53 protein-coding genes, 1 pseudogene and 1 riboswitch (1 of these 55 running past the window's edge) are annotated in these 57671 nt (G+C 42.6%); of the genes and pseudogenes, 28 read left to right on the top strand and 26 right to left on the bottom strand.

Annotation, left to right across the window (positions count from 1 at the left end; translation table 11 throughout):
• Nucleotides 1-185: 185 nt before the first annotated feature.
• The gene (gene motB / locus M1E09_RS17375) at nucleotides 186-944 is read right to left on the bottom strand and encodes a flagellar motor protein MotB (RefSeq protein WP_456272074.1); all 759 of its coding nucleotides are present in this window, start codon (nucleotides 942-944) and stop codon (nucleotides 186-188) included.
• Nucleotides 928-1728: a flagellar motor stator protein MotA gene (motA, locus tag M1E09_RS17380; protein ID WP_456272075.1), complete on the bottom strand. Its 801-nt coding sequence runs from the start codon at nucleotides 1726-1728 to the stop codon at nucleotides 928-930. The genes motB and motA overlap by 17 nt, the downstream gene beginning before the upstream one ends.
• 1104 nt (nucleotides 1729-2832) lie before the next feature.
• Here motA and M1E09_RS17385 point away from each other — a divergent pair.
• On the top strand, nucleotides 2833-3459 hold the full coding sequence (locus M1E09_RS17385) for a methyl-accepting chemotaxis protein (RefSeq protein WP_456275026.1): 627 nt from the start codon (nucleotides 2833-2835) through the stop codon (nucleotides 3457-3459).
• A 40-nt stretch (nucleotides 3460-3499) separates the two neighbouring features.
• Here M1E09_RS17385 and M1E09_RS17390 read toward each other — a convergent pair whose 3' ends face one another.
• Nucleotides 3500-3874, bottom strand: a complete 375-nt coding sequence (locus M1E09_RS17390) for a DnaJ family domain-containing protein (RefSeq protein ID WP_456272076.1) — start codon at nucleotides 3872-3874, stop codon at nucleotides 3500-3502.
• A 367-nt stretch (nucleotides 3875-4241) separates the two neighbouring features.
• Between M1E09_RS17390 and M1E09_RS17395 the strand changes: the two genes are divergently transcribed.
• Complete coding sequence (locus tag M1E09_RS17395; RefSeq protein WP_456272077.1) at nucleotides 4242-4397, top strand: hypothetical protein; 156 nt, start codon at nucleotides 4242-4244, stop codon at nucleotides 4395-4397.
• Nucleotides 4398-4454: 57 nt separating this feature from the next.
• Here M1E09_RS17395 and hmpA read toward each other — a convergent pair whose 3' ends face one another.
• Nucleotides 4455-5666 carry an NO-inducible flavohemoprotein gene (hmpA, locus tag M1E09_RS17400; RefSeq protein ID WP_456272078.1) on the bottom strand — a complete coding sequence of 404 codons (1212 nt, stop codon included), beginning with the start codon at nucleotides 5664-5666 and terminating at the stop codon, nucleotides 4455-4457.
• A 180-nt stretch (nucleotides 5667-5846) separates the two neighbouring features.
• Between hmpA and M1E09_RS17405 the strand changes: the two genes are divergently transcribed.
• Nucleotides 5847-6299, top strand: coding sequence for an RrF2 family transcriptional regulator (locus M1E09_RS17405; protein ID WP_456272079.1), 453 nt, complete (start codon nucleotides 5847-5849; stop codon nucleotides 6297-6299).
• Between the two features lie 137 nt (nucleotides 6300-6436).
• Entirely contained in the window at nucleotides 6437-9655 is a 3219-nt protein-coding gene (locus tag M1E09_RS17410) for a hypothetical protein (protein ID WP_456272080.1), read from the top strand.
• A 538-nt stretch (nucleotides 9656-10193) separates the two neighbouring features.
• Here the strand turns inward: M1E09_RS17410 and M1E09_RS17415 are convergent.
• Genes M1E09_RS17415 through M1E09_RS17425 form a run of 3 tightly spaced genes read right to left on the bottom strand, consistent with a single transcriptional unit; the run spans nucleotide 10194 to nucleotide 13470 of the window.
• Entirely contained in the window at nucleotides 10194-11603 is a 1410-nt protein-coding gene (locus M1E09_RS17415) for a glycosyltransferase family 2 protein (protein ID WP_456272081.1), read from the bottom strand.
• Nucleotides 11604-12641 (bottom strand): HEAT repeat domain-containing protein, encoded by a 1038-nt coding sequence (locus tag M1E09_RS17420; protein ID WP_456272082.1) that lies wholly within the window; start codon nucleotides 12639-12641, stop codon nucleotides 11604-11606. It lies immediately after the preceding gene.
• Nucleotides 12634-13470 carry a response regulator transcription factor gene (locus M1E09_RS17425; protein ID WP_456272083.1) on the bottom strand — a complete coding sequence of 279 codons (837 nt, stop codon included), beginning with the start codon at nucleotides 13468-13470 and terminating at the stop codon, nucleotides 12634-12636. The genes M1E09_RS17420 and M1E09_RS17425 overlap by 8 nt, the downstream gene beginning before the upstream one ends.
• 223 nt (nucleotides 13471-13693) lie before the next feature.
• Here M1E09_RS17425 and M1E09_RS17430 point away from each other — a divergent pair, with 223 nt between their 5' ends.
• The 10 genes from M1E09_RS17430 to M1E09_RS17475 all read left to right on the top strand — a co-directional run bounded on the left by M1E09_RS17430 (nucleotide 13694) and on the right by M1E09_RS17475 (nucleotide 25407).
• Nucleotides 13694-14926 (top strand): aminopeptidase, encoded by a 1233-nt coding sequence (locus M1E09_RS17430; protein ID WP_456272084.1) that lies wholly within the window; start codon nucleotides 13694-13696, stop codon nucleotides 14924-14926.
• Between the two features lie 164 nt (nucleotides 14927-15090).
• On the top strand, nucleotides 15091-16377 hold the full coding sequence (locus M1E09_RS17435; RefSeq protein ID WP_456272085.1) for an MDR family MFS transporter: 1287 nt from the start codon (nucleotides 15091-15093) through the stop codon (nucleotides 16375-16377).
• A gap of 161 nt (nucleotides 16378-16538) precedes the next feature.
• The gene (locus M1E09_RS17440) at nucleotides 16539-16667 is read left to right on the top strand and encodes a DUF2639 domain-containing protein (RefSeq protein ID WP_456272086.1); all 129 of its coding nucleotides are present in this window, start codon (nucleotides 16539-16541) and stop codon (nucleotides 16665-16667) included.
• A gap of 192 nt (nucleotides 16668-16859) precedes the next feature.
• The gene (locus M1E09_RS17445; RefSeq protein ID WP_456272087.1) at nucleotides 16860-17363 is read left to right on the top strand and encodes an acyl-CoA thioesterase; all 504 of its coding nucleotides are present in this window, start codon (nucleotides 16860-16862) and stop codon (nucleotides 17361-17363) included.
• Between the two features lie 205 nt (nucleotides 17364-17568).
• Nucleotides 17569-18219: a glycoside hydrolase domain-containing protein gene (locus M1E09_RS17450; protein WP_456272088.1), complete on the top strand. Its 651-nt coding sequence runs from the start codon at nucleotides 17569-17571 to the stop codon at nucleotides 18217-18219.
• 197 nt (nucleotides 18220-18416) lie between these two features.
• Nucleotides 18417-20513: a hypothetical protein gene (locus tag M1E09_RS17455; protein WP_456272089.1), complete on the top strand. Its 2097-nt coding sequence runs from the start codon at nucleotides 18417-18419 to the stop codon at nucleotides 20511-20513.
• Between the two features lie 150 nt (nucleotides 20514-20663).
• Entirely contained in the window at nucleotides 20664-21641 is a 978-nt protein-coding gene (locus M1E09_RS17460; RefSeq protein ID WP_456272090.1) for a BMP family ABC transporter substrate-binding protein, read from the top strand.
• 15 nt (nucleotides 21642-21656) lie between these two features.
• Nucleotides 21657-23315, top strand: a complete 1659-nt coding sequence (locus M1E09_RS17465) for a methyl-accepting chemotaxis protein (RefSeq protein ID WP_456272091.1) — start codon at nucleotides 21657-21659, stop codon at nucleotides 23313-23315.
• 593 nt (nucleotides 23316-23908) lie between these two features.
• A complete protein-coding gene (gene mreBH, locus M1E09_RS17470) occupies nucleotides 23909-24916 on the top strand; it encodes a rod-share determining protein MreBH (RefSeq protein WP_456272092.1) in 1008 nt (335 codons plus the stop codon).
• A 263-nt stretch (nucleotides 24917-25179) separates the two neighbouring features.
• Nucleotides 25180-25407, top strand: a complete 228-nt coding sequence (locus tag M1E09_RS17475; protein WP_456272093.1) for a hypothetical protein — start codon at nucleotides 25180-25182, stop codon at nucleotides 25405-25407.
• Here the strand turns inward: M1E09_RS17475 and M1E09_RS17480 are convergent.
• Nucleotides 25404-26483: a nitric oxide synthase oxygenase gene (locus M1E09_RS17480; RefSeq protein ID WP_456272094.1), complete on the bottom strand. Its 1080-nt coding sequence runs from the start codon at nucleotides 26481-26483 to the stop codon at nucleotides 25404-25406. The two genes, M1E09_RS17475 and M1E09_RS17480, sit on opposite strands and share 4 nt — an antisense overlap.
• A 980-nt stretch (nucleotides 26484-27463) precedes the next feature.
• Here M1E09_RS17480 and M1E09_RS17485 point away from each other — a divergent pair.
• The gene (locus tag M1E09_RS17485; protein WP_456272095.1) at nucleotides 27464-28621 is read left to right on the top strand and encodes an IS256 family transposase; all 1158 of its coding nucleotides are present in this window, start codon (nucleotides 27464-27466) and stop codon (nucleotides 28619-28621) included.
• Nucleotides 28622-29051: 430 nt separating this feature from the next.
• Here the strand turns inward: M1E09_RS17485 and M1E09_RS17490 are convergent, their stop codons facing one another.
• The 6 genes from M1E09_RS17490 to queF form a co-directional block, all read right to left on the bottom strand.
• The gene (locus tag M1E09_RS17490; protein ID WP_456272096.1) at nucleotides 29052-29252 is read right to left on the bottom strand and encodes a hypothetical protein; all 201 of its coding nucleotides are present in this window, start codon (nucleotides 29250-29252) and stop codon (nucleotides 29052-29054) included.
• A 77-nt stretch (nucleotides 29253-29329) separates the two neighbouring features.
• Entirely contained in the window at nucleotides 29330-31219 is a 1890-nt protein-coding gene (abc-f, locus tag M1E09_RS17495; protein ID WP_456272097.1) for a ribosomal protection-like ABC-F family protein, read from the bottom strand.
• A gap of 195 nt (nucleotides 31220-31414) precedes the next feature.
• On the bottom strand, nucleotides 31415-31534 hold the full coding sequence (locus M1E09_RS17500) for an RAxF-45 family protein (protein WP_456272098.1): 120 nt from the start codon (nucleotides 31532-31534) through the stop codon (nucleotides 31415-31417).
• 357 nt (nucleotides 31535-31891) lie between these two features.
• The gene (locus M1E09_RS17505) at nucleotides 31892-32740 is read right to left on the bottom strand and encodes a YitT family protein (RefSeq protein ID WP_456272099.1); all 849 of its coding nucleotides are present in this window, start codon (nucleotides 32738-32740) and stop codon (nucleotides 31892-31894) included.
• Nucleotides 32741-33132: 392 nt separating this feature from the next.
• Entirely contained in the window at nucleotides 33133-33762 is a 630-nt protein-coding gene (locus M1E09_RS17510; protein ID WP_456272100.1) for a queuosine precursor transporter, read from the bottom strand.
• Nucleotides 33763-33776: 14 nt separating this feature from the next.
• Entirely contained in the window at nucleotides 33777-34274 is a 498-nt protein-coding gene (gene queF / locus M1E09_RS17515) for a preQ(1) synthase (RefSeq protein WP_456272101.1), read from the bottom strand.
• Between the two features lie 111 nt (nucleotides 34275-34385).
• Nucleotides 34386-34432: riboswitch (PreQ1 riboswitch) on the bottom strand.
• Nucleotides 34433-34626: 194 nt separating this feature from the next.
• Between queF and M1E09_RS17520 the strand changes: the two genes are divergently transcribed.
• The 4 genes from M1E09_RS17520 (at nucleotide 34627) to M1E09_RS17535 (ending at nucleotide 36849) form a co-directional block, all read left to right on the top strand.
• Nucleotides 34627-35295: a cobalamin B12-binding domain-containing protein gene (locus M1E09_RS17520; RefSeq protein WP_456272102.1), complete on the top strand. Its 669-nt coding sequence runs from the start codon at nucleotides 34627-34629 to the stop codon at nucleotides 35293-35295.
• 2 nt (nucleotides 35296-35297) lie between these two features.
• The gene (locus tag M1E09_RS17525; protein ID WP_456272103.1) at nucleotides 35298-35867 is read left to right on the top strand and encodes a hypothetical protein; all 570 of its coding nucleotides are present in this window, start codon (nucleotides 35298-35300) and stop codon (nucleotides 35865-35867) included.
• A 28-nt stretch (nucleotides 35868-35895) separates the two neighbouring features.
• Nucleotides 35896-36468 (top strand): beta-class carbonic anhydrase, encoded by a 573-nt coding sequence (locus M1E09_RS17530; protein ID WP_456272104.1) that lies wholly within the window; start codon nucleotides 35896-35898, stop codon nucleotides 36466-36468.
• Nucleotides 36469-36642: 174 nt separating this feature from the next.
• A complete protein-coding gene (locus M1E09_RS17535) occupies nucleotides 36643-36849 on the top strand; it encodes a cation transporter (protein WP_456272105.1) in 207 nt (68 codons plus the stop codon).
• 34 nt (nucleotides 36850-36883) lie between these two features.
• Here the strand turns inward: M1E09_RS17535 and M1E09_RS17540 are convergent, their stop codons facing one another.
• On the bottom strand, nucleotides 36884-37345 hold the full coding sequence (locus M1E09_RS17540; protein ID WP_456272106.1) for a GyrI-like domain-containing protein: 462 nt from the start codon (nucleotides 37343-37345) through the stop codon (nucleotides 36884-36886).
• A 183-nt stretch (nucleotides 37346-37528) separates the two neighbouring features.
• On the opposite strand from M1E09_RS17540, the gene M1E09_RS17545 reads away from it, so the two are divergent.
• Nucleotides 37529-37816 carry a hypothetical protein gene (locus M1E09_RS17545; RefSeq protein WP_456272107.1) on the top strand — a complete coding sequence of 96 codons (288 nt, stop codon included), beginning with the start codon at nucleotides 37529-37531 and terminating at the stop codon, nucleotides 37814-37816.
• 35 nt (nucleotides 37817-37851) lie between these two features.
• Here the strand turns inward: M1E09_RS17545 and M1E09_RS17550 are convergent, their stop codons facing one another.
• Nucleotides 37852-38391 carry a flavin reductase family protein gene (locus M1E09_RS17550; protein ID WP_456272108.1) on the bottom strand — a complete coding sequence of 180 codons (540 nt, stop codon included), beginning with the start codon at nucleotides 38389-38391 and terminating at the stop codon, nucleotides 37852-37854.
• Nucleotides 38392-39332: 941 nt separating this feature from the next.
• Between M1E09_RS17550 and M1E09_RS17555 the strand changes: the two genes are divergently transcribed.
• Nucleotides 39333-40709, top strand: coding sequence for an amino acid permease (locus M1E09_RS17555; RefSeq protein ID WP_456272109.1), 1377 nt, complete (start codon nucleotides 39333-39335; stop codon nucleotides 40707-40709).
• Between the two features lie 74 nt (nucleotides 40710-40783).
• Here the strand turns inward: M1E09_RS17555 and M1E09_RS17560 are convergent, their stop codons facing one another.
• The 5 genes from M1E09_RS17560 to M1E09_RS17580 all read right to left on the bottom strand — a co-directional run bounded on the left by M1E09_RS17560 (nucleotide 40784) and on the right by M1E09_RS17580 (nucleotide 44917).
• Nucleotides 40784-41416 (bottom strand): response regulator, encoded by a 633-nt coding sequence (locus tag M1E09_RS17560; protein WP_456272110.1) that lies wholly within the window; start codon nucleotides 41414-41416, stop codon nucleotides 40784-40786.
• Nucleotides 41413-42459, bottom strand: coding sequence for a sensor histidine kinase (locus M1E09_RS17565; RefSeq protein ID WP_456272111.1), 1047 nt, complete (start codon nucleotides 42457-42459; stop codon nucleotides 41413-41415). Before M1E09_RS17565 ends, M1E09_RS17560 begins: the two co-directional genes overlap by 4 nt.
• Nucleotides 42456-43187, bottom strand: coding sequence for a cell wall-active antibiotics response protein LiaF (liaF, locus tag M1E09_RS17570; protein WP_456272112.1), 732 nt, complete (start codon nucleotides 43185-43187; stop codon nucleotides 42456-42458). Before liaF ends, M1E09_RS17565 begins: the two co-directional genes overlap by 4 nt.
• A gap of 429 nt (nucleotides 43188-43616) precedes the next feature.
• Entirely contained in the window at nucleotides 43617-44267 is a 651-nt protein-coding gene (locus M1E09_RS17575; protein ID WP_456272113.1) for a PspA/IM30 family protein, read from the bottom strand.
• A 305-nt stretch (nucleotides 44268-44572) separates the two neighbouring features.
• Nucleotides 44573-44917 (bottom strand): lmo0954 family membrane protein, encoded by a 345-nt coding sequence (locus tag M1E09_RS17580; RefSeq protein WP_456272114.1) that lies wholly within the window; start codon nucleotides 44915-44917, stop codon nucleotides 44573-44575.
• 313 nt (nucleotides 44918-45230) lie between these two features.
• Between M1E09_RS17580 and M1E09_RS17585 the strand changes: the two are divergent.
• Both M1E09_RS17585 and M1E09_RS17590 read left to right on the top strand, forming a co-directional pair.
• Nucleotides 45231-45752, top strand: a pseudogene (locus M1E09_RS17585) (peptidoglycan recognition protein family protein); the annotation flags it as partial.
• 126 nt (nucleotides 45753-45878) lie between these two features.
• The gene (locus tag M1E09_RS17590) at nucleotides 45879-46274 is read left to right on the top strand and encodes a peptidoglycan-binding domain-containing protein (RefSeq protein ID WP_456275027.1); all 396 of its coding nucleotides are present in this window, start codon (nucleotides 45879-45881) and stop codon (nucleotides 46272-46274) included.
• A 147-nt stretch (nucleotides 46275-46421) separates the two neighbouring features.
• On the opposite strand, the gene M1E09_RS17595 is transcribed toward M1E09_RS17590, so the two are convergent.
• Nucleotides 46422-48194, bottom strand: a complete 1773-nt coding sequence (locus M1E09_RS17595) for a M3 family oligoendopeptidase (protein WP_456272115.1) — start codon at nucleotides 48192-48194, stop codon at nucleotides 46422-46424.
• 226 nt (nucleotides 48195-48420) lie between these two features.
• Between M1E09_RS17595 and M1E09_RS17600 the strand changes: the two genes are divergently transcribed.
• Both M1E09_RS17600 and M1E09_RS17605 read left to right on the top strand, forming a co-directional pair.
• The gene (locus M1E09_RS17600) at nucleotides 48421-49143 is read left to right on the top strand and encodes a TspO/MBR family protein (protein WP_456272116.1); all 723 of its coding nucleotides are present in this window, start codon (nucleotides 48421-48423) and stop codon (nucleotides 49141-49143) included.
• A 48-nt stretch (nucleotides 49144-49191) separates the two neighbouring features.
• Nucleotides 49192-49320, top strand: coding sequence for a hypothetical protein (locus M1E09_RS17605; RefSeq protein ID WP_456272117.1), 129 nt, complete (start codon nucleotides 49192-49194; stop codon nucleotides 49318-49320).
• 54 nt (nucleotides 49321-49374) lie between these two features.
• Here M1E09_RS17605 and M1E09_RS17610 read toward each other — a convergent pair whose 3' ends face one another.
• From M1E09_RS17610 to M1E09_RS17620, 3 genes are all read right to left on the bottom strand, one after another.
• A complete protein-coding gene (locus M1E09_RS17610) occupies nucleotides 49375-51240 on the bottom strand; it encodes a cation:proton antiporter (protein ID WP_456272118.1) in 1866 nt (621 codons plus the stop codon).
• 113 nt (nucleotides 51241-51353) lie between these two features.
• Nucleotides 51354-52676 carry an oligosaccharide flippase family protein gene (locus tag M1E09_RS17615; RefSeq protein WP_456272119.1) on the bottom strand — a complete coding sequence of 441 codons (1323 nt, stop codon included), beginning with the start codon at nucleotides 52674-52676 and terminating at the stop codon, nucleotides 51354-51356.
• A 411-nt stretch (nucleotides 52677-53087) separates the two neighbouring features.
• Nucleotides 53088-53525, bottom strand: coding sequence for a DUF1284 domain-containing protein (locus M1E09_RS17620; RefSeq protein ID WP_456272120.1), 438 nt, complete (start codon nucleotides 53523-53525; stop codon nucleotides 53088-53090).
• A 394-nt stretch (nucleotides 53526-53919) separates the two neighbouring features.
• On the opposite strand from M1E09_RS17620, the gene M1E09_RS17625 reads away from it, so the two are divergent.
• Nucleotides 53920-54879: a nuclease-related domain-containing protein gene (locus M1E09_RS17625; protein WP_456272121.1), complete on the top strand. Its 960-nt coding sequence runs from the start codon at nucleotides 53920-53922 to the stop codon at nucleotides 54877-54879.
• A gap of 75 nt (nucleotides 54880-54954) precedes the next feature.
• On the opposite strand, the gene M1E09_RS17630 is transcribed toward M1E09_RS17625, so the two are convergent.
• Nucleotides 54955-56133, bottom strand: a complete 1179-nt coding sequence (locus M1E09_RS17630; RefSeq protein ID WP_456272122.1) for a D-alanyl-D-alanine carboxypeptidase family protein — start codon at nucleotides 56131-56133, stop codon at nucleotides 54955-54957.
• Nucleotides 56134-56278: 145 nt separating this feature from the next.
• Here M1E09_RS17630 and kynU point away from each other — a divergent pair, with 145 nt between their 5' ends.
• Complete coding sequence (gene kynU / locus M1E09_RS17635; RefSeq protein WP_456272123.1) at nucleotides 56279-57556, top strand: kynureninase; 1278 nt, start codon at nucleotides 56279-56281, stop codon at nucleotides 57554-57556.
• 13 nt (nucleotides 57557-57569) lie between these two features.
• A protein-coding gene (gene kynB, locus M1E09_RS17640; protein ID WP_456272124.1) for an arylformamidase crosses the window boundary here: on the top strand, nucleotides 57570-57671 show its 5' portion. It continues 519 nt past the right edge of the window; only the first 102 of its 621 coding nucleotides appear in the window; its start codon is at nucleotides 57570-57572; the stop codon falls past the right edge of the window.

Consider the following 57671-nt stretch of genomic DNA (forward strand, 5'->3'; position numbering starts at 1 on the left):
AATCTTTATTTTAAGGTGCGATTTGTGTTGTTGTTTGGAAATGTTATACAGTTATTTTGTCAGGATAAGGTATTGTTTTGTTGGTTGAATAAGTTCTTAATAGTGATATCTCCTCCAATCGATAAACTATAGCAAAGACAAAAAGACGTGCCTGCTCTCACAGACACGTCTTTTTGGGTATTGTCTTATTGAATGACCCTTGGAAGGATAAGAACTTCGACTCTTCTGTTTTTTGCCCTTCCTTCATTGGTATCATTGCTTGCTAAAGGTTTGAATTCACCAAAGCCTTTGGCACTGAACCAGCGGGGGTCCAGGTTTTGGTTCTTTAAGATGATCTTCATGAAATTGACCGCTCTCATGACACTGAGTTCCCAGTTCGATTCATAGCTTGCATTGCTTATCGGAATATTATCGGTATGGCCGCTGATGATGACACTTCTTGGTGAATCCATTTCCAGCAATCCGGACAGTTCCTTGGCCACACCTTCATCTTTTGATCCGACGAGAGCAGACCCGGACTGGAAGAGGACATTGTCTCTGATGGTGAGCAGCAATCCTTCCGATGTCAACTCTGTGGCAAATTGCTTCTGGAGTTCATTTGCGGCTATATAGCCATTCACCTTTTTTTGCAGGTCTTCCAGTTCTTTTCGATCTTTCTTTTTCGCTGCCTCCACCTCGTCGACCGTCATAGGCTTTTCTTCTTCTTTCTTTTCAGGAAGAGCATTAGATGAATCTGGCGCAGGATACTCCATCACCGATGAGCCTCCAACGAAAATTTCATTGAATGTTTCGGACATCTCTTTGAATTTTGCAGCATCAATATTACTGGAGGCAAAAAGTACAATGAACAATGCTAATAATAACGTCAGGATGTCGGCATAAGGTATCAACCAGGATTCATCTACATGTTCCTCGTGATGTTGTTTTTTACGCCGCCGCTTCATCTTTAACCACTTCCTCGCCAGTGATATTCTTCCTCTCACTTGCCGGCAAATAGGATGCTAGCTTTTGCTCAATTACTCGCGGTGCTTCTCCTTCAATGATAGACAGTATTCCTTCGATCATCATCATTTTCTGTTTGACTTCCTGCTTCGATTTTCTTTTCAACTTATTCGCAAAGGGATGCCAGAGTACATAACCTGTAAATATTCCTAGTAGTGTAGCAACAAATGCGGCTTGAATCGCTGAGCCAAGATGAGCAATATCATCCATATACCCTAATGCCGCAATCAAACCAACTACCGCTCCCAAAACACCTAAGGTTGGTGCATAAGTACCTGCCTGTGTGAATATTAAAGCACCTCCCTGATGGCGTTCCTCCATGGCGTCAATTTCCTCATTAAGTACATCCCGGATGTAGTCAGCACCTTGCCCATCGACTGCAAGCGCCATTCCATTTTTCAAAAACGGATCTTCAATATCATTAGTCTTTGCTTCCAGTGCTAATAGCCCTTCTCTTCTAGCCAGCTCCGCCCATTCTGAAAACATTGCAATAATTTCTTTGGGCTCTTGTAATTTATTTTCCTTGAATATTATTCCGAACAACTTAGGGACCTTTTTAATTTCAGAGGTAGGAAAAGCAATTGTGACTGCTCCAATAGTCCCGAGAATTATTATTAAAATAGCCGGAATATTAAAAATCTTGTCTATTGGAACTCCTTTTAAAACCATCCCTACTCCGACAGCAAGAACTCCAACTATTACTCCAATAAGCGATGTTTTATCCATATTCATTCACCCTAAACTTTTTTTTCTTACTATTTATATCGGAAGGGATCTCAAATATTGAAGGACAAAATCTCTGTTATTTTTTCGTTTCAAATAATCAGGTCTGTAAAATTCCTTCATTTCTCTTGAACCTGTCCTTTTTTTTCACAATTTTCCAATTATAGTATTGAAAAATCAGGAAATTTGACGATAGAATAAGTATATAGCACTAATCATTCAATTACATATTGACAGGAGAGACATATCATGACGATTGAGCAATTGAAATTGCAAGATTTTAAAAAGAAGAATATTTTAATGCTGATATTATATTCAGCATCCTTGCTTGCTGCTATATCCTATACCCTTATCAACCAAAATCCCTTGATTGAAACCATTCTGTATTCAAGCCAGCTGGGTGCGATGGTTGTCTTTTTCGTTCTCTTTCAAGTCATTTTAAAAAAGATTCACTTATTCCCCTTCTTTACAATACCAGTCATTTATCTGATTATTGGTGTTGACATTTTCGTTAACGGCGGATCAGGAAACAATCTGATCATTTTGCTTTTCCTTGCCGTCATTTCTGCTCTGCACTTTAAACTTTCACTTTTTGCTGTAGGGTATGTTTCAGGACTGTTTCTGTTTATCTTTAATAAGATGCTTTTCCAAGGTCCCGGAGAGATTGACAGTATCTTCGTTCCCGGCCTTCTTGTCTATATCCTGCTTGGAGTACTGCTCACCATTGTCGTAAAACTCAACACAAATCAATCCTTACAGCTGCAGAAATTTGTTGCAGATGCGGAGGCAGAGTCAATCAAGAAGGAACAGCAAAAAATGGTGCTGGAAACTGAATTGGGAACAATTTTTGCAAGCATCAAAAAGGTAAACGACCAAATACAGCACCATTTAGTTTCACACAATGAAATGAAAACAGCGCTGCAGGAAATTTCCGCCGGCAGCCAGACTCAAAGCGATCAAATCAGCAGCATTGCCTCCATCTCGGAAACGACAATGCGGAAAATGGAAGGCATGGCTTCTATGGCAGAAGTACTGTTCCAGCATTCCGAAGAAGCAAATCTAACCGCCGAAAATGGAACTGAAAAGGCTGGTGAACTTCAAACGAACATGAATGAGCTCAACACCTTTATTGATGAACTGAGCCTCACTTTTAAAGAACTTACCAACAAAATAGAAGAAACCAACAGCTTTATTGGTACGATACAGGGAATTACCGAGCAGACTAACCTTTTGGCACTTAATGCTTCAATTGAGGCTGCGCGGGCAGGAGAAGCTGGAAGAGGATTTTCCATTGTAGCCGACGAGATCAGGAAGCTTGCTGAAATGACCAGCAATACGGCTACACGGATTAACGAAAACCTGGCTTCAGTCAACCATGCAAACTCCACTGCCCTCCAAAAAATGAACTTAAGCAGCAGCAAATTAACAGACAACGTCCAAGCCGTTGAAGACGTCAGCGGTTCTTTTAAAGAACTACAGTCAAAGCTGCAGATTCTGCAGACAGAATTCCAGACGCTGGCAGGCAATTCAAACTCTGTCAAAGAGCAAACGGTCCATGCAGAGCTGTCAACAAAAGAACTGGCAGCTGTGATTGAAGAGGCATCAGCCGGCCTTGAGGAAGTAAGTGCAACCATCGAAACCCTTAATGACGATACCAACACAATCGCAAGTTATGTAAATGAAACGGTAAAAAGTGCCGAAAAAATCCAGGAAAATATAGAAAATCAAAAATAATAGAAAAGAGTATCCCGACAGGCTGGGATACTCTTTTCTATTATAGAAGCTTTTTCTCTATCTTGCTTTCATAATTTTTAAAAATGGAGCTGTTCGTATTGATTCTCTTTTTAGACATCAATTCGTTTAACTTTAACATTTTTTCATTGAGGTCTTTTTTCAGACCTTCTTTTTCAAGCTGATCCTCACAATCCCGGATCAGATCTTCAACCCTCATCATTTCTTTTCTAAGTGAGTTTTCTTCTGTGGAGAAACCGGCATTTTTCATGATGCGGTGTGCCATGCGGAGCTCTTCCGGGATACTTGAATCATCTTCTAATACAAGAGGTTTTCCAAAACCAGGAAGACGGTCAAACTCTCCATCCTCATAGGCTTTTTTAATTTTCTGTTCAGAAAGTATTGTAAATAAGTCCAATATAATCCCCTCCTCCAGCTTCAATAGTCCTTTCTTCTATTATATCCATTTTCAATTTGCAGACGGACTTCTTAATAAGGCAATTTTTTGAAAATTATCTTCACTGATGATATTCCCAATACTTTTTCATAAAGGCTGTTTTCGCATAGATTGTTGCTTTCGGATATCCCCTGGATACAGAGGATTTTCTTTCTGAATCGGGAGAGCAGCACTTTTCTTCCATCCTTAAAGATATATTTCAGGACAATCATGGCGATATTTTTTGAAATTTATATTAAATAGCAACAAAGTTTACGAAAAGAGCCTTCATAAAAATGAGCACGCTGGAAAAACTAACAGAAGGTTACAGCGGAAAGGGGTGTTGAGTATGAGCAGAGGAAAATCTTTTCAGCATAAAAAGAAAGGCCATCCTGGCAACTATCCTTCAGATTCACTGACTGAAAAACATACTAAAGAAAAAATTGAGGATGAAGAATATATCGTGACACAAGAAGCATTTAAGAATCGTGTGGATGAAGAATAAGAATTCTTAGAAACCAAAAAAGAACGTCCAGAAGCAATTCTGGGCGTTCTTCTCTTTTTATGCTTCTTGCAACTCTAAATTCATTGCCGGGCCAAAGAATTCATATCTGATTTTGTCCGCAGGAATACCGATAGACATCAATGAACCGATGATTGCTTTCATGAATGGAGCCGGTCCGCATACATAACAGGTACTGTCCCGGTCAACGATTTCTTCAAGGATTTCAGTATTGATGCAGCCTTTGAAATCACATACTGTTTCAGGATCAATTGGGTTTTCATAGACAAAATATGACTTTCCATTTTCAAGTCCTTCAACAAGCTCGTTCACATCAGCTTTAAAAGCGTGAACTTCCTCATTTCGGCTGGCATGGACAAATCGGACCGGCCTTGAAGGGTTTGTTACGGCGATCGATTCCAGCATGCTGAACATTGGCGTGATCCCTACACCGCCGCTGATGAGTGTTACTGGCGAATGTTCGTTTGTTTCCATGTAGAAATCACCTGCTGGAGCACTTATCTCAACTGAAGCTCCTTCGCTTAATTCATCATGAAGGTAATTGGAAACTTTCCCTTCAGGAGAATGTTCAGCTTCACGCTTCACGGAAATTCTGAAAAGCTCTTCATTAGGAGCTGAAGACAAGCTGTACTGGCGGTTGAACAGGTTTTCTTCTCCAGGAATACTCAAGCGGATGGTGATATATTGCCCTGGTAAATAAGAAGGTACCTTTTGTCCATCCTTTGGCTTTAAGTAGAAGGATGTAATCAGAGAACTCTCTTCTACTTTTCTCACTACTGTAAAGTCTTTGAAGTCTCTCCAACCTGCCTCTTTCGCCTCGGCCTCCTGATACATTTCTTCTTCAACATCGATGAAGACTTGTGCTATTACACCATATGCTTCTCCCCAGGCTGTAAGGATTTCATCCGTTGCAGCATCTCCGAGAACTTCTTTGATTGCCATTAGTAAATGTTCGCCTACAATCGGATATTGTTCAGGTTTAATTCCAAGACTTCTATGTTTATGGGCAATCTGTTTCACTGCCGGGAGCAGGACCTCAAGGCGGTCAATGTTCTGTGCAGCTGCGTAAACAGTGTTCGCCAATGCTGTTTGCTGGCGGCCTTGTTTTTGATTGGCATGATTAAAAATATTTAACAGTTCCGGATGGTTCGAGAACATTTTTTTGTAAAAGACAGTAGTAATTTCAGTCCCCTTTACTTCCAGGACAGGTGCTGTAGATTTGATAATGTCGATTGTTTTTTGAGCTAACATTGTATCGCTCCTTAAAGATATATTTTGAATACATCTTTATGGTAACGCCCGCTGATACCTAAAGCAATATTCTAAATACATCTTTAATAAAATGGACACATTTAGACACCCTCTCCATCAACTTGTATAATGTAATTATCTATACAGCCTTATTTTGGCTATTAATTGAAGGTGAATACATTGAAATTGACTTTATATACCGATTACTCCCTCCGAGTACTGATATACCTTGCTTCCAGGCAGGATGGTAAACTCGCCAATATCAAAGAAATCGCCGAGTCTTATAAAATCTCGAAAAACCATCTAATGAAAGTTACCTACGAGCTTGGAAAAATGGGTGTAATCGAAACAATCCGTGGAAGAAATGGCGGAATAAAACTCGCCAAAACTCCTGGTGAAATCAACATAGGCGCACTTGTTAGGAAAACAGAGGAAGATTTCCAGCTGGTGGAATGTTTTTCGGAACATAACACTTGCATCATTACCCCTGTCTGCGGCCTTAAGCATGTTCTTGCGAAAGCATTGGCTGCCTATTTAAATGTCCTCGATCAATATACGCTGAAAGACCTTGTCCAAAGTCCTGAAGACTACCGCATGCTGTTCGCCCTCAACAATCCGGCAGACAACGAATAAGACCTTCCCGGCAACTACTCTATATTGCCGGGATTTTTTGCAAGCATACAGGGAAAAGTACTAACCTATCAATCTATTTACATTTAGATAGAATAAGCTACAATCAACACATATAAAAAAAATGACAAGGTGATTATATGAATAAAAAATATCTTTGGTTTCTATTTCTTCTCATTCCTGTCCTTCCCTATTTTTTATGGCTGCTGAAAGATGAAACGCCACTTAGTATCGTCATTCTTGATAAAACAGTGCCAGAGACCGATTACAGGGAACACAGCGGGCTGACCTGGCTTCTTAACCATCGGAAAATTGTTGAGCCAGACGATGGGACCTCCTATCAATTGACTGACTATGCAGGATGGCACCCGGAAAATGATAAAGACAGCAGAATACAAGAGCTGGATTTATCAAATCTGCAGCCGGACCTCCTGTATATCGCGGATACCTACGGCGTATATCCCGAGCAGGCAGATAACTCCGAGCGTGGAAATGACCCCCTATATGGCGGGCTTACACAGGATGAAGTCTATCAGATAGAACAGTCCCTAACAGAAAACAACTCTACTTTAGTCACTGAATTTAATACACTCGCCAGCCCGACTGAGGAAAAGGCCAAGAATGCAATGTACAGCCTCCTTGGCATTCAGTGGACCGGCTGGACCGGAAGACATTTTAACGAATTGGACCCTAATAAAAGCTCTGAAATTCCAAACTGGATCATTGATGCCTATCAATCTCAGTCAGGATCGTGGACCTACTCAGGATCAGGCTTTGTTTTCTCTCATGAAGACGGAACATTATTTATCCTGGAGGAGAAAGACCATTATAACGGAAAAGGATTGTGGATCAAGTTTAATGATAAAGGCACCGAATTCTTCGGCCTTAAACAGTCGCCCGCTTATGGATATTGGTTCGATATAATTGAGACAACTTCCGCCGAGGTGCTGGGAGATTATCAAATGGATCTCACTCAGGAAGGCAAGGCCCGATTACAGGAATATAATATTCCTCTGGCGTTTCCGGCTGTCACTTTATTCAATGAGGATAACTCTAAACGCTATTACTTTGCCGGCGATTTTGTCGATACAGGCACCACACCGGCCATTCATAAATATGCCGGACTTGATTCCATCCAGAAAATGTTTTCATTTGAAAAAGGCAACAGGCCACAAACCTTCTATTGGAAAGCTTATGTTCCCATGATGGAAGCAATCTTGAGTGAAATTCAAACCGGGAAAGGTGAAGATCAACAAACAGAGAAACCTCAACCTATGCCTTCTATGGTGAGAGACGGGCAGTACCAAATCCTGAAAAATGGCAAGTGGGAACCCTTTACCGTTAAAGGTGTTAACATGGGGATTGCAAAACCCGGCTACTTCCCGGGCGAAACCGCGATTACACGCGATGATTATTACCGCTGGTTTGAGATGATTCACGAGATGAATGCAAATGCCATCAGGGTCTACACACTTCACCCTCCTGGATTTTACCAGGCCTTGAAACAATTTAATGACGGCCATAAAGATGATCCGCTTTACTTGTTCCACGGTGTCTGGATAGATGAAGGACCATTAGAAGAGACGCTTGATGCATTCTCACCGGAAAATACAGAACCTTTTACAGAAGAAATGAAGCGGATTGTGGATGTCGTTCACGGCAATGCCAATGTTGTGGAAAAGCCAGGACATGCCAGCGGCTTATACACAGCTGATGTTTCCGACTATGTAATTGGCTGGATATTAGGGATTGAGTGGTATCCTTATACAGTTGAAAACACGAATAAAGTCCACGCTTCGAAAGGCGAATATGACGGTAAGTTCACTTATACAAAGGGGGCTGCTCCTTTTGAACACTGGCTTGCGAACATGATGGATACCATCTTGGCCTATGATGAAGAAACCTATGGGACGATGCGCCCTGTCTCATTCACAAACTGGGTGACGACCGATTTGCTTGAACATCCTGCTGAACCTTCTGAACAGGAAGATCTCGTGAGCGTCGATCCCAACGTCATCTATTTGAAAGACAGTGTAAAAACAGGCCAGTTTGCTTCTTATCACGTTTATCCGTATTATCCGGACTTCTTGAACTATGAAGAAAAGTATCTCAACTATACGGATCATCGTGGAAATAAAAACAATTATGCCGGCTACTTGAATGAATTGCATGAGGCACATAGGCTTCCGATTTTGATAGCAGAGTTCGGAGTCCCGGCTTCAAGGGGATTGACCCATGAAAATCCATTCGGCTGGAATCAGGGGTTTCACAGTGAAGAAGAACAGGGGCTGACAGATGCCTCGCTTTATGAGGATATAATCAGCGAGGGATTACTCGGCGGCCTCGTCTTTACATGGCAGGATGAATGGTTTAAGCGAACCTGGAATACCATGGAACTTGACGACAGTGACAGAAGGCCATACTGGTCGAATGCACAGACAAACGAGCAGCAATTCGGATTATTAAGCTTTGACAGGCACAAAATCAAGATTGATGGAGATGCCGCTGATTGGGAAGATTCAACGATCATTTATGAAGGATCTGCCGGAAAGCAGTCTGAACTCCACAGTTTAAAAATGGATCAGGATGAACGATATTTGTACATGAATTTACAGATGACAGATTCTGCTGTAAAAGACTGGGACAAAAAAGATATCCTCTTCTTGTTTGATAGCGGCATGGAGGGCGGCAATACTGTTTCTGCGGCGAATTCAACATTCGAAGGCATCGATTTCGCGCTTCATCTGAACGGAAAACAGGATTCACGCCTTCTGGTCGACAGTTACTATGATCCATTTTATTACCAATACAGTGAACAATTGGAACTACTTCCAAAGCAGCCGCATCACAGGGCAGAAAATTCAGGAGTCTTCCATCCAATCAGGCTTGCTCTGAATAAGCCTCTTTCTATTCCGAGCACAGGAGAAAGCATTCCGTTTCAAGCTTACGAAACAGGCAAATTACGATACGGGATTGGAAATCCTGAACATACTGATTATAATTCCCTTTCTGACTTCTATGTAAATGAAAAAGACGGCATGATTGAAATTCGCATTCCCTGGCTGATGTTGAATTACAGGGATCCGAGCCAGCAGGAAATCATCGGTGATCTTTGGCATGGCGGCATGAAGGCTTCGACCGAGACAGCAGGAATCGAAGTAGCAGTTCTGTCCGGAAGCGGCCTGGACAGCAATCCTGATATGATGGAGCTCAAAACTTTTGAAGCTTCAGATATGCTCCCTGCAAATGGCAGTTCTGCAGTGAAGGAATACACCTGGCAGGAATGGGACTTGCCTCAGTCTGAGGAAAGACTGAAAGAATCCTATTATATTCTTCAGGAGCTTTATGAGAAATACTAATCAAAACCACCAGTGTGAACTGGTGGTTTGCTATGCGGCTGGAAGCCTTTCTTGCCGGGCTCGGCCTAAAAATTTTTTTGAGAAATAAGGGGAGAAATTCCGCTTATTTAAAGAAAAAGCACGAAAAACAGCTAAAATAAGCGGAGAAATTCCCCTTATTCTCTTGTAAAGATGCGAAAGTGGTTCATTTTGCTGTGCTTAAGGGGAAAAATTCCGCTTATATATCCTAAATCGAGTGCTAATCCACAGCTTAACGGGAAAATTTCCGCTTATTTTAAATAGGATTATTCATGTCCTTCACAGGGCATACCTACTGCTGCAATGAAATGAAGTGATAGGGAAACCTGCTTATCCTTTCATGTAGGGAGAATTTATACCCCGCAAAAAGCTCTCTCGCCCCCCTGCCCCGCGGAGTCGTGCGCCTGGAGCGGAAATCAACTATTCCTTTCCAAAAACGGAACATGGAGAAAACACTAATTGCTAGATTATTAAACAAAAAAGCACTTCCATTGTGGAAGTGCTTTTTTGTCAGACCGATTCAAGATGAAACCCCTTTCCTCTCCATATCGCCCCATTGATGTTTCTTGCTTCTTGATTGAAGCAGTCCCTGAACCCTGAAGAAGGTCGTCATTGGACGGTACCAAAACGTTTCAGACAAAGCGAGAAAGAAAAGCTTTACAACATCTTTCAAATTGGGATACTTCCTCAAGCTCCATTCCTCAAGCAAAACTCCGCACATTGACAGAAAGGAGCCATAAAGAAGGCTTAAGCAGAATAACAGGATCGCCATCTTCCATGAAATAAGAGAAAAAACAATTCCCATGATGATAATGGCATAACCTAGAAATTCCACCACTGCACCAAGCAGCTCAATAAAGAGGAAATAAGGCAGGGAAACCAGCCCGACACTTTTATATTTTGGATTGAACAGCATTCCTTTATGGATGGATAACGTTTCAAAAAGCCCTCTTTGCCAGCGGCTCCTTTGCCTCTGAAGCACCCTTATCGACTCCGGAGCTTCTGTCCAGCAGACCGGGTCGGGAATATACTGAATCCGATTCGCACTTTTTTCATCTTTCAGAAGCCTGTGGAGGCGTACGACCAATTCCATGTCTTCTCCGACTGTATGGGGGTTATAGCCTCCTGCTTTGAGCACCCAGTCTTTATGAAAGACACCGAATGCACCCGAGACGATTAACAGGATATTGAACTTGCTCAGACCGATTCTGCCCATCAAGAAGGCACGCAAGTACTCAATTACCTGCATAATGACGATCGGACGCCGGGAAAGGCCTACTTCTACGACTTCTCCCCTTTCAATCTTACAGCCGTTAGCGATACGGACCGACCCACCTACTGCAATGACCTCTCCGTTGGAATCAATGATAGGCTTCATCACTTGTAAAAACGCATCCCGTTCCAGAATCGAATCGCCATCAAGTGTACAAAAATAAGGGAACTTTGAAACATTAATGCCGGCATTAAGCGCATCGGCCTTTCCTCCGTTTTCCTTGTCGACAAGATATACATGCTTGTACACCTTTGACCGGTACACTGCTTTGATTTCCTTTGTGTCCAGCGATTTCCGGATGACGAGCGGAATCTTCTCCATAGAAAATTGCTCGATCATAACCTGAAGGGTTTTGTCCTTCGAACCGTCATTAATCACGACAATTTCGTATTCGGGATAGTTCATGCTGAGAAGGGACCTTACACTCTGGACGATCCCCATTTGTTCATTGTAAGCGGGGACGAGAATGGTCACGGGCTTAGTGTCGTATGAGTATAACAGTTCTTCATGCTGATCATCTTCAAGCCCCAATTTCTTTCTTAACTCAATGGCTGATACGAAAAAGATGAACAGGTAAAAGGAAAAGACAAATAGCATATAAAAAATCAAAAAAATTCCTGCAGTATAAAAAATATTGCTCATGATCGAGTGAAACATTTATACACTTCCTAACCATTGGGAGGCCATATCTCTGGCAAAGGCATCTTGATGATTCGCGGCCGACTCCTTTAATATACCTTTCCCGTCCTTATATTTTGACAATGCCTCTCCAGCATAATAACGAACCCACCAATTGGAAGATGCCAGCAATTCGATCAGCCTCTCTTTATAGATCGGATGCACCAGCTCACCCGCTGCCTGTGCAAAGCTCATTTGTTCCACCCAGCTTTCAGAAAAGGAAAATGCGTGGAGTGATTGCGGATTTGTGATAAATCCGATACTCCTTATTGCCTTAAGGGCATTTACACGGACTTCATGATCCTCAGACTCAAGGCAGTTCTCGACAAAACGCAATAATGGCAGCTCCCGCTTTTCCCCGATATAAGATAAGACCGCCACTCTGAAACCTGGAGGCAACCCCGTGAATCGGGAAATGATCGTATCGAGCATTTCAGGGGAAACCCTTCGGATAATCTGCTTATAAAAAAAAGTAGATTGATAGGGAGGAGAGGAGATAAGCACTTCCAACAGCCGGCTATCATCAGCCCCTGCAGCTGTTTGCAGTATCAGATTTTTCTCCTGGACAGAGGTTCGCTGCTTTTCATAGAGCGTCCACAACTGCGGGACAAAACTGTACATTTGAAAATCCTTAATTGCTGTCAAAGCATTGATCCTGTCACCCCATCGCGAGCTGGAAAGATCCTTTTCAATTGAGTCAGCCAGGTATTTTTCAGCAGTCTCCGCTATTGTTTTTTTATAAGAGGAAGAATCCAGATTGGAACTGAATTCTTTCAGATTATCTTCAACGGCTGAAACAAAAACAGCATCCTTTTTAAAACGGTCCGTGCCGGAATCATTACCCTTGATCATTTCTTCAATCAGCAAAGGCCTTAAAGATTCCTTCATTGAAGTGATGTTCCTGATCCTCTTTTGCTCCATTTTCTTTCTGATGAGCAAATACATCAACATGATCATAAGCACAGCCAGCATACCCATTATGGCCGCTGCAAGCTGAAAATATGATATATTAAGCATCAGCGTCTTCCATCCTCTTCGCAACCCTCTTGATTCTGGCAATCAATTCATTGATTTTAAAAGGCTTTGTAACATAATCAAATGCCCCTGCTTCAAAAGCGGAAACAATATCATTTTCCCTGTTTCTGCTTGTCAGCATTATGATGGAAACCTGATTCTCAGAATATTCCTTGCGAATCTCACTCAGTACTTCCATTCCATCCATGCGAGGCATGATCCCATCAAGTACAATGATATGCTTGCCGTGATCATTCAGCCTTCCGCTGTTAAAGAATGATTCCCCTTCCCTGTATACTTCGAGGTCCACTTCCCACTCTCCCCAGTCAACCGCATCGAGCTGGTCTCCAAGGAACATTCGGATCACTTCATCGTCATCCAATATGGAAAGTCTCAATATCTTCTTATCATTGCCACCCTCAGTCTGCTCGTCTTCAACTAAGAGTTCTGAATCATCAACGGGTGCAGTTTCGGCTGATTCATAGATGATGCCTTGCAGCTCAAGGCCCTCCGTGATATCGCTGTAAACTTTTCCTGCAATAGAGAGCGGTTTTTGAACTTCTTTCAACACCGAATCAATGCTTTCCTTGAAAAGTGTTTCCGCTTCCGAAGCCGATTCCGTCGGGTAAATGACAGCTGCACGCTGAATCCCGAGTTCAAGGAAGAATGAATTATAAGGCAGAGTGTCTTTCACTGCTTTCCAAGCAAGAACATTGTCCTCCCCGGACAGCTTATTGTGTATCGCATAATCAAGAATAAAAAAGTTGATATCGTTCTTTCTTAAGAAATCTGTATTTCTCTTCAGTGATAGCATTCCATTATTGCTTTCCACTTTAGTCGACCCCTTCCTTCTTAGAGTGCTAAGAGGCTGTTTATTTCTTTTTACCACAAAACAATGTTTATTAATATATTATAATTCACTTTCTTCTACATATAAATAATTCGTGTGCCGACTCAACATTTGAATTCAAGGAATACTAAGTTGAAAACATTTGCAAAACGTCGTGCGATTGTTAAAATGAGGTAGAAAGATTCTGAATTAAAGGAGAATACATATGGATAATTTCAAACAAAATCTTGAGAAATACGCAGACCTGGCTGTAAAGGTCGGTGTCAACATCCAAAAAGGGCAGACACTTGTTGTAAACGCTTCAATTGATGCGGCTGAATTCGTAAGACTTGTCGTAAAACAAGCATATGAGACCGGCGCAAAGCATGTGTATGTAAACTGGAACGATGACACAGTCAACCGTTACAAATACGACCTGGCTCCTGATGAAGCATTCACAGAATTCCCTGAGTGGAAAGCAAGAGAAATGGAAACATTGGCGGAAAACGGCGCAGCATTCATGTCCATCGTTTCTGCATCCCCAGATCTTTTAAAAGGTGTAGATCCTGAACGCATCTCCAACTTCCAGAAAGCTGCAGGCCAAGCAATGGACAAATACCGATCTTACATCCAATCGGATAAAGTAAGCTGGTCTGTCCTTGCAGCACCTTCTGAAAAATGGGCAGCAAAGGTATTCCCGGACGCACCAGCTGATGAGCAAGTCGACAAGCTTTGGGACGCTATCTTCAAGGCAGTGCGTGCAGACCAGGCAGACCCTGTTCAAGCTTGGAAAGACCATGACCAAAATCTGCATGAGAAAGTGGACTACTTAAACGGCAAAAACTATAAAAAGCTTCACTATACAGCTCCAGGAACTGACCTGACAATTGAATTCCCTGAAGGATATATGTGGGTTGGCGCTGGCAGCGTATCAGAGCAAGGCGTTAAATTCATGGCGAATATGCCGACTGAAGAAGTGTTCACGGTTCCTTTGAAAACAGGCGTGAACGGAACTGTTTCCAGTACAAAACCATTAAGCTACGGCGGTAACGTCATCGACAACTTCAAGTTGACATTCAAAGAAGGCCGTATCGTCGAAGTCCAAGCTGAAGAAGGCGAAGATATCCTGAAGCGCTTAGTGGAAACGGATGAAGGATCCCATTTCCTTGGAGAAGTTGCCCTTGTGCCTCACAAGTCACCAATTTCCCAATCGAATGTCCTTTTCTACAACACATTATTTGATGAGAATGCTTCCAACCACCTTGCAATCGGAAGCGCCTACGCTTTCTGTGTGGAAGGCGGCAAAAAGATGTCTAAAGACGAACTTGAAAAAGCCGGCTTGAACAACAGTATCACTCATGTTGACTTCATGATCGGTTCTTCAGAAATGAACATTGACGGAATCAAAGAAGACGGCACAACAGAAGCAGTCTTCCGCAACGGAGACTGGGCGTTTTAATTTAACGTAATATTAAAGAAGAGAAGTCATTTTGCTTTCGGGCGAATGGCTTCTTTTTTTTACCCGTACTCCTTCTTTTATATGGATATAAAATCTCCTTGTAATTTTCTGGTTATGAAAGTATGATATTAAAGGTTAATTTAGGGGAACGGGGAGATTTTTTTATGAGGATTAGGGATTGGGATCGAAATTTAAAGGTCAGGCTTTTTGGGGAAGCGATGATGAACATCACTTTCTGGATGTTTTTCCCGTTTCTGACGATTTATTTTACAGAAGCATTCGGAAAGCAGATGGCCGGCTTGCTGCTTATTGCCTCTCAGCTGTTTGCAGTTTTCGCCAACTTGATGGGCGGTTATTGTGCTGACCGGTTCGGAAGGAAAACCATGATGGTCCTTTCTTCCTTTGGGCAGGGTCTTGCCTTTCTGGTTTTCGCCTTTGCCAGCTCGCCGTGGCTGGAATCGGCAGCACTCGGATTTATCTGTTTTACGCTGGCCAGCGTCTTCGGGTCGTTTTATTGGCCTGCCAGCCAGGCAATGGTGGCCGATGTCGTGGATGAAAAAGACCGCAGCCACGTGTTCGCGATTTTTTATACGTCCATTAACATTGCCGTTGTCATCGGACCGATTTTAGGAAGTATTTTTTATGTACATTATCGTTTTGAACTGCTTCTTGTCTCAGCCATCATATGTATGATTCTGGGCTTGCTTCTTGCAAAAATGACTCGTGAGACTGCACCGGAAAACCAGGACAGGAAGCTTGTCACCAAGGGCGAGCCGAAAGCCTGGTACCATGCGTTAACGGATCAGTTTAAAGACTACAAAGTCATTATCAGGGACAGAACGTTTCTTTTGTTCATTTTGGCAGGTGTGCTGGTCGGGCAAACCTTCATGCAGCTTGATCTGCTTATACCGGTCTATATAAAAGACTCTCTGGAAAGCGCCAAAGTGCTCTCGTTCACATTGACAGGTGAACAAATCTTTGGAGTAATTCTTTCGGAGAACGGATTGCTTGTTGCGTTATTCACTGTCATCGTGACGAAATGGATGACCAAATACAAAGAAAAAAATGTATTTATGCTCTCGTCTCTCATTTATGCAGTGTCGATCTTTATTTTTGGCCAGACCGCTTCCATTTGGATGTTCATCGTATCAATGGCGATCTTCACCTTTGCCGAACTAATGACAGTCGGCATCCAGCAAAGCTTCATTTCCAAGCTTGCACCCGAGAATATGCGCGGGCAATACTTTGCGGCTGCGAGCATGAGATTTACGCTAGCCAGGACGATTGCACCATTATCCATCACTTTTTCCCTTTGGGCAGGCTATCAGGCAACCTTTGTAATTCTTGCACTGCTGGCTGGCCTGAGCGCTGTTTTATATTATGTGATGTTCTCGCAAATAGAAAAGCAAAACCTAATTAAACAACAGGTGACAGTCGAAACAGAAGTTTAATAGGCAGTCTGAAAAAAGAATTCAAAAAAATTTTGCATACCCCTTTCGCCATAGATTTATAGATGTTACAATGGGACCCGGTTGAAATAATAAGATTCATTTTCATCGGAAATAGCCGATTGACTCCATTCAACAAATCGCAAAGAAAGGGTGTATTTTCAATGCATACAGGAAGCAAAGGCTGGTACGTTCAACAACTGAAGGAGAAAGGTGTTCGCCGTTACGAGGAACGCAAAGTTGAATCCTACAAAAAGCACGTTTTAGCTACCTTACTTGAGAAATATCAATAACACTTACAGCCGGAGAGCACAGCTCTCCGGCTTTTTAATATTCTCTTTTTGATGTCGGGTTCGGCGGGATATCCCCCTCAACCTACACAGGGGAATTTTTCCGATTTTCTTTAATATATTTCACCTTGAGTGTTTGTTTTGAATATTTTAGTGGATTATATAAAACAAAGCCAAATTTGAAAGGTGATCAATATGAGCGAAACCAAACGAATGAAAGACACGAAGACGATAAAAACCAGTCATGTATTGCCGCCTGATACAAACCACCACGGTACATTATTCGGCGGCAAGCTTATGTCCTATATTGATGATGTCGCATCCATTTCCGCCTATAAACTGGCGAGGAACCCTGTGGTCACTGCTTCGACAGACTCGGTGGACTTTCTCAAGCCGATAAAAGTGGGAGATGCAGTAACACTTGAAGCGATGGTGACTTATACTGGGAGCAGTTCCATGGAAGTGTGTGTAAAGGTGACTTCTGAAAACCTTTTAACAGGAGAAACGGCGGTTGCCGCTATTTCCTTCCTTACCTTCGTGGCACTTGACCAAGGCGGAAAACCGGCTCCAGTCCCCAAAGTCATCCCCGAATCTGATGAAGAAAAATGGCTCAATGAAACGGCCGATAACCGCGCATCCCACAGGAAAGCCAGAAGAAAGCACAGCCAGGAGCTTGCCGAGTTTTTCGCCAAACACTAGTATGTCCTTTCAGCCGTTACCGGTAACTCCTATGGTGACGGCTTTTTTGATTTAGGTTCATCCTTACTTCCCTTTTTCAGTTATAAAGTATATCCACTTTCTATATAAGGAAAATTAGTACATACACTTCCGATACTAGATGGTCTAATTCCCTTTCCAAACAATATAAATAATATGAAATGGATCAGGGAAGGAGAATGGCCCGGTGGTTAAAACATATTGGGGTGTAGACTCATCCAAAACCGTAACCAGGGATTTATATAACAGTGTGCTGAAGAACTTTGGCAAGCCCTTATTTTGGGGAAGGTACTTGACGACTGTTGAAGATGCCTCTGAAGGGTTGACCAGAGAGGAGATAAAATTACTTCACAACAGCGCCACAAAGGTGTTGCCTATCTATAATAACTTTGCTTCTTCTGAAGGCTATCGGAGCGGCATGACATCTGCCGTCGATGCTGTTTCAAGTGCAAGGAGGTTAGGCATTCCAAAAGGTGTCCCTATCTTTGCAAAAGGAGAACAATCGTTAGAGTTCGATGCTGAATGGCTGCACGGCTGGTATGAAGGAGTTCAGTCAAGAGGATATTTGGCAGGTTACTTTAATGATCCTTCGGAAGGCAATTTCAACTCAGCCTATAGTAGAGCTGCACAAAACAGCGAACGAATTCCCATCGATACAATATTATGGAGTGCCGTTCCAGATAGAGGTCCATCAAAATCAGGAAATGCCCCCCGCTTCAATCCCAGGTCGCCATCATCCAAAGGAAATGTGTGGAGTTGGCAATATGGAAGAGATCCTAAAGCCTGCCCAATCAATACAAATCTGGCAACCCGGCAATTATTCGACATACTGTGGTAAACAATTAACGTGGTGTACTAAAAGAGAAAACAGCCGGCGGACTGTTTTCTCTTATTTTATTGCCTTTATTCGAAGGATGCACAAATCATTCCAAAATAAGTTGGAGCTTCATAAGATCAAAGCTCAACTCCTTCTGTTAACACCATATCCCCCTTCTGTGAATACGATGGTACGAATGAATAAATGGGGGCGATACATTGAACTCTATTAAACTTCCTACCATATTAAGCGGGCCGATCATACGCCGTGCAGATTCTAATCAGGTCTGTATCTGGATAGCATTGAGTGAGCCTCTTCAAGTCAAGGGCAGGATCTATACCGTTCATCAGCCGCCTGATGCGGAAGCCTGCGAGTACGAGACAATAGATTGTTCTTCAGAAACTGATTCAATTCACGCAGGAAAGCAATTATTTGTCCACCTGATTAAATTAACTCCGCATGCTGGGGCATTGCCTTTGGAAACTCTGATCGGTTACAACCTGATTTTTGAAAATGAGAATAGTAGTTTTGATTTAGCAGCATTCGACCTCCTTTCTCCTCATCATTCTTCTTCCATCGTCTACGGAAATCTGGAATATCCTACATTTTATCTCAGTGATCGCAGCAGCAGTTTCCTTTATGGCTCATGCCGAAAGCTCCATGGAGAAGGGGCCGACACTCTTGCAGAAGCGGACGAAGCTCTCTCTTCTTCTTTTGATACATCCGGGAGACCAGCAGCCTTATTCCTTATGGGTGATCAAATTTATGCGGATGATGTTGCAGACATGGTCTTCCCTCTCATTCTTAAGCTCAGCCGGCAGCTTATCGGCAAGGAAGAGACTTTGGGGGATATCGAACCAAACCTGAAAGAAAAAGATTTCCAAAAAAGAATTCAGCAAATTAATGGCAGACAATATATAACAGAGCAATTTTGCAGCTTCACTTCCAATAAAGCGGATAACCACCTGTTGTCAATCGGGGAATATGCAGCAATGTACTTACTTTCGTGGAGTCCTGAGCTGTGGAAGCTCGCCCAGGATGAGAACCTGCTCCCTTCTTTTGAAGAAGCTTTGGAAGATGACAAGATTCATTTTTCATTCAATCATCAGGAAATGCACAAGAAGGAATTTGAACTTGAACTTCGGTTGTTAAAAGAAAGATATAACAAGCAATCTACTGAATTATCCAGCTTCCAGGAGACCCTGTCAGCTGCCCGGCGGGTGTTGGCCAACACTCCGACTTATATGATCTTTGATGATCACGATATCACCGATGACTGGAATTTGACAAAGACTTGGAAATCACGTGTTCATGACTCTGCACTTGGGCGGCATGTCATCAGCAATGGCCTTGCCTCATACTGGTTATTCCAGGGGTGGGGAAATGCTCCGGCAACCTATGAATATTTTAAAAAGCCGATGCAGGAATATCTTGATGTATATAAACCTGCCTCCTCATCTCATTCGGACTGGATGGAATCCTTATGGGCATTTTCTTCCTGGCATTTCATTGCTCCAACTGCTCCTGCTGCACTCTTTCTAGACACAAGAACCCAGAGAGAGTATTTCGATACCCCTCAGCCGGTCAAGATTGGAAGAAAAATAGATGAAGAGAAAGTCAGCCCAAACCTCATTGGGGCAGAAACATGGGATACGCTCTACCAGGTTCTACTCACAACATCCTGGAAAGCCGGCGATCCATTAGTCATCATCTCTCCAACTCCTTTATATGGGATCGGATTGATTGAGAACTTTTTACAGAAATTCATTCTTCCCCTGCGATCACTGGGTGTACCTGTACAACAATCTTTTGATTTGGAAGCATGGAAATACAATGCAAAAGGGTTTAGTGAATTCCTCTGCCGGATTGCTGACTGGAGTCCCTCCGACTGCATCGTTTTATCAGGCGATGTGCACTCAGCATCAGCCGTAAAGTCGGCTGTGGGCCTGCCCGATGGAAGGAGCTTCACCATCCATCAATATACGAGCAGCCCGATCAAGAACATGAGTTACTCAAGCATTGCCGGAAACCTCATGAAACTGTTGATCATGTTAAACGCACGCCAGAGAACAAACCGGACTCTATATCGCTATTGCACAAAAGAGCATGATATGATTACCTCCCATGACGCAGGGGAAATACCTGGCGAATATGAGTGGAAAGAAACGATTGATTATTTGAAAGTTAAAGATTCCTCCATTTTTGAAACAAAAAATAATATCGGGCTTTTTACTTACACTTCTAAGCAGCTCGAAAATACACTTCTCATGCAATCTGGTACGCACAATTATACAACTGAAGAAGAATTGGATTAAAACGAGGCAGCCCCTATTGGCTGTCTTTCTTCCTGGTTCCAACTATTACATATTTAAAATCGATTATTTCTCTAATAAAACCTTAAAAACTGCCGATATAAGAGGTACGGACATCTTTGAGGTGCCGACAACATTCTAGGAGGAGCATCAGTGAAAAAGATATTATTTATACCTCTGTTGATCACCGTCTTGATGATGGCAGGATGTTCAGCAGCAAGCACTTCTGACAAAAAAACAACCGAATACAAAATTGGTATACTATTATCTGATACCGGCTTGGGAGATGAATCCTTTAATGATTCTGCCTTCAGGGGATTAGAAAAAGCAAGAGATGAATTAGGAATTCTATTTGATTACCGGGAAGCGCCGGATGGGGACTTCGAAACTCCTCTTGAAGAGTTATCACAACAAGGAAACGACCTTGTCATCGGCCTTGGATTCTCCGTTCAGGAAGCATTGGAGAACACAGCAAAAAAGTTCCCTGAGCAAAGTTTTCTGCTCATTGACGGGGTATCGGAACTTGAGAATGTAACTTCCATCACCTTTAAGGAACATGAAGGCAGCTTTCTGGTTGGAATGGTGGCAGCGATGACCAGCAAAAACCAGCATTTGGGTGTCATAGGCGGGGCAGATGTTCCCGTTATCCACCGATTTGAAAAAGGCTTTATACAAGGAGCTCAATATATAAATCCTAATATAAAAATCATCAGTGAATATGCCAATAATTTTGGTGATGCAGCACTGGGTGAGAAGATGGCATTGGAACAAATCAAAAAAGGGGCCGACTTCATTTATCCAGCAGCAGGATTCACAGGTGTAGGGGCCATCCAGGCGGCCCAGGATCATCATATTTTCACGGCAGGTGTCGACTCTGACCAATATTTCGTAGCAGAGAAAGCTGTCGTTACATCTATGATGAAGAATATCGATGTAGCAGTGTTTAACATCGCAGAAAGTCTGGTAGAACAAGGGGAAATCGGTCAGGATGTATACGAATTGGGCCTTGCAGAAGACGGAGTTGGACTGGCGCCGATTCGCAATATCACCCTCTCCTCCGAACAAAAGAAAGCAATTGAAGCAGCCAAGAAGGAAATGATTTCCGGCAGCATATCTATCAATTTAAACTGACAAGGAGCCAGATAAATGAAACTACGAAGCAGATTGATCATCATGGGCATACTTCCACTCGTATTCTCAATCAGCATCATTGCCTATATGATTTTCCAGATTGTTAATATCCAAAGTTCTGCTAAAGATGATGTGCAAGTATTAACATCCACGGAAGCTTTAAGTGGAGATCTGATTGTTACCAAACAGTCACTGTCCAACTATGCGTTTAATGCTTCTGATGCTAATAAAACAGAGGCTCTTTCATTGATACAAGGTACAGAACAGGAAATCGCCAATCTGAAAAAATTGTTAAAAACTGAAAAAGAAAAAGTGACACTTTCAAAGGTGGAAAACAAGTTCATTGACCTGAAAAAAGCAGCACAATCAGCATTGGAAAATGATAATAGCGCTGAAGTGAAAAGGCAGTCCATCCGGATTTCAGGCATTCTGAATGATATGCACTTATTGAATAAGCAGACGGATGAATGGTATGAAGGCATCCTGAAACAAACCGAGCAGAAAATTGCTTTCATCATCTTTTCTTCTATCGGAGCTTCCGCTTTATTGATTCTGATGTCTGTATGCCTATCCTGGTTCTTATCGAGCAGGATTGTGCATCCAATCAACAAAATCGTGACCAATGCGGCCAAGGTGGCTGAAGGCGATTTAACGATCGACACTCAATCCGGCCGTAAACCCGACAGTCATTATGAAATCGATAAACTCCAAAATTCATTTCTGGGAATGGTTGATAATTTAAGGCAAACGGTTCTCTCCATTGAATCAACAGGGAGCAGAGTCAAAACCTTTACCGACGAAGTGAGTGAACATATGCACAGCTTGACAGAAAGCAGTAACCAGGTGGCAGTTTCTACTGAAGAGCTGTCCCGCGGCAGTCAGTCCATTTCCGAAGATATCAGTTCAACGGCCGAACTGATGGGCACAATGGGTGAAGAATTCGGAAAAAACATGGCAGAAAGCAACCTTTCAGTTCAATCAAGCCAAGAAGCCCTTGGCCTTGTCCAGTCTGGAAAAATGTCCTTGGATAAACAAAAGGCTTTTACAGAACAGCAGTCACTCTCATCACAAGATATCATGCGTTCTGTTGAGCAATTTGCCAACTACACAGATGAAATTGAACAAGCTGCCACTTCAGTACAAAGTATCGCCGACCAGACGAACCTCCTTGCCTTGAACGCGGCAATCGAAGCGGCAAGAGCCGGAGAAGCAGGAAAAGGCTTTGCTGTTGTCGCTGAGGAAGTAAGGAAACTTGCAGAAGACTCTTCAAAGGCTACCGAGCTGATTGAAAAAATGGTTCATAGTATTAAAGAAGGCATTGGTTCGATCATCGAACTGACGAACAAAGGCAACCAGCTGTCAAAAGATCAGCTCCATTCAATGAATGAAACAGAAACTGCCTTTGAAAATATTTCAGATAAAATCTCCCTGGTTTTCAACCAGCTGACTTCATTAGTCAACGGCATGAATCAGTCTAATGAAATGACAAACCAGGTCATTTCAGCAGTTGAGAATATATCAGCCGTGACAGAGCAAACAGCTGCAGGAACGGAAGAAATATCTGCTTCCACGGAAGAACAAATGCATTTCTTCAATCAGATGAACGAGAAAATCCAGCAATTGCATCAATTAACAGAAGAACTTAATGGTGAAATGAAGAAGTTCCAAATTTAAAAATACAGCTGCCACCCTTAATAAACGGATGGCAGTTTTTTTATATTTTAAGCTTTGCCCGACTTTCAGGTCGGCAGTGAAATTTAATTGCGGATCATTGAGTTTGACTGCATCGGATTGATTTTTCGGTTCAACGCCTCCATAGACCCCTATTCAACAATACCCTCTAAGCCCCCATCTGGCTCCTACTACTCCTCGCTCTTACTTTTACTAAATTCCAAGATGCCGATACACTTTTCTATCCGCCTCGGTACTTTCCCCACTCATATTCACCTTTATTACAACACAAAATTCCAAAACCTTATCATTACAACTTTACAGAGAGTTTAAGTTTTGTTGACAGGGTAAAACATGTAAGAAGCCATTCTTGTATATATTTGTGAAGATAAGGCTGATAAGACAGTATTGTTCACATGCTTTTCAAGCTGATAACTTTGTAACAGGCTGTAACATTGGTTTTCTGGAATATTTATCCGCGACAAAAACCGTCAAAAATCTCCTATAATTTATGAAGTATATAAAGATAGATTGAAAAACAAATATTTTACTAACAATGAAAACTAGTTGAATTTCAAACAGTTGGAGGAATAAACATGCTATCAAATTCTGAAATCGGTATTGATTTAGGTACTGCGAATATCCTGGTATACAGCAAGAATAAAGGAATTATTTTTAACGAACCTTCCGTTGTTGCCATAGATACGGAAACGAAAAATGTGCTGGCTGTCGGAACGGAAGCTAAAAGCATGATCGGTAAGACGCCTGGAAAAATAGTTGCCGTAAGGCCTTTGAAGGACGGCGTGATTGCGGACTTCGATGTGACCACTGAAATGCTCAAGCAAATAATGAGAAAAGTGAACAAACAAATGGGCTTGTCCATTCGGAAGCCGAGCGTTGTCGTTTGTACGCCATCCGGTGCTACTTCTGTTGAAAAAAGAGCTATCCAAGACGCTGTAAAAGGCAGCGGCGCAAAATCAGTCACATTGATTGAAGAGCCGGTTGCAGCAGCAATCGGCGCAGACCTGCCTGTCGATGAGCCGGTTGCCAACGTAATTGTAGATATCGGCGGCGGGACGACTGAGGTTGGAATCATTTCGTACGGAGGTGTCGTTTCCTGCAATACGATTCGCATCGGCGGCGACCAGATGGATGACGATATTATTCAGCATGTACGCAAAAAATATAACCTGTTGATAGGTGAACGTACAGCAGAAAAAGTTAAAATGGAAATCGGCTATGCCCTGATCCCCCATGAAACTTTATCGATGGATATCCGGGGACGCGACCTTGTTACAGGGCTGCCAAAAACGATCACTCTCGATTCAAATGAAATTCAAAGTGCATTGAAGGAATCCCTTCTTCATATTTTGGAGACGATTCGCTCAACATTGGAAAACTGTCCTCCGGAACTAAGCGGAGACATCGTTGACCGTGGAGTGATCTTGACCGGGGGGGGAGCTCTTCTTGGCGGAATGCAGGAATGGCTTTCTGAGGAAATTGTCGTACCCGTCCACCTTGCTCCGAATCCGCTGGAATCGGTTGCAATCGGTACCGGCCGTTCTCTTTCTGTGATTCATAAGCTTCAAAAAGTTGCCAGATAACGAATGATGGTGTCTTGGTGCGGCGGTCTAATGCCCGCTGCTCAAGACACCTTTTTTCTACCCTTTTATCATAGCTCACAAATTAAGAAACCGGCTGCATAGCGGTCCACAGCCGGTCATGAAGATGAAAGGAGGTTCTTCATAGTACATAATATGAAAGCAGACAACGCGTGCTTGTACTTCTAACCATTTTTCTCAGAATAAAGAATCGGGCGCTGTTTCGGGGTCATACTAGTACTAGCAAGCAGAAAGGATGATCCCTGATGAATGAAAAGCAAGCAGAAGATTTATTTGACTTCTACGGTTACAATGATTTGTATAAAAGATTTCAGACACCGCTCTATGTCACCGGGCTCCTGGATGAAGCAAGCACTGAACAGCTGGAAGACTTCTTTGAGAACTTTTCATTCGAAGATCATCAGCCTCTTTTCGATGAGTTCAAATACTGGTTTCAGTACTTTCTTATCACCAGGAAAAGCTTCAATAGTTAAAAAGCTCTTTCCTGATAAAAATAATTGGGCGATTTCCACTCATTTTTATATCCCTTGTGGAAGATATGTGTAGTGGCAGGTGATACAGGTGGAATGAGCCATGTCCAGTCACCGGTCAACTTTCTTCCGGCCTGTCTTTCTTTGTTTTCAAATGTCTTGAATTGCTGGGCAGCCGTATGATGGTCGACAATGCTGACACCCGCTTCTTTAAACGAATGGAGAACAGCAATATTCAATTCAACCAGGGCTTTATCCTTCCATAGAGTTGACATTTTAGAAGTATCCAGGCCCATGCAACTGGCGACCTTAGGCAGCATATTATAGCGGCCTTCATCCGCCAGGTTCCTCGCTCCGATTTCCGTTTCCATATACCAGCCATTAAAAGGGGCTGCTTTATAGGAAATCCCTCCAATTTCAAGCCTCATATCCGATATGATCGGTACGCCATACCATTTTAAGTGAAGATCGGTAAACCAACTGTACTCAGGGTGTTTCAATCGGACTTCGATAATATCTTCTCTTGGTGCTTCTTTCCACACAGGCTTCCTGTCACCTATTTGAACAACCCATGGCAAAATGTCAAAATGGGTTCCTTTCCCCTTCCAGCCGATCTCTTCACACTTTTGGGTAAAATCCAGCGATGATGACTCACCAATGATCCCATGTTTATCTCTGTACCCTGCATATCGGAGCAATTGATGGTTCCAGATTCTGATATCCGGTTCATTTTGCATGGACGGCCGGAAAATCGTAATCGTCGGCCGGATTTTCCCTCCATTCGAGGCATATTTCAGATGCGCCTCCAGCTCAGAGAAAATTTCTCCTTCAGTAGAAGCAGACCGGGCATCCCTTACATGCATGCTGTCCCAAAACAGCCTGCCAATGCAGCGGTTGCTGTTTCTCCAGGCCATTTTGGCTCCGTGTTCGATTTCTTCAAATGTATGTTCATAAGTACCTGTTTTTTCAATTTCATTTTTAACCTGAAGGATTCGATCTTTAATCTCTTCTTCTTTCCTTCCAAGTTCTCTGTGGCAAAATTCTATAAAAGATATGGCTTCCTGCAATATTTGTGACAATATAAACTTCCTTTCAAAAGCTGACCTTTACAAAGAGTATATCATCTTAATGGTGTTTTCAATAAAGAGGTATGTGTTCATTTTATTACGATAATGAAGAAGTTGAAGTGCCAACGTTTAGCCCCGGTGGCAAATGTATCCCGGTGAATACTGGGGTTATTTTGAGTTTTATTGACTATCCTTCTTCTTAAACTCAAAATCAGATGGCATGCAAACGTTTTTTTGACCAGCTATCTCCTCTTACTCCGGTTCAGGTGGCACATAAACTCCTTTTATTAACCAGCTATCTCCCCTTACTCCTGATCAGATGGCACATAAACTCCTTTTATTGTCCAGCTATCTCCCCTTACTCCTGATCAGGTGGCACATAAACTCCTCTTATTGTCCAGCTATCTCCTCTTACTACAGATCAGATGGCACATAAACTCCTTTTATTATCCAGCTATACTCTCTTACTCCTGATCAGATGGCACATAAGCTCCTCTTATTGTCCAGCTATCTCCTCTTACTACAGATCAGATGGCACATAAACTCCTTTTATTATCCAGCTATCTCCTCTTACTACAGATCAGATGGCACATAAGCTCCTTTTATTGTCCAGCTATCTCCTCTTACTACAGATCAGATGGCACATAAACTCCTTTTATTGTCCAGCTATCTCCTCTTACTACAGATCAGATGGCACATAAGCTCCTCTTATTGTCCAGCTATCTCCTCTTACTACAGATCAGATGGCACATAAACTCCTTTTATTATCCAGCTACACTCTCTTACTCCTGATCAGGTGGCACATAAACTCCTTTTATTATCCAGCTATACTCTCTTACTCCTGATCAGGTGGCACATAAACTCCTTTTATTGTCCAGCTATACTCTCTTACTCGATTAAGTCCATATAATTGTGTAAAAAGAAAGAGTCATTTTTATCTTTCTTGTCAACAATGTTTTCAACCACGATAAACATTGAAAGAAGGAATAAAAATGACTCAAGTACAGTTTAGCCTAGATTTGGATATTTTAAAAGATTCTGTTATGAATTCTAACCTTGATACGATAGTAAAATCTTCAATTGTATTAGTGTTGAATGAATTCATGGAAAAAGAAAGAGATGAATACTTACAAGCCGCTGCTTATGAACGTTCTTCCGAACGAAGAGATTATCGAAATGGATACTATGAGCGAGAGCTCCTGATTGGTGTTGGAAAGATTAAATTGCGAGTCCCACGTACAAGAGAAGGTGATTTTTCTCCGTCTATATTTGAAAAATTCTCCCGCGTCGATCAAGCACTCACACTATCTATGCTTGAAATGGTTGTAAACGGTGTATCTACTCGCAAAGTCACGAACATAGTTGAACAGCTTTGCGGAGAAGGTGTTTCAAAGTCATTTGTTTCATCATTAACAGAGAAGCTAGATCCCATCGTAAATAAATGGGCAAGCCGTCCCCTCAATGTTCAGTATTTCCCTTATCTCTATGCGGATGCCATGTATATAAAGGTCAGGGAACATAATAAAGTAGTATCTAAAGCAGTCTATATCATGACTGCCATGAATGAGAAGAAGAATCGTGAAGTGATTGGGTTGAAAATAGACCATGTTGAAAGCTTTGAAGCTTGGCAGGGGTTTTTCCAAGAGTTAAAATCACGTGGGTTACAATCCCCAAAATTGGTTATCTCTGATGCTCATGCCGGGTTAAAGAAAGCAATTGAACGAGAGTTCATTGGAACCTCTTGGCAGCGATGCACTGTCCACTTTAAGCGGAATATAATAGATAAGCTGCCGAAAAAAGATATGAAACAAGTCATATCCGATCTGAGAAAAATTTATCAATCTGCTTCAAGTGCTGAAGCAAGAGCTACCAAAGAAGAGTTTATCAGTAAGTACGGAGATAATAAGAAGCTTGAAAAGGCATTAGACACCTTGGAAGAGGGCTTTGAAGATTCTATTCAGTACCTAAATGAAGAGGACAAGTATCAAATAAATATAAGTAGCACGAATTCCTTAGAGCGTTTAAACCAGGAGATCAGGAGGCGTGAAAGAGTCATCAGAATCTTTCCAAATACTCAATCAGCCTTTCGATTAATAGGTGCACTTCTCATGGAAAATGAGAACTTACAATTGAACAAAAGAAAAAGGTAATGACAGGTAAAGCGAAGCGCGAATTTTTTTGACAGGAAAGGGGGTACCCCCTTTCCTGTCAAAAAAATCAAAAACACTATATTAGGTTGAGACGTTGTATAAATTAATTTACACAATAATCAGGACTTGACTCTCTTACTCCTGATCAGATGGCACATAAGCTCCTCTTATTGTCCAGCTATCTCCTCTTACTACAGATCAGATGGCACATAAACTCCTTTTATTATCCAGCTACCTTCCTTCACTACAGAACAAATGGCACATAACCACATTGTAGGGGCCTAAGCTTCCCCCGCGGAGTCGCGTACCTGGAGAGGGAATCAGGCAACACTCCCTAAATAGATTTATTAGACAACATTTCCTCTTTAACAATGCCCAAAGCCTTCTATCAAAAAGACCTGCAGCAATAGATAGCTGCAGGTCTTCCAGGTTAATCGTGTCGTTTATGCTTATTGAGCAATTCCTTCAGCATATTGATGATCGTCGCTCTTTCTTCTTGATTGAATGTCGCTGTCCACTCGGTAATCAGCTTATCCTCATCGGGTTTCAATTCCCTTTGCAAACCGTCTGTGAGAATTTCGTGGATCTCCGTCAGTGTTTCTGCCCTGTTTCCTCCTCGGATTTCTTTCATGATGGAAAACCTCCAGTCTTTTTAATTGGTTATTCCCTCACGAGGAAAATCCGAAACTTATCAGAGCACATCGGTCATTATAGAAGCTGTTCAAGAGACGCATACTTGGTATCTCTTTCTTGTTCCTTCATTTCTTTTTCAGAATAAAGCTTTTGAAGAGCATCAAGATCGGTTTCCTGTAAAAGCTGATGCTCGATCGTGGATAACTCGGCTTCTATAACGAGAAGCTCCTCTTCCAATTTATCGATTGAAATGGCGGTTTTCTCCTCTTTAGCCTTCGCTTTCGTTTCCTGCTTTACTTTTGGCTTTGCCTCCATTATTTCGGGCTCTTCTCTTAAAGAAAATTCATTCAGCTTTTCTTTCGCCCACGTATAGCCGCCCGGGAAGAAATATAAGTTCTGCTTATGGATCCAATAGGTCTTATCAAAAAGCTTATTGAGGAAGTACCTGTCATGAGAGACAGCAAGGATTGTTCCGCTGAAACTCTCTAAAGCATCTTCAAGGACTTCTCGTGAATCGATGTCCAAATGATTTGTCGGTTCATCCAATACAAGGAAGTTAATATCCTGATGCATCAACTGAGCCAGGCGAAGACGCATTTTCTCTCCTCCGCTTAACTGTCCGACTTTCCGGAACACAGCTCCTCCATAAAATAAGAATCCGGCAAGAATATGCCTTGCCTCTCCTTCTGTTACCGCAACTTCCTCTCTGAAAGCGTCAATCAGCCTCATGTGCGGATCGGCAATGGTGAAATGCTGTGACAGGTAACCCGTCTTAACGTTGCTGCCTACTCTTACTTCTCCTTCATCCTGCTTCATATCGCCAAGGAGCAGCTTAATGATCGTCGATTTGCCCGTTCCATTTTTCCCGACAATAGCCGTCCGGTCTTTAAAATGGACATCGAGGGAGGCATTTTGAAAGAGTGTTTTGTCAGCGAAGGATTTCTGAACTTCTTTCATTGTAAAAACCACTTTGCCGCTGCGGTCTCCATTCTCAAACTCAAGTCCCATCTTCTTCCGTTCTAGAACAGGCCGCTTCAGTTTTTCCATCCTCTCCAAAGCCCTCTCCATATTTCTGGCCCTTTTATGAAGGGCAGCATTCGGCGGATTTGCCTGGTTTGCCCACTCGCGGAGCCTTTTGATTGCTTCTCTCATCTTCTTTATTTTTCTCTGCTGCTCTTGATAGTGCTGGAACTCGAGCAGCAGCTTTTCTTCTTTTTCCTTGATGAACTGCGAATAATTCGTATGATAGAGACAAACCTCTCCATCCTCCAGGTCAATCACTTTATTGATGGTTTCATCCAGGAAGTAACGGTCATGCGATATGACCATTACCGATCCGCTGTAATCCTTCAGAAAACTTTCAAGCCACTCAACCGCCCCGATATCAAGATGGTTGGTCGGTTCATCAAGCAGCAGAAGGTCAGGCTTCTTCAGGAGAATGAGCCCCAGGCAGATTTTGGTTTGTTCGCCTCCACTTAATGAGTTGAATCTCTTGTCCAGCAAGTCTGTGATTTCCAGCCCATTTGCGACTTTCGCCATTTCAGATTCTATTTCGTAGCCGCCGCCAAGAGTAAATTTATCTTGCAGGGGCCCATACTCTTCCAGCATGCGCTGAAGTTTATCAGCATCCTCTTCTGTTCCCATTTTTGCTTCGAGTTCCTTCAATCGTCTTTCCATATCGATCAGCTCTGAGAATGCAGATTTTAAGACATCCTCCCCGCTCATCGCGTCCTCATACTGGGGAATCTGTGATAAGTAGCCAATTTGGGCTCCCTTCTTAAAATGGATTTCCCCTGTGTCAGGCTGTTCAACACCTGCAATCAACTTGAATACTGTCGTCTTTCCACTCCCATTGCGGCCGACAAAACCGACTCTGTCTCCTTCATGCACTTCAAAAGATAAGTTTTCAAAAACCAGGTTTCCTCCGAACATTTTACTGATTTGCTGTACGCTGCATATTATCATTTATCTCTATCCTTTCTTGATCTCATTATTTTTTTATAATGAGTAAGAGGATCTCTGTATAGAAAAAAGCCATGTATAAGTAAGACTTATACCATGGCTTTTACAATAAAATCGGGTATATAAAAAGGAGAGCATGACGCGCTCTCCTCCCGTTTCTATAAAAGTGTGGGTATTGAGACCTCTTACTGTTCTGTTCTATATGGAATTGCTAAAAAAGGGCATACGTATCCCGTTGTAAGCAAAACCATGAAAAATTGCGCGGCAAATGTAGATATATTCTAAAAATTGACCGTGCAACCCGACAGAACTTTTCATCTCAATACACACCTCCTTAAAATTCAATAGTTACATAATTAGTATACAATTTTTCGAAAACTTAATTCAAGTGTTTTTTGAATTTGATTCAATTGCCTGGTTACTAAGCTGGTTTCCTTCAGTGCCACTTCTGTTTTAGAAAAAGAAGTTGTTCTTAAAATGTTTAAAACGCTATAGTTCTGTCCATCCTTTCTAACAGCTGGCTTCTTCCGTAATGCAGCTCTGATTTGGTTCTTGTATTGCACAATAATCAGATTAACCTGCGCAGGTACGAGAAAGAGGCTGGTTTTTTGTTGTATCTGGATTATGACCGCAAAATATTAAAGGGATTCGCTGCTGTTGAGCGAATCCCTTTTTTTAAACCAGGCGTTTGAAGTTTTGGCCTAGTATTTCATTCATGTTATGCACCGTGATAAATGCTGTCTGGTCGACTTCTGTTATGAAGCTCTTCAATTTTGAAAAGTCTTTTCTGCCTAGGATGGTTGTGATCACTTCTTTGCTGTCTGAAGTAAAGGCACCTTTAGCAGTATGGATCGTCGCGCCTTTGCCAAGCTCTTTGACAATATAGGTACGGATTTCATCACTTTCTTTGCTGATGATGACGACTTCTTTATTCGTATTAAACTGCTGCAACGTGTAATCAATAACCAATCCATTCAAAATTACTCCAAAGAACGCATACATTCCGACCTGAGTCCCGAACAAGAAAGTGGAAGACAAGGCAATCGCAAGGTCGGAAAACAGGACAGCCCGTCCAATTTCAATATTGAAGTATTTATTTAGAATCATGGCGATGATGTCCGTTCCGCCGGTAGATGCTTTTTGGTTAAAAACAAGCGCCATACCGGTTGCAGCAATGCATTGCCCGATGATCAGCTGGATGAGAATGTCATCGCTCAGCGGGGCTTCAATCGGTGCTGCTGCTTCAAGCAGCCATACATATCCAGATAAAGCGAAACTGGCATAAACTGTCTTTGTTCCGAAACTGAAACCCAGAAAGATGATCCCGATAATAAACAACACGATATTCACAAGGATCATGAACATCCCGATCGACATGCCCGGCATCACATAATTCAGCAGGATAGATAAACCGCTGACTCCCCCTGTCGCCAAATTATTAGGTGAAAGAAAGAAATGCACATTCACCGCAACAAAAAAAGCACCCAGGTTCATCAGAAAGAATGACATCAGCTTTTTTCGCATCACCGCAACCTCCTTTATATTAAAAAAAGCGCAAGCGCCTTGTTCAGCCTCAACAGGCATAAGACAAGCCGGCGAGAAGGTTGCTCTTTAACCTTCTTGACGGATTGGCTTATGACCCGAGGGGCTAGGCGCTGGAGCTGGATTCAGAACCGCTACTTTTTCTAAATCCAAATTTTTATGTTTCTTACCTTTGAAAAATAGAATAATTATTTTCGTAGACAACGGGATTATAAAGGTCATAGATACCTTTGTAAAGGGATATTCATAAGGTTTAATTATTTAAAAAATTGCAAAGGTTTTCACTGATGTTTAATGAAAAGTGGATTTTTTTCTATCCTCTAAAAGGGATAAAATGCGAAAAAAAAACCACCCAAAATGGATGGTTTTAAGGATTACCCCGCCAAGCTGACTCCGCTATCCTTTTCTTTACGGGCGAAGCGCACCAGCAGGTAAACAATCGGTGTATCGACAATGGCCACAACCAGCTTGAACAAATATTGAGTACCGATCAAAGCAAGCAATGCAGTCAGCGGCATAGTACCGAAGAATGCTATTGTGATAAAAATTGTCGTGTCTGCCAGCTGGCTCAACAATGTAGAAGAGTTATTGCGCAGCCACAATTTGTCATTGCCATGTTTGGCTTTTAACTTGTGGAACACAGAAACATCCAGGTTCTGGCTGATGAAGTATGAGATCAGGCTTGCTAACGTAATACGGAAGCTGCCGCTCAAGATAGATTCGAACTCTGTTTGCATTTCAAAGAATGGTGCAGACGGCAAGTTGATGGCAGCCGCAATAAAGATCAGAGCAAAGACTTGCGTAAGCAGTCCCGCTCTCACCGTTGCCCGTGCAGCGTCTTTCCCGTACACTTCCCCGATGACATCTGTAATTGGGTAGGTGAATACATAAACAATGACCGCAGCCGGAAGTACAGCCCATTCACCAAGGCTGAACAGTTTCACAGCTAATATATTCGAAAGAATCAATAAACCGACAAAGAGAGAGTTTAAATAAATCAGCATCCTGTCAAACCTCCTTAACGGTTATCGATAGTTTCCGGATAAAGGTCGTGGTTCATCATCCGGTAATCAGCCATTTTTTCAAATTTCGTGCCTGGTTTACCATAGTTGCAATAAGGATCGATGGAAATACCGCCTCGTGGCGTGAATTTGCCCCATACCTCGATGTATCTAGGGTCCATCAATTCGATCAGGTCGTTCATGATGATATTCATGCAGTCCTCATGGAAGTCCCCATGATTTCGGAAGCTGAATAGATAGAGCTTAAGTGACTTGCTCTCCACCATTTTGATATCAGGAATATAGCTGATATAAATGGTCGCAAAATCAGGCTGCCTTGTTTTCGGACAGAGGCTTGTGAATTCCGGACAATTGAATTTCACGAAATAATCTCTATTAGGATGCTGGTTTTCAAACGTTTCCAGCACTTGTGGTGCATATTCAAATAAGTAATCTGTCCCCTGATTTCCCAGTAATGTTACATCTTGCAGTTCTTCATCTTTTCTTCCAGACATAAAAAAATCCTCCTTATATTGGTACCTATTAGGAGAAATCACAGCCAGTCCAATGTGATGAGAAAAATAAAAAACCATATCCGGCATGGATATGGTCACGAAATGTAAGACTCATCCATAGTTTTTTATAGAGGGTTTGGGCTATGAACCTCTCCTTCGATAGGAAACTATTTAATTTATTACTATAATAGTATGGCAGCGTGAATGAATTGTCAACATGACGAAAAATTTGGAAACGGTTTGTCTGCAGGTTGCACTCCTGCTTTTCATTTACTGCTTAACGTACTAGAATAAGTATAATAATCAAAATCATGTTAAGATGATTACAAGTCATATTAATGGAGTGTCTCCTTTGCAAACACAAGTGAGAAAACTAACCGAATTGGCGATTGCCGGAGATCTTCCTGAGATTCATAAATGGTACCAGGAGAACCATGAACAATCACTTTCTACTATAGAATTTTATGAAAAACTTTTAAAGCCAGTCATGGAAAGGGTCGGTGAACTTTGGGAGAAGAATAAAATCACCGTTGCAGAAGAACACTTGGCAACAGCTAGCATCGATTACCTCATGACTCAGCTGCGCTACCAGCTTGTACACCCCGGCCTTTTGAAACAATCCCCTTCCATTCTGCTCTTCTGTATTGAAGGTGAACAGCATTCCCTCGGATTAAAGATGGTTTCAGATGTATTCAGGGAATCCAATTGGAACGTCAAATTTCTGGGTTCCAGTGTGCCCACTGAAGAAGTCACCAAGTTCATCCGCAAGTGGAAACCTGATGTCATCGGAATATCGATTTCACTTTCACCGCTTTTGCCCAAACTGAAAGATTGCTTAACTTTGATCGGACAGTTTGAGGAGGATGTTAAAATTCTCATCGGAGGAAGAGTCGTCTCACTGTATAATCTCGAAGAATTCGGAATCGGAAATGTCCATCTTTGTAACGATCTAAGAGATATTGAAACTTTCGCAAGGAACGGATTGAAGAAAAATGCACCAGTACTGCCTGAAGGAGAATGATAATGGAAGAAATCCACTATGTTCCTGTGCCGTTTTTCATCTTGGATGCCAAACTTTCGATCCTTGATGCATCCGAATCGGGATCAAAGATGATACAAGGTACCAGCTTTCTCGATATGATTGAAGAGGAAAGCAGCACGAAGTTTTCTAAATACTTTCATCGCCATATGTCGGGTACGTTAGAGATCAATATCAAATCAAGGGAAAATCCCCCTATGCCTGTTCTTTATGATGCCTATTTTCAGTTTGCCGAAATGAAGCAAAAGTATTATGTTGCCCTTATCAGTAAAGCGAAAAACTACTCAGATATCTCCAAAAAGCTGGACAGGATCCAAAAGCATCTCTGGAATCCCAATCAGGAGGACACAATCCAGAAGCAGCTTCACCCCAGTTCGTTCCACCTGGATACAGCCGCTGATAAAATCCGGCATCAGGAAAACAATATCGAGGAAGCTGTAAAACAGCTTAGACATCTGCAATCAGAATTGGGAGGCAGCCTGCCTGAATCCAAAAAGCATTTGCTAAGAAAATGTGCAATAATTGAAAAAACACTTAAAAATAATATAAAATGATACTTAACTTAAGATGGAGGTTATCCGTATGTCTCTTTTGAATGATATTTTATCCTTTAATGAAAAATTTGTTTCTGAAAAAATGTACGAGCCTTATGCCACGACGAAATTTCCTGACAAGCGACTTGTAATCCTGACTTGCATGGATACACGCCTTGTCGAACTTGTGACAAAATCCATCAACATGAAAAACGGTGATGTGAAAATTGTCCGCAATGCAGGTGCAGTTGTTTCACACCCATTTGGCAGTATCATGAGAAGCCTTCTTCTAGCTGTTTATGAACTTCAGGCAGATGAAGTCCTTGTCATCGGACATCATGATTGCGGCATGGGCGGCTTGAGTGCGGATAAAGTTAAGGCAAGCATGAAAGAAAGGGGCATCAGCGAAGATACATTCGATACCCTTGAGTATGCTGGGATCAACCTTGATGAATGGCTCAAAGGTTTCCAAAGTGTCGAAGATAGCGTTGCACACAGTGTGAAAATGATCCGCAACCACCCGCTGATGCATTCAGAGGTACCTATTCATGGACTGGTCATCGATCCCGCAACAGGTAAACTGGACCTTGTGGCTTCCGGGTATGAAGAGACTAAGCAATAGACTTTAAGTTTGAAGAACAGCTGCTAATGGCTGTTCTTTTTTATTTTTCCTATTGTCTATACAATACTCAGCCGGATAGGAGTTTTTTCAGTCTGCCCCATGGACACTCACATACATTCTGCAAAACTGGGTATATATACATTAGTACACTACAAGTCGAAAGGAGGATTCCAAATGGAAGAAATGACGCTATATGTTAAGGAAGCAACAAACAGGGCTTCGATCCAGACGCTCGAAACCGCTTTACTGGATCTAAACGGAATTGAAAGAGCGCTTGTTGACACGGCAGTTGGAGAAGTGAAGGTTACATATGACCAGGCAAAAATCACACCGCATGAGGTTGAACAAAAAATACAGCAGCTCGGCATGCATCTTAGATAAGCAGAAAAAATCCCGCGTGGGCGGGATTCTTTTTTTACACTTTTACCGGAATATATATCTTCAATTTCAAATCATCTTCAGCAGGATCATAATCAGATGGGTATTCTTCAAGATGTTCAAGAATCTGCTGGTCCAGGCTGTATTCACTTTCTTCAATCCAGCTGTAAAGAGCCTGGTAAGACTGCATAATTTCTGTTCCTTCATGTTCCATTGCTGCATACGTATAGGCAGGGACTTCAATGATATCCAAACCGTATTCTATGTCCTCAATCTCGCTTACTTCATAACATAGGTAAAATGTAAGTCCATTGCTAAGATTATGATAAGATAATCCTTTTACAATCCCCGGCTCCACCTTATTCTCAATACTTTCGGAAACGTCTCTCAGTTGGGCGAATAGCTTTTGGATGCCTCCTTGTGATGCTTCTTCAAACGTCCCCTGCCACTTGAATCCGAGTGCTTTAAATCCATCTCTTTTTATTATTTTTGGCTCCATCGATTTTCTCCTCTATTTAATTAGGTAATAGTAAGAAATTCCCGTTTCTCCTTTGAGTATCCTTCATTTTTATGGCTCTTTCATAAGAAAATTGTTGTTTGTTAATTTTGACCTCGTCATTCATTTTTTCCATACACCACTATTCATCTTTCATCATATTGTAATGAGAAGGAGGTGGGTGTTTTGCTTTCACGCATAAAATGGCTGTCTTTCTCTATTGAACTGTTCCTCGCTTTACCTGTATTCGGTACCATAGCTTCTGAACTGATGCCTTTTTACCTTTGTTTTATAGCTGTTTGGCATGGATGTGTCTTACTTATATCCAAGTCTGAGGACCAGCCTGTACTCGGCAGTGCTCTGGGTGTCATCGCTTCATTCACAAATTTCTTCCCTTATGTCCGGATGTTCACCCACGGTATCGCAGCAATCGTATTGATCCTCGAAATTAAAAAAGCTCCAGGAATGGAGTAATGAGGAGGCCGGATACTCAACTATCCGGCTTGTTTTCATTTCTTGTCCTTTACCTCATGGTCCTCTATTTTACTTGAGCTGTCCATGACCGCATAAAGCGATCTTCCAAGATACAGAGGAATGGATAACTTCTCAAAATCAGGCAGTCCCTTCTCATTGAAAAGATTGTCATCACGGTAAAAAGCTTTGATATCTGCTACGAACCAATCATGATCTCCATATGAATTGACATCCATCGTTTTACATTCATACGCTACATAAGCATCCTTAAGAATTGGAGCATTGGTATGTATTCCTCTGTCAAACTTCATTTGGCCCAGGGCTAATTTATTGGTATCACTCCCTGAGTATACTCCCGCCTCCTGGATGAACTTCGCATCCTCTGCCTTCAGAAAGTTGATGGCAAACGTTCCGGCATCTTTCACCAGCTGATGAGTATGCCTTTCACTACCTATTGCCACCCCATAGATTGGCGGCGAATAAGAAATGTAGGAATGCCAGCCTGCAGCCATGATATTATCTTCTCCATCATGTGACACTGTAACCAGTGCGACCATTCCCGGATAACTGTGCATTATTGTCTTCTCCTGTAACTTCCTCATCGGTTATCACCTCGCTTCCATTATCACATACTTCTGAAATGTCTGTCATTGTTTCACTCTCGGATGATCAAAGAGCTGGATGATATATAAATCGCTCTTTTTGGCCAGCTGGGGCGGCGTTCATACAGCTAGATGGTATTTAAAACGCTCTTATTTGCCTGCTGGGACGGCGTTCATTGAGCTGGGTGGTTTATAAAACGCTCCTATTTGCCAGCTGGGGCGGCGTTCATTGAGCTAGGTGGTTTACAAACCTCTCTTTTGTACCAGCTGGGGCGGCGTTCATTGAGCTAGATGGTTTATAAAACGCTCCTATTTGCCAGCTGGGGCGGCGTTCATACAGCTAGATGGTATATAAAACGCTCTTATTTGCCAGCTGCACCGACGTCCATTGAGCTAGATGGTTTATAAACCTCTCTTATGTACCAGCTGCACCGACATCCATTGAGCTAGATGGTATATAAAACGCTCTTATTTGCCTGCTGCACCGACGTCCATTGAGCTAGATGGTATATAAAACGCTCTTATTTGCCAGCTGCACCGACGTCCATTGAGCTAGATGGTTTACAAACCTCTCTTTTGTACCAGCTGCACCGACGTCCATACAGCTAGATGGTTTACAAACCTCTCTTTTGTACCAGCTGCACCGACGTCCATACAGCTAGATGGTTTACAAACCTCTCTTATGTACCGGCTGCACCGACGTCCATACAGCTAGATGGTTTACAAACCTCTCCTATTTGCCAGCTGCACCGACGTCCAAACAGCCAGGTGGCAATACAAACGCCCTTAAATTGCCATTTGAGCAGAGAAGCTCAGCACTACCACTTGCGCGGATGATTTTACCTTTAATATTCATTTAACCTAATGCACAATATAGAGTTGACTGATTGTCTGATTATTAGAGGAGGATTATTATGGGGAATACCTGCAGTCCCGGGAACGGGGCACAAAGCAAAAGTAGCGGTTCGGGCGGCGGAGATTTAAAATGGTGGCAGCTGTCACTCATGGGGGTTGGTTGTACGATTGGCACCGGTTACTTTCTTGGGTCGAGTATCGGAATTAAAAATACCGGGCCATCGATCGTTTTTGCATTTATTTTGGCTGCAATCGGAACTTATATCGTTTTTAATCTTCTTGCTAAAATGACAGCCGAAGATCCTCAAGAAGGTTCATTTTGTTACTACGCGGGGAAAGCATATGGAAAATGGGCAAGCTTCAGCTGCGGGTGGAATTATTGGTCATCTAATATATTGATCATGGGAAGCCAGCTCATGGCGCTTTCGCTATTGTCCCAATTTTGGTTTGAAAAGGTTCCGCTATGGGTCTTTGCAGCTGGATATGCCATACTCTCCATTTTCGTTGTTTTATTAGGAACAAAAGGCTTTGATAAGGTAGAAGATATTCTAGCCGTTATTAAAACTGCCGCAATCATCATGTTCATCATCCTGGCTGCGGCGGCTTATTTCGGCTGGATTAACGGCGGAGGGGACAAGCCTGACTTTCCTTCTTCCATGGGAAAGCTGTTTCCAGAAGGATATAAGGGTTTTTGGTCTTCCTTGATTTATGCATTCTATGCGTACGGAGGAATAGAAGTTATCGGGCTGATGGCGATGCAGTTGAAAAAAAAAGAGGACGCTCCGAAAGCAGGGAAAATCATGCTCATCCTGCTTTTGATCATCTATGTTCTCTCACTTGGGCTGGCAGTTCTGCTTGTTCCGTTTGAAAAATTCACTCCGGATGAAAGTCCGTTTGTGACAGCGTTGGGTGGCAGCAATCTGGCATTTTTCCCGCATGTATTCAACGGAGCCATTATTATTGCCGGGTTTTCGACGATGACAGCAGCCCTGTTTGGCGTCACGAATCTACTTGTCACAATGTCCAAAGAAGGAGATGCTCCAAAACTCTTTTCAAAGAAATTAAAAAAGTTCAAAAAACTACCCCTTCCTTCTTTAGGCTTGGCTGCAATTGGCCTTCTCCTATCTGTTATTACCGCCCTGCTCGTCCCTGGGAAAATTTATGAATATATTACAACAGCCGCAGGTATCCTCATACTATATAACTGGGCGTTCATCATCATTTCCGCCCTAAAAATACTTGAAAGTAAAATTTGGGCTAAAGTGCTTGCCATTGCTGGCATGATACTCATTTTGGCTGCAGTGAGCGGAACGATAATGGAAAAAGAAATAAGGCTTGGCTTCTTCATCAGCCTGATTCTGGTTGCTCTGATAGCGATCGCTGCCTTTATTATGAAAAAGAAAAAGTGGAATAAAGAGCAGGCATCCAGTGGATGAATATCCCTTATTATTTGCACATAAATTTCAACTTTAATAGAAAAAATCCTGCACAAGAAGTTGTACAGGATTTTTCATTCCACCAGCGCATGCTTGAACGCATAAATCACAGCCTGGGTCCGGTCTGCCACATTCAATTTTCCAAGAATATTGCTTACATGTGTCTTAACCGTTTTTAATGCGATGAATAACTCATCAGCAATTTCCTGATTCGTTTTCCCCTCTGCCATCAGCAGCAGGATTTCCATTTCGCGGTTTGTCAGCTCTTCGTGAGGCTGCGCCGTACTTCTGCCCCTCATCTTCAACATCATCTTGCCGGTCACTTCAGGTTCCAGTATGGTCTGCCCTTCGTAAGTGGCGCGGACTGCATCAGCAATTTCACTTGCTTTTGATGTCTTTAACATATAGCTTGTAGCGCCTGCTTCCAGAGCCGGATAAACTTTATCATCATCAAGAAAACTTGTCACGATGATGATCTTGGCTTCCGGCCACTTTTCGATGATTCGCCGGGTAGCCTCGATGCCATCCATTTCTTTCATGACCAGATCCATTAGAATTATGTCTGGTCTATGTTCGAGCGCAAGCTCTATTGCGGCACTTCCGTCATCCGCTTCCGCCACCACCTCAATATCAGGCTGTGCGGTTAGATACGAAGACACCCCGATTCTTACCATTTCATGATCATCTACAAACAATACTCTTATCATTCTTTATCACCCTCTGCTTCCACCATAGGAACTTTCACTTCAAGCCTTGTTCCTTTGTTTGGCACACTGACAATCTTGAATGAACCGCCAATTTCCAATGCGCGCTCCTGCATATTCTGCAAGCCGTATGAACCTGTTTTTTCTACTTCGCTGTCAAAGCCGATGCCATCATCCATGACTCTAAGAATGACGAGTGAATCCCGCTTGATTAATAGTACTTCCAGGGAAGAGGCCTTGGAATGTCTGAGTGTGTTGGATACTGATTCTTGAAGGATTCGGAAGAGATGGTCCTCGATTCCTTTATCAAGGCTGATTTCCTCTACTTTCCAGTCAACTTCCATTGGCACTTTATTAGATAATTCCACCAAAAGCTCCTTAATTCCTTCTTGCAGTGTCTTTCCTTTTAACGCAACCGGTCTTAAATGAAGAAGAAGCGCTCTCATTTCAAGCTGAGATTGATGGATCATTTCTTCAACCATTTTCAGTTGTTTAGCCTCTCTGGGATTCGATTCCCCGCTTTTCGTCTCCGTTATGGCAGACATCATCATGGAGGCGGCAAATAACTGCTGGCTGACAGAGTCGTGAAGTTCCCTTGCCAGACGGTTTCGTTCCTGTGATACGATTTCCTGAATCCGCTTTTCCTGCTCTTCAGCTTTTTCATTGACCAGCTTTTGAGACTGCTTCGTTCTCTTATTGATTTGTTCTTGAATTTTAACAAGCCCCTCCCAAACGGAAGCTAATTCTGCAACATTAAAGGACTGGTTTGGATCAAGGGAGCGTCCCTGTTCAATATCCATGACTCCCGACTTTATCTCATTGAGCTTTTTTCGGACAGGCAGGGCTGACCATATTCCGGCGGCGATCCCCAGTACGATTGTAATGACAGGGATATAAATGATCAAAGGAATATCCATGATTTCTTTTCTTATAAAAAAACGCCAATCGGGCAGTGGAAAAATGGATGTAAATAAAGCAGTGAACACAATCAGCAGAACGATAGACAATGCCAGGCTGCTGAATACCATGCGCTTTAGAAGGCTCATATCCTTTTCACCTCTAAATCCCCGACAGCCAAAGAGGTAATGATTTTCACCTTCTGAGCAGACCCGTCATAGTCACTTGTTTGATAGTAGATCGACTGGTTAAAAGATTTTGGCTCAACACTGTCAAAGATAGTGACAGCCCCGGCCAGGCCGTTATGATGAATACTGACTTCTATATCATATGGCACCATGACCACGATATTCCCGAGTATGTGGCGCACAGAAATGACAGATGTTCCTTTAGGCAGAACCGTATTGCCCAAATCAATGACAGTATCACCAATCCCGCCCTGAATATTGATATCATTCCATTCGTATACATGCTCAGGTGTTTGCTGGCGGCCAAACCAGACATTTTGCAAGTTTGCTCTTTTTATGAAGACAGGCTTTTCGCCATCATTCAATGTCTGCTCTATCTGCGGTTCTACTTTGGCAGGATTCTTTTTTGAATCAGCAAACCTGAGAATGATCATTACAAGCAAAGCGAGCAGAAAGAACCTGAACGCCATAGTATTCAATATGGTAAGGGAAAGGCTGATGACGCCAAACCAGAATAAGATTTTCCCCGACGTTCTCGGAAGTCTTTTTCTCCCTATATATATGCATCCAAAGGTGATGAATAGAAAGAATACAACTCCCCCATCATAAAAGGACATTTCAAACAACAGCAAGATCACACCGATTAATAAGATCCAACTGAATCTTTCGGTCCTGAATTTATTCAACATGGGGGAATCCTCCTCTCGGTTTTAATAAGTTGTTTGTGGAAGTATGCATTCCGAATACGTTTTTTCAACGCTCTTTTCGCAAAGATTGTGGCTGATTCAAAAGAATGGATTTCCACTCCGCCTACGTTCAGGAAGAACGGAAATCACTGAAACTAGTACAGGGATAAAAGAAAGGAAAATTTTTTTTGATAATAGCCTTTAGGAATCATCTGAAACTCTTCTTTAAAGGTCACAATATATGTTGCTGTTTCAATGTATTGTTGTTTCTCGCCGGAGGATGTAACTCTTCCCCGATCAATTCTTTGCAAGCAAGATATAAATATACTGAAATACAATCTCCTTTTGAAAAACAAACGCTTTTCTGATTGACATTGATAAACTTCTAAAAAGACGCAGAGTCCTGCGCCTTTTTAGAATACCATGTTTTTACTATGAAATAGAATGGGTTTCTTCTTTTTTCATCTCTTTTTCCAGTTGAGCAATGCGGCCGTCGATGCTGTTCCGGTAATATTCAGTGTTCACACCATGCTCCAGGCGCTCGAGGTATGCTTCCATTTCCTCGAATCTGGAGAATGATTTTTCAGAATATCCCTCAGTAGATTCCAGCACTTTGTTCATTCTGTGATTCGCTCTGGCGATATTTTCACGCCCCATCAATTCCATGCGCTTGATATACATATCTTTAAGCTTATGCTTCATTTCTTCATATTTTTTCTCAAGGTCTTCCAACCCGCTGCTTGCTTCGTTAAGAGAGCTCTCAATGCGTTCTGCTCTTTCTGCAAAATGCTCATGTTCACTGATTGCAAATTTATAAAGCTCCGTTTCACCTGCATTGGAGGCAACTTCAGCCTGGTATCTTCTCTTATCTGCAAGTTTTTGGGCCTCATCCAGTTTTTTCATGAACTCCTGCTTCAATAAGTACTGGCGTTCAACTAACTTTCTCACTTTTTCCACTTCCGCTTCACATTCACGCAGGTACTGGTTCAGCAATGCGATTGGATTCTTTTTCTCCTTTTCATCCAGCATTTCATGAAAATCAGAAGTAATTGAGTTTTTTAGTCTGTTAAATAATTTTGCCATTGTAAAATCTCTCCTTGTTATTAAGATATTGTGTTCAAACATTTGCGTTTTTGAAAATGGTTACTGATTTCCGCTCCAGGTGCGCGACTCCGCGGGGCGGGCGGTGAGCCTCCTCAGCTTCGCCTGCGGGGTCTCACCTGTCCCGCTAATCCCGCAGGAGATCGCACACCTTCCGCTCCAATCAGTCCTGTAAAACAAAACAGGCATCTAAAGTTAAGAGAATCAACTACCTTTCACTTTAAAAAGCAATCTCTGAATGGGATAGTGACATTCAAGATCACTAACTTCCTTTGAAAACCTTGAACTTAATTATTTTTCAAATTAGCCCATTCTTTTTCAAAGTTTGTGAATGGATCATCACTTTCCATGACTACAGGCTTCTCTTCATTCCACTTCTTGAAGACCACATACAGCAGGTAGATGGCAGCCAAGCCGATGATCGCCGGGAAATTGGATGCTGATGCACTAAGTGCCGCCAACCCGATGATTGCCCAGATGACTTTTGCAAAGGTCGAATCTGTTTTCACAAACTGCTTGAATGAGTAGTAAAGAATCAGCAGGCTGATCGCAAGGCCGATCATCGGCCCCATATTTGCCAGAAGCACAATCGCCCCGATTCCTCCCAAAATAACTAAACCAAACTTTTTCATAACTTCCTTCCTCCTTGCGGCTGGATATTCAGCCTGTTTTCGAAAGAATTTTTGTTCTTCCGTTTTCTTGTCTCTATCGTACCTTTCTCAGGGATTTTTCATAACGAGCCTGAGCTTTATTTTCGACTAAGACCTGAGGCTTAGATGGATTAAGTCTTGGCTTTTCTTTGGTGACAGGAAACCATGGGTGGACATGGTTTTTATCTTTTACCATATTCTTCATGTGCCAGGCATTCTGCTCTATGCATATACTATCTTGTTGATTTACTACTGCCGTCTTTCCAGTGTTTCATTATTAATTAGGAGGAACGATATGAAATACAACATCACACGTGATTACATTGATTTGGGGAATTCCCGTTCAGGAGAGGCTTTAGGGCATGTCCAGTTCATTGTGAGCCATGATACCGGAAATCCTGGTTCTACCGCTTATGCCAATCGAAATTACTTTGCTAATGTCGATCCGACAGCTTCCGCACATACGTTCATCGACGATAATTATATTTTGGAAATCATTCCGCTGAGCGAGAAAGCCTGGCATGTCCGCTATGATGTCAATACGGATAACCGGCTGTATGGGGCGGATGCTAACGACCATGCCATAGGGGTGGAACTTGCGTGGGGCGGAAATATCAATTTTGATCGGGCCTATGACAGGTATGTTTGGTACCATGCCTATCTAATTGATAAATATGGATTAAACCCCCGCGAGGATATCGTCGCCCACAGCACACTGGATCCCTCCAGAAGGACCGACCCTCAAAATGCACTTAATCGTTATGGCATCTCGTGGGAAGAATTTTTGCAGGATGTAGAAAGTGCTTATTCGACTTATTTTCAAAATGGAGATTCCTCAGGCTCTGCCGCCAGCGGGGGGGCCCTGAGCCTGCCTTTAGGAGAAGGAGATGAAGGGCCGCTGGTAAAAGAAGTACAAAACAAACTGCTTCGCGCCGGGATTCCGTTGCCTCGATTTGGGGCCGACGGAATATATGGCACTGAAACGGAAATGGCAGTCATGAGGTTTCAGCGGAAATACGGTCTCAGAGTGGATGGCCTTGCAGGCACGCAAACCCTCGGAAAATTAAATCAACTTTTAACAACCAGTAAGCCTGTAAATGATTTTCCTCTTCCAAGTGGAATTTTGCAGGAAGGGGATGAAGGGAATGGTGTCCGCCTAGTTCAGAGGGCACTCAAGCAAATAAACTTTGACCCCGGAACGATAGATGGGATCTATGGCCCGTTGACTGCGGATGCAATAAGAAGGTTTCAGGAGACATATGCCGAGCTGAAGAATGACGGTATTTACGGGCCGAATACACGAAAATATATCCAGATGGAGCTTGAAGAGCAGTCATAATAGGTATCCACACTCATTCCTTGATACAACTTAAAATCCGAACGAATTTGCATCAGCTAACATCTATTTTCAAAAATATATCAGCACCTCAAGTTTTTCGGCAGCAGCAAAAAACCCGGTCCACCAATCAGGACCGGGTTTACTATATTATTCAGTTAAGCTCAAAAATTCATCAACATCATTGATACAAAGTGCGATTCCTTTTTCCCAGAACGCTTCTTTCGTGATGTCTTCTCCAAGGTGTTTCATCGCCAGCTCTTCGACGCTCATGACAGCTGTATCGCGAAGCAGCGCCATGTACTTTTCTTCATAATTCTCGTCAGCTTCAAGCGCTTTTGCATAGATGCTGAGTGAGAACAGGTACCCGAATGTGTACGGGAAGTTATAGAACGGCACACCGGAAATATAGAAATGAAGCTTGGATGCCCAGAAATGAGGATGAGTTTCATCCAGTGCTCCTGCGAAGGCTTCCTGCTGTGCTTCTGTCATCAATTCATTCAGCCTGTCTGCTGAAACGAGACCACCTTTGCGTTCTTCATAGAAGCGTGTTTCAAACAGGAAGCGGGCGTGGATATTCATGAAGAAGGCAACGCTTCTTTGCAATTTATCTTCAACCAGTGCGATTTTCTCTTCTTTTGTTTGCGCTTCTTTCACAGCTGCATCTGCAACAATCATTTCTGCAAACGTGGAAGCCGTTTCCGCCACGTTCATTGCATAGTTTCGGTTCAATGTATGCATTGGCCTAAGAGCGTAAGAATGGAACGCGTGGCCCAGTTCATGGGCAAGTGTCGCAACATTGGACATGCTTCCTGAATATGTCATGAAAATACGTGACTGTTCACTCAGAGGAAATGATGTACAGAATCCGCCAGGTCTCTTCCCTGCACGATCTTCTGCTTCTATCCATCTGTCTTCAAATGCTTTTTGGGCAAACTGAGCCATTTCATCGCCGAAACGCGCAAAATGCTTTAAGATGAATTCTGCTCCCTCATTATAGGACATTGTGGAATTTGACTCTGCCACCGGTGCATCCATGTTGTACCAGTCCATTTTTTCTTTGCCGAGCATTTTGGCTTTGCGGTCCAAGTATTTTACAAAAGGTGCTTTATGCTTGGTGATGGCTCCCCACATTGCATCCAGAGTTTCTTTCTTCATGCGGTTATATTCAAGCGGCTCTTTCAATACTTCATCCCAGCCACGTTTTTTATAGACATTCAGTCGGAAACCGGCAAGATGGTTCAATGTCTTTGCGAATAGCTCTTCTTTGTCTGTCCAGGCTTTTTCAAGACTGTCGAATATTTCTTTTCTTACTTTCTCATCCTGGTGGGAACTCAGGTTATTGGCCTGCCCGATTGAAAGCATTTCTCCGTCATAAGGGATCTCCATGCTGCCGACAATCGTGTCATACATTTGTCCCCAGCCATGATAGCCATCGATGGATAGCGCCTGAATGAGGGCTTCCTCTTCGCTGGACAGCTTGTCTTTTGCTTTTTCACGCCATTCATTAAGAACAAATGTCAATTGGCCAAGGTCCTCTGTTTGCAAAAGTTCATTCCAAGTGTTTTCAGGTGCTTCCGATAATTTTTGCTGAAAGCTGTTAAACGAAACCTGGAACTCCGCACTTGCAGTTGTTAACTCGCCGCGCAAAGCATTGGCTTTCCGGTCCTTCATGTCCTGTGCTTCAAGACAGCCGATAAACGCTCCTGCTTGGCGAAGGTACAACATTACTTCCTTTGCTTCCTCAATCAAGTCAGCTACCTGCCCGCTGTCTTCTTTCGAACTTGGTGCTCGAAATCCTTTTTCTTTTTCTGCAAAGGCACTTCTTTTTTTATCCAGTGTTTCAAGGTGTTGCCTCAATTGAGGCGAGCTGCTTCCTCCCTCGAAAAATACATCTAAATCCCAAACATCAGAATACGTCATTTTATATATCTCCCCTTTTAAATATGTATTCTACATATGTATATTTACAGTTTATCATTTTCCGACTTTTCTTGCTTTTATTTTAATGAATGATTGATGTACCGAATATTGTATTCTGGATTTTTTAAAAAAATTGCGCCAAAAGCCTCAATACTCCCGTTTTTGTTTTCAAGGTTATAACGGTGGAATAGTATTAGTACTGACTATAATGAATGGAGGGTGTATTGTGGGCAAGCTTATTCTAAATATTGGATCATTTATTTTGGTCCTGGTCGTCAACACTTTATCAGTGACACTTCCACTGAATGGTCAAAGCACCGGAGAGATTTCAAACAGGCTTGATGTCTTCTTCACGCCTGCCGGATATGTGTTTTCCATATGGAGCCTGATTTATTTGCTCCTTGGCATCTGGATTATCAGGCAGATTCCTAAGAAGAAGCGGGACTCAGAGTATTATCAGCAAATCAGTCCGTTTTTCATCATTACCTGCCTATTGAATACGGCATGGATTTTCATGTGGCACTATAACTACTTCCTGCTTTCAGTCATCGTAATGCTGTGCCTTCTCGTTACATTGATTATTATTTACAGAAAGGTGAAAGACCTCAAATCAAACTTTTTTGATGTTCTTCCTTTTTCTATTTACTTGGGCTGGATCAGCGTGGCCTCGGTCGCCAATATCAGTTATTACCTTACTTATATCGAGTGGAACGGTTTCGGATTAGGTGATACCTTCTGGTCAATTCTGTCCCTGGCAGCTGCATTGGGTCTGGCAGTCACATTCAGATTCAAACAACATGACTGGGTTTTTCCCCTGGTGTTTGTTTGGGCCGTTATCGGGATTGGTGTTAACAATCAGGAACAGCACCCCATACTTTCAACTTTAAGTTATTCTGTAGCCTTATTGATTTTTCTGGCAGTCCTGTTCTTGAGGCATAAAAAATCATAATTAACTACTTGTTGAACAAAATAGGAGTATGGAGGTGGCCATATTACCATGCAAGAGAAGAAGGTAACGGCATCTGGAACTGATATAGAGGAAGTAAAAAGGCTTAATGCACAATCCGGGTTGTCCTATAATCAGGTTAAACAGATGCTTGCTGAAAAAATGGACCATAAAAAATAAATCGCAGTTAAAAACGGATTCTCCCACCAGGAAGAATCCGTTTTTAAATTTTATTTAATTCTCATTTTCTGTCTTTGCCGGCTTTTCCCGTTGCTCAACCAGTTTTTCTTGAATCTTGTTATATTCTTTGCAAGGCTGAGTCAGGCTGACGACAATATCTCCTGCTTCTGCCTTGGCAGATCCGTCCGGAGTGAAAAATTCGACCTTCCCGGAAGGTTTCAAAACAAAGAGAAGGATGGTATGTTCTTCTCTTTCATGGAGATATTCTTCGAATGGATATTTTTCAGTGATATTGGTTTTTCTGATAATGTCTCCTCGTTCCACCCTCTTGTTCAGCTCATCCCAGGTTGCATCCTCCTGGAACAAGATCCTGCCGCCAAGAGTATGGACAAGGTCCTCGATATCATCACTTCTTTTCCCCTTCAAAGTCAGCTGAAAGAGGTTGTTCCTACCAATAGAAGGAACAAATGTGGTACAAACCAGAGCGTTATAAGAATCCACTTCGGTAGCAGCAAGCAAATACTCATATGGGGTTAAATCCATATGATACTCCGTTTGTTCCGACAGTATTTCTCCTTTGTAAAATGGCACTCCGGTCTTTCTTGCTGAGAAAAGCCTCTTCCAGGATGAATCTGCAATCATTACGGGTGTCTTCAGTTCCATAAAGATTTTTGCAAGCTCAGTAGTAAAACTGCTTCCGCCTATAATCAGAACACCAGGCCTGTCGTTGATGGCAAGATCCAGCTTCTTGGCAAGCCAGCCGATTGAAAATCCATGGACGGTGACAGTCCCAAACACCAGGGCAAATGTTACTGAGGTTAAAACCGCCGCATCCTCAAAGCCTGTATCAAGGAGTACCGAAGCAAAATAGCTTGAAACGGTCAGCGCCACTATCCCTCTCGGGGCAATCCATCCGACCAGTGTTTTTTCCTGCCAGGATAGATCCGTTCCTATAGTAGAAATGAAAATCGATAACGGACGTACAACGAAGAGCATCAACAGAACAAACCCTATAATTTTCCAATTAAAGATTTCGATCAACGTTTCCAGAGACAGAGATGCGGTCAGCATTACGAAAATCGTCGAAATCAAAAGCACCGATATATTTTCTTTAAAATGGCGCATATCATCGATGGAGGAAATATGCATATTTGCCAAAGTCATCCCCATTGCTGTTACTGCAAGGAGCCCGGTCTCATGGGTGATTTCATCCGAGATGGTGAAACACGCAAGCACCACAACAAAAACGACAGGAGACTTCAAAAATTCGGGAACATGGCCCTTCTCAAGCATCCAGCCGATCCCCCTGCCGCACAGCCATCCGAATACAACTGCAAAAAGGGAAGCCAGAAAGAACATCAGCAGCGTATTGGCGGCTCCTTCTTCAGAGGTTAAAAACAGGATGATTTCAAAAGCAAAAACGGCTAAAAGGGCTCCAAAGGGATCTACTACGATTCCTTCCCATTTTAATATGGCTGCAGGACGCGGCTTTAGTTTGGCCTGCCTTAAAAGCGGCAGTATGACCGTTGGGCCGGTCACAATGAACAATCCGCCGATGACAAACGAAACAGCCCATGAAAGCCCTGCTACATAGTGGGCTCCCAATGATCCGAGGATCCAGGCAAGGAAAGCTCCGATGGTGACAATCCGAAATACAGGTTTTCCAAGTCCTTTTACTTCACGGAAATCCAGATTCAGACTGCCTTCGAATAAAATGATGGCAACAGCCATCGAAATGATCGGTTTAAATAAATCTCCAAACTCTTCTTGTGGATGAATGATTCCTAAAAACGGGCCTGCCAGGAGGCCGACAATGGACATGACAACGATTGCCGGCAGCCTGAACCGCCAGGCTGCCCACTGCGATAAGATTCCCAGCAGTCCGATCAGCATCAAGTTGAATAATATCGAATGAAACATTGAGTCTCTCCTTTAAAAAGGATTCAAAACTTAAGCCTATTCTATCCTTCCTATTTACTCATGTAAATTTATGTGTTTCTGCAATGTTCTTTCACTTTGCCTAAAAGCTTACCTTATACCCTGACAGAGCTTTTAAACCAAAAGGTGAGCCCAAGGCGGCTGCACACTGTATGATAATGCATCAGCGTCAGTAACACAGCACCTGTATTCATTCCGATGAGGACACCGGACATACCAAATTGGGGAAGCGAACCCAGAAAGTAAATGATTGAAAAAGAAACGAGGGTCGCCCATATAGTATGATACAAAGCGTCTTTTATAAGTCCAAAACCGATCATGAAAGCCTGCAGCGGCATGACAAAGAAATGGAAGAAAAAATACGGCCAGAGCAATTTCAGATAGTAAGCGGCCGAGGTTGAATGAAAAAAGAGATTCGTCAATTCTTCTCCCCACATATAAAAAATCAAAACGGCCGGGGCCCCATACCCTAACGTAATCCAAATAACCTGTCTGAGTATAGAATGTATACCTTTAATATCGTTCTTCGAAACCTTTTCTGACACAATCGGTATCAAGGCGACGAGCAGGGAATGGGCAATGAAAGCAGGGAAAAAACCGATAGTCAATGCGACGCCAGCCATCACGCCAAAGTGTTCTGTTGCCATAATCTCGGTCATGCCTGAATGCAGAAGTGCTGCTTTAATCAAAAACGGCTGGATTGCATGGGAGACCGCATGAAAAATCCGTAAAACGGTCGTAGGGAATGAAACAGATAATAGCGCCTTCCCTACTTCACTCTTGTCCGCTGCCCTTGAAGAGGTGTGCCTGATTTTCCTTACAGAAAATACATAAGCTTGCATGAAGTAAAGGAACACAACCATTTCACTACCGATAAATGTACAGAGGGCAATGATGATGGCCGTATTGGTTTCAAACGAGAAGAGCTGGTAGACCACTACGAGAAGGATCAGCTGAGCTATCTTCCTTAAAAAGTTGGCGGCTGCAATTTTCCCCATATTATGAATTCCCATGAAATACCCTCTTGCAATGGACGAAAAGGCGATAATCGGAATCAGCAGCAATGTCAGCCAGCGGACGCCGGGATGGTACTCTGCCAAAAAAGGAAACAAAGAGTAAAGCAAAGCAGCTGCCAGCAGGAAAATACACGTGAAGATAATCGTCAGTTTCCACACTTGAGAAAGGATGTTTCGATGATAATCAACTTCCTTTTCCGCGATGAATTTTGAAAGAGAAACCGGCAGCTCCAGGCTGGCTATAATGGCTATCAGGAAAATTGAAGGAAGGATCGACATATAGATTCCCATCCCGCGTTCCCCCAGCTCCCTTGCCAATATCATGTTGATGACGAACTCCAGGCACTCTCCCAAAAAGGCGGTAATGATTAAAAAGGAAATTCCTCTTATAAATAGTTTCATTGTATCTTCGACCTCCGAAATTAGTACATGCCCTATCATATGACGGAGGGACCGGGTTTAGGATTTTTTTAACACTGAAGGCAATACTCGTTTCCCTGATTGCCTTTACGAAGGTCCCACTATCTTATTGGGAAAGTTAGTCTCCTTTGAAGTATGCGGGCCAGTGACTCTTCTCTTCCTCGTTTTCATTGGCCCGATTACTCCTCTGTTCGCTTTTAAAAAGGAAAGATGCATAATCCTAAGGAGTATCCATCAACTGAACAGCTGCAGTTTTTAATGAAGACATAATTTAATTTGGACAATAAAAAAACTGAGACTTCATGGGTCTCAGTTTTCTTATGGGGAACATTTTTCATAATGACTATCTGTGATTGGAAAGTAAAAACCACTGATATCTGCTTTGGAATGAGGTCACCCCTGTCCAGATACCAGACGGCCCGCCTTCAATTGAGCAATGCCTTCCTTGCAAACTCCATATTCCAGCCAGGAACAGCCTGCACAGATATGATCGAGGTCCTCCGGCTCCACTTTTTCAGCAGTCAGCCCCACAAGATAGGATTTCTTGTATGACCCACCCGTTTCCAAACCCAGGTGTTCAATTGTTCTTCTGTCGAGCCCGACGACTTTGTCATTGGACTTTATCGTGCCGCTGCAGAGTGTCTCACCTTTATGTGGGCACGCCATACAGGCTTCGTCAAATGACTCCACCACTCTTATATCGAAATCCTGTTCAGGATCCCTGATGTCACTGACGATTTCCTTCATTCTCTCCACAAAGGCAGGACTGTACCCCATCCCTTTGAATCCATGGACACACAGAAGATGGTGCCCTCTCAATATTCTGCTCATCCGGATGCTGCCTCCTTTGCTTTTAGTTACTCTTTTATAAGTATTCTCGGGAGTGCGGGGGAAATCCTGTTTTTATTGTGGGTGGAATATACGACGTATTTCCAAATAGTGGGATTGTATACGTATTCTGTTAAAACCCATGCGTATTTCTGTATAAAGCGTGCGTATACTTGCATAACCTGTGCGTATTTCTGTATAAACCGTGCGTATATATGTATATCCCGTGCGCAAATTCCACTAGATTTTATTTTCGCTAAAAAAATCCCTTTTCCCGATGCTATTTCACCTGACATTTTCTAATACATTATAAAATCTCCCCATTCCATGCAGGTATCTCACCTTCAGTGAAGAATTAGTAATTTGAAATCCAGTATTTTACCAAAGGAGTGGCAATATGATTGTCAAAGAGAGACAAGTTCCAGAAAAAATAGCGGCATTAGAAGCTTTATTGGAAAGAATTCCAGCACATCATGAAAAACGCGAAAAAATCCAGAATGAATTACGGTCCAGGCGAAGAGGTTTCAAAGGTGAATTGGCCTTCGATTATTATTTAAAACTACTGCCTGACGATGATTATTATATTCTGAACCACCTTCGACTTCCCTACAAATCCACCTTTTTTCAAATCGACTCTCTCCTCATTTCAGAAAAACTCATTCTAATTCTTGAAATCAAAAACCTTTCTGGCAAGCTCCATTTTGACCACTCTTTCAGACAGCTCACCCGAACATTCAATGATATCGAAAAAGGGTATGCTTATCCTCTCTCTCAAGTTCAACGACATTATTTTCAATTAAACCAATGGCTCCAATTAAAAAAATTCCCAAAACTGCCAATCGAATACTTTGTCATTCAGAGTGACTCCTCCTCGATTTTGAGTAATGAAAGCAAGAACAGAGTTGTCTATCAACGGGTCATCCACGGAGGGGCGTTTTTGGAAAAACTATCAGAATTAGAAAACCGTTATCGAGATGCAAAGATGGATAAAAAGATGTTAGAAAAGTTACTCAAAATGCTCCAAAAAGATCATACACCTCACACCAGTGATGTTTTATCTCAGTTCAATATCGGTAAAGAAGAAATCAGAACCGGCGTTCAATGCCAAACCTGCTCCTCACTGCCCCTGAAGCGGGTAAATGGCGGCTGGTTTTGTTATCAATGCAAGGACATTCACAAAAAGGCTCATGAGAAAGCTATTTTTGATTACTTCATTTTAATCGCTCCCCAGGCTTCTAATTCGGAACTGAGAAGTTTCCTTCACCTTCCTTCAAGAAGTGTCATGCAGAGGATCTTGACATCCATGGAACTCCACCATCAAGGCACTGGTAAAGCCCGTACCTACTCAAAAAAATAAACAGTTTTCAACTTTCAAACCGAAGCAAGCCACAAAAAAAGACCGGGCTCTTGGGCCCAGCCTCTTCCTATCAATCTATTGAACGTCTGCATAGTTTTTTGAAACATAACCATCCTGGATTTCATACATACCATTTGTTTCTCCAAGGAGTTGTGCGGTTTCACCTTTATAGAAAACCCCTGCTCTTGTGGATGCTTCGTAGTTTGGTTCTGAATGAATCCATACATTGCCGGTAGAAATGAGTGTTGATGACTGATTATTGTCACCTTCCACTGGAATTGTAATAGTATCCCCTACCTGAAGGCTTGTTGCACTGAGTGACGGATTGGCATTCATTAATTCTTGTGTTGTCACATTGTCATAAGAAGCTGCAATTTCCCAGAATGTATCTCCCGGCTGGATGACATAGGTTTCGCTGCCTGATGGTCCTTCATCCGGATTGTCCGGCTGAGTCGTTCCACCCGGAAGCTGAACCGTTTCGCCAACCTGCAGGTAGCGAGGGTTGATATCTGGGTTCAATGACTTCAGTTTGCTCAGTGAAACGTTATGATCGCGGGCGATTTCCCAAAGAGTGTCCCCCGGCTGCACGACATATGATCCCGCTGAACCTGAATTGGAGTCCTGATTCAGGTATTCTTCCAGTGTCAGGTTCTGGCTCATGATATCCTCTGCATGTGCTTCACCAACATAACGCAGATGCCAAGGTTCATATTTATAGCCCGTTATGGATTGTTTTCCTTCTGGATATCGGACGATAAATCCGTGGTCATCCGCGTTTTCTTCTACCCATTCTCCAGCTGCTGTATTTCCGAACTCCTGGATTAATTGATAATCAACGCTTGGGGAGGTTACGTCCATGACAAGGCCTGTCTGGTGTTCGCTTTCTCCTGGTTTGGCACTAATTTGGTTGGCATATTCTTCGCCATATTGATTCACATAATATTGATGGACATCCTGCTGGTAGTCATACGAACGGTAACCAGAAGATGCATAAAGATTGATTCCTTCACTGTCAGCTTCTGCAAATAATTCCTCCAGCGCGTCCGCTGCATAGCTCTTCATTTTTTCCTGGTCGCTTACGAATGGCACATCCGGTACGACAAGATTGCTGGGCACATAGTCAGAAGATAATGATTGCTCTTTGTTTACCAGCAAAATATCACCCTTATTAGGTGCAGCTTGTGTATCAGATGGAGATAAGGAAACGGATGCGAGGAGGGCTGATGATGCCATGACTGTAAATAATTTTTTCATAGATTCTGCTCCTTTCATTTTGTCCTTATTCCTTCAATAACACATAAAAAATGAAATAAACATCCAAAACACCCAAAATAATTTTACTATTCCCGCAATTTCCATTAACATTTAATCTATAAAAACAAAAAAAGGCGGGGTATGAATGGGTTTCGACAACACTAAAGAATATGCGTTAGATCTCGATAGCAAAGATACACTGGCACGTTTCCGGGATGAATTTTACATAAAAGAAGATTGGTATTACATGGACGGGAATTCACTGGGGTTGTTATCACAAAGAGCTGAAAAGGCACTGCTGACTTCTTTGCAGGACTGGAAGCAGCAAGGCATAGACGGCTGGATGGATGGCGAGGAGCCATGGTTCTATTACTCTGAAAAACTGGGGAAAATGACGGCCCCCCTTATCGGCGCGAAAGAGGAAGAGACAATTGTCACGGGCTCGATAACAACAAATCTGCATCAAATGGTTTCAACCTTCTATCAGCCTGAAGGAAAGAAGACGAAAATACTTGCGGATGAACTGACGTTTCCTTCTGATATCTATGCTCTTCAAAGCCAGCTGAAGCTGAAAGGATATTCTCCCGATGAGCACCTTGTCCAAGTGAAAAGCAGGGACGGCCTTACACTGCAGGAAGAAGATATTATCCAAGCGATGACAGATGACATTGCATTGATTCTGCTACCTTCTGTTCTGTATAGGTCCGGGCAGCTGCTTGATATGAAACTTCTCTCTGAGGAAGCTCATAAAAGGGGAATTGTCATCGGTTTTGACCTCGCCCATTCAATCGGCGCCATTCCCCATATGCTTCATGACTGGAATGTCGACTTTGCGGTATGGTGCAATTATAAATATTTAAACAGCGGCCCCGGAGGAGTCGGGGGGCTGTTCGTCCATGAAAGCCATCTCGGCAGGAAGCCTGGGCTGGCCGGCTGGTTCGGATCTAAAAAAGACAAGCAATTTGATATGGAGCACACAATGTCACATGCTGACACGGCAGGCGCTTACCAAATCGGAACGCCCCATATTTTCAGCATTGCCCCCCTCCTGGGATCATTGGAAATCTTCCAAGAGGCCGGGATTGAAGAAATTCGCTCAAAGTCCCTGCAGCTGACCGCCTATTTAATGGCGTTGATCGAGGACAGCCTGTCTCAATACGGGTTTACGATTTCCAATCCAACAGATGACCAAGGCCGGGGTGGTCACGTTTGTCTCCAGCACGAAGAAGCCGCCCGAATATGCAAGGCCTTAAAGAAAAACGGTGTCATTCCTGATTTCCGGGCACCAAATGTCATCAGGCTTGCCCCTGTCGCTCTTTACTCATCTTTTTATGATGTATGGAAGACAGCGGAAATCCTAAGGACGATAATGGCTGAGGAACAGTATAAGCAATTTGAAAAAGGCAGAAATGTAGTTGCATAAGGAGGAAGACCTGATGAAGATCATTGATATATCACAAAAGCTTAACAGCACTACACCGATTTGGCCGGGTGATACACCTTTTGATTTCACATTAAACTGGGCAAAAGCAGACACC

It is taken from the genome of Bacillus sp. AK031 (assembly GCF_053903065.1).

What these genes read in the sequence shown, in the direction of transcription:
- motB (WP_456272074.1), bottom strand. Translation starts at nt 944, where the DNA reads ATGAAGCGGCGGCGTAAAAAACAACATCACGAGGAACATGTAGATGAA.
- motA (WP_456272075.1), bottom strand. Translation starts at nt 1,728, where the DNA reads ATGGATAAAACATCGCTTATTGGAGTAATAGTTGGAGTTCTTGCTGTC.
- M1E09_RS17385 (WP_456275026.1), top strand. Translation starts at nt 2,833, where the DNA reads ATGAATGAGCTCAACACCTTTATTGATGAACTGAGCCTCACTTTTAAA.
- M1E09_RS17395 (WP_456272077.1), top strand. Translation starts at nt 4,242, where the DNA reads ATGAGCAGAGGAAAATCTTTTCAGCATAAAAAGAAAGGCCATCCTGGC.
- hmpA (WP_456272078.1), bottom strand. Translation starts at nt 5,666, where the DNA reads ATGTTAGCTCAAAAAACAATCGACATTATCAAATCTACAGCACCTGTC.
- M1E09_RS17410 (WP_456272080.1), top strand. Translation starts at nt 6,437, where the DNA reads ATGAATAAAAAATATCTTTGGTTTCTATTTCTTCTCATTCCTGTCCTT.
- M1E09_RS17415 (WP_456272081.1), bottom strand. Translation starts at nt 11,603, where the DNA reads ATGTTTCACTCGATCATGAGCAATATTTTTTATACTGCAGGAATTTTT.
- M1E09_RS17420 (WP_456272082.1), bottom strand. Translation starts at nt 12,641, where the DNA reads ATGCTTAATATATCATATTTTCAGCTTGCAGCGGCCATAATGGGTATG.
- M1E09_RS17430 (WP_456272084.1), top strand. Translation starts at nt 13,694, where the DNA reads ATGGATAATTTCAAACAAAATCTTGAGAAATACGCAGACCTGGCTGTA.
- M1E09_RS17435 (WP_456272085.1), top strand. Translation starts at nt 15,091, where the DNA reads ATGAGGATTAGGGATTGGGATCGAAATTTAAAGGTCAGGCTTTTTGGG.
- M1E09_RS17440 (WP_456272086.1), top strand. Translation starts at nt 16,539, where the DNA reads ATGCATACAGGAAGCAAAGGCTGGTACGTTCAACAACTGAAGGAGAAA.
- M1E09_RS17445 (WP_456272087.1), top strand. Translation starts at nt 16,860, where the DNA reads ATGAGCGAAACCAAACGAATGAAAGACACGAAGACGATAAAAACCAGT.
- M1E09_RS17465 (WP_456272091.1), top strand. Translation starts at nt 21,657, where the DNA reads ATGAAACTACGAAGCAGATTGATCATCATGGGCATACTTCCACTCGTA.
- mreBH (WP_456272092.1), top strand. Translation starts at nt 23,909, where the DNA reads ATGCTATCAAATTCTGAAATCGGTATTGATTTAGGTACTGCGAATATC.
- M1E09_RS17475 (WP_456272093.1), top strand. Translation starts at nt 25,180, where the DNA reads ATGAATGAAAAGCAAGCAGAAGATTTATTTGACTTCTACGGTTACAAT.
- M1E09_RS17485 (WP_456272095.1), top strand. Translation starts at nt 27,464, where the DNA reads ATGACTCAAGTACAGTTTAGCCTAGATTTGGATATTTTAAAAGATTCT.
- M1E09_RS17490 (WP_456272096.1), bottom strand. Translation starts at nt 29,252, where the DNA reads ATGAAAGAAATCCGAGGAGGAAACAGGGCAGAAACACTGACGGAGATC.
- abc-f (WP_456272097.1), bottom strand. Translation starts at nt 31,219, where the DNA reads ATGATAATATGCAGCGTACAGCAAATCAGTAAAATGTTCGGAGGAAAC.
- M1E09_RS17500 (WP_456272098.1), bottom strand. Translation starts at nt 31,534, where the DNA reads ATGAAAAGTTCTGTCGGGTTGCACGGTCAATTTTTAGAATATATCTAC.
- M1E09_RS17505 (WP_456272099.1), bottom strand. Translation starts at nt 32,740, where the DNA reads ATGCGAAAAAAGCTGATGTCATTCTTTCTGATGAACCTGGGTGCTTTT.
- M1E09_RS17510 (WP_456272100.1), bottom strand. Translation starts at nt 33,762, where the DNA reads ATGCTGATTTATTTAAACTCTCTCTTTGTCGGTTTATTGATTCTTTCG.
- queF (WP_456272101.1), bottom strand. Translation starts at nt 34,274, where the DNA reads ATGTCTGGAAGAAAAGATGAAGAACTGCAAGATGTAACATTACTGGGA.
- M1E09_RS17525 (WP_456272103.1), top strand. Translation starts at nt 35,298, where the DNA reads ATGGAAGAAATCCACTATGTTCCTGTGCCGTTTTTCATCTTGGATGCC.
- M1E09_RS17530 (WP_456272104.1), top strand. Translation starts at nt 35,896, where the DNA reads ATGTCTCTTTTGAATGATATTTTATCCTTTAATGAAAAATTTGTTTCT.
- M1E09_RS17535 (WP_456272105.1), top strand. Translation starts at nt 36,643, where the DNA reads ATGGAAGAAATGACGCTATATGTTAAGGAAGCAACAAACAGGGCTTCG.
- M1E09_RS17540 (WP_456272106.1), bottom strand. Translation starts at nt 37,345, where the DNA reads ATGGAGCCAAAAATAATAAAAAGAGATGGATTTAAAGCACTCGGATTC.
- M1E09_RS17550 (WP_456272108.1), bottom strand. Translation starts at nt 38,391, where the DNA reads ATGCACAGTTATCCGGGAATGGTCGCACTGGTTACAGTGTCACATGAT.
- M1E09_RS17555 (WP_456272109.1), top strand. Translation starts at nt 39,333, where the DNA reads ATGGGGAATACCTGCAGTCCCGGGAACGGGGCACAAAGCAAAAGTAGC.
- M1E09_RS17560 (WP_456272110.1), bottom strand. Translation starts at nt 41,416, where the DNA reads ATGATAAGAGTATTGTTTGTAGATGATCATGAAATGGTAAGAATCGGG.
- M1E09_RS17565 (WP_456272111.1), bottom strand. Translation starts at nt 42,459, where the DNA reads ATGAGCCTTCTAAAGCGCATGGTATTCAGCAGCCTGGCATTGTCTATC.
- liaF (WP_456272112.1), bottom strand. Translation starts at nt 43,187, where the DNA reads ATGTTGAATAAATTCAGGACCGAAAGATTCAGTTGGATCTTATTAATC.
- M1E09_RS17575 (WP_456272113.1), bottom strand. Translation starts at nt 44,267, where the DNA reads ATGGCAAAATTATTTAACAGACTAAAAAACTCAATTACTTCTGATTTT.
- M1E09_RS17580 (WP_456272114.1), bottom strand. Translation starts at nt 44,917, where the DNA reads ATGAAAAAGTTTGGTTTAGTTATTTTGGGAGGAATCGGGGCGATTGTG.
- M1E09_RS17595 (WP_456272115.1), bottom strand. Translation starts at nt 48,194, where the DNA reads ATGACGTATTCTGATGTTTGGGATTTAGATGTATTTTTCGAGGGAGGA.
- M1E09_RS17605 (WP_456272117.1), top strand. Translation starts at nt 49,192, where the DNA reads ATGCAAGAGAAGAAGGTAACGGCATCTGGAACTGATATAGAGGAAGTA.
- M1E09_RS17610 (WP_456272118.1), bottom strand. Translation starts at nt 51,240, where the DNA reads ATGTTTCATTCGATATTATTCAACTTGATGCTGATCGGACTGCTGGGA.
- M1E09_RS17615 (WP_456272119.1), bottom strand. Translation starts at nt 52,676, where the DNA reads ATGAAACTATTTATAAGAGGAATTTCCTTTTTAATCATTACCGCCTTT.
- M1E09_RS17620 (WP_456272120.1), bottom strand. Translation starts at nt 53,525, where the DNA reads ATGAGCAGAATATTGAGAGGGCACCATCTTCTGTGTGTCCATGGATTC.
- M1E09_RS17625 (WP_456272121.1), top strand. Translation starts at nt 53,920, where the DNA reads ATGATTGTCAAAGAGAGACAAGTTCCAGAAAAAATAGCGGCATTAGAA.
- M1E09_RS17630 (WP_456272122.1), bottom strand. Translation starts at nt 56,133, where the DNA reads ATGAAAAAATTATTTACAGTCATGGCATCATCAGCCCTCCTCGCATCC.
- kynU (WP_456272123.1), top strand. Translation starts at nt 56,279, where the DNA reads ATGGGTTTCGACAACACTAAAGAATATGCGTTAGATCTCGATAGCAAA.